The following is a 57671-nucleotide window of genomic DNA, read 5'->3' on the forward strand; positions in this document are numbered from 1 at the left end:
TTAGTAAGGTAAACCCTAGTTATAAAATTATTTATTTCAATATGTTTTTATTCTAGGATAAAAACGTAATAGAAGAATATTGTTTAAAAATTAACTGCTTTTTTATAGGTTTTTAACACAGTTCTTGAATAGTGCGTAGTTTGTGTGCGAGGATTTTCCGAAGGAAAATCAGATGCATGCAAACACGCATTTACTCTTGGTTAGGTACTAAACTAAGCATTATTTTTATACAATGTTAGCATGCGTGTTTATTTTTGTCGGACTTATTTTACGAAATAGTTGCGTTTAATTTTTTAGAACCTCGAATTTTTTGAGCATGAGTAAAGTCAGTTGCTCGTAAACTTTGCGTAATGTTTGTTAAAAGTCAGATGTTTTAGGCAAGAGTAAAGTCAGCCGCACGCAACAGTTGCGCTTTGAATTGTCAGAAGTCGGTTGAGTGAGATTTTAAGGAATCTATTTTAAACTACTTTTGAGTGATCTTTATTTTTCCAGAGCTGAGTGAGACATGAATGCTAACGTGTTAGTATATGGTTTGTTGCGTGGTTAAGCACGTAATTTAGCAAATAAAAACCGAATAGAAAATCCGAGAGGATTTTCGTAAGTAGGCTAGAACTAGCAATAAATTATATACGGTGTTAGCAATAGTTTTTATTGAGGAATATGGTATTTGCTTTTCGTGTAATAATTACAATATTCCCATAGTTTTCTGTTAGCTTCAAACCATTTATTTATAAAATTTTCATTAGACCAAGTATGTTTTTTATTATATAAACCATTTTTAGTTTTTAATTTTTCATTCCAAGGGTGTTCTTTTTGAATTTTAATTATTTCTTCAAATAAATAAAATAATTCTGGTGAAACTTTATTCTTATTTAATATTATTTGTTCCTTCTCTTTCATCCATTCTTTTTGTTTAATTGTATCAACGGCTATTAATGCAAGCTTGAGTGAATCCATCTCTTTTGAAAATGAGTGTCTAAGAGTAACTCGATTAGATATTACGACAGTATCGATTATTTTTTTTGGTTGTATTTGAATAGAATAAGATTCTATATCAACAAAGTTTTGAAGAGCAACATAGTATTGATAATTTTCTTTAACAAGATTGTTTTTTAATTCATAATCATAGTTTTTAGAAGCAAAAAATTGTTGTAATAAAACAACAACAACTCCACTTATCAATCCAACAAGCAAGCTATTGAAAAATTCTGAAATCTTGACTTTTTTCTTTTTTTTCATAATTATTGCTAACGGTTACGTATAAGAATAGTGCGTAGTTTGAGTGCGAGGATTTTCCGAAGGAAAATCATAAGCAACCAAACAACGCATTTACTCTTGATTAGGCACTAAACTAAGCATTATTTTTATACAATGTTAGCATGCGTGTTTATTTTTGTCGGACTTATTTTACGAAATGGTTGCGTTTAATTTTTTAGAACCTCGAATTTTTTGAGCATGAGTAAAGTCAGTTGCACGTAAACTTTGAGTAATGTTTGTTAAAAGTCAGATGTTTTGCGCAAGAGTAAAGTCAGTCGTACGCAACAGATGCGTTTTGAATGGTCAGAAGTCGGTTGAGTGTGATTTTAAGGAATCTATTTTAAAATACTTTTGAGTGATTTTTATTTTTTCAGAGCTGAGTGAGACATGAATGCTAACGTTTATGTATATAATTCAGTAAGGAATTTAAAATAAACTGATTTTCAGGTGTCTAACTGTCTTTTTTAAATGCGCGATTTGCTGAAATTGATTACTTACCTCCTTATTGATTATATACTGTGTTACCCACAGTAATTTCTTTTACTTTCTACTTATTCAATTCCGATGTAAGTTAATTCTTTTATTTATATTGGTCAAAATTATTCTTTTATGTCAGAAATTTTATTTTGGATTAATCTCGGTGTCCAGGTTTTAGTCGGGGTTGTGTTAGTTTTCGTAATTCGTCACAAAAATTCTCAAATTGAAACTTTAAAAACCAACTTCTCAACTTTGGAATCCATGATGAAACTTTACAATGTTGACGATTTTAAGAAAAATGTTGAATTAAAATTGGAAAATCAACAATTACAGCATCAGAGAGAAATAGAAAAAGCATTTAAACATTCTGAAGAAACTATAAAACAATCAATTTTGAGAATTTCGTCTCCTTGGTTAATAAAATACGATGAGTTATTAAATTACCAAGTACACTTTTTATCTAGGATGGAAGAGAATGAGCTTAAAAAAGCTTTGAAACTATTGCCAACGAATGAAAAATTTATTCTTAAATTACTAAAGGATATTGAAAATGGTAATCTAAAACCTAAGAACTAATCCCGTAAACTTTTTTCTCAAAGTAGTATTTTTTAATTTCCTCATGTTGCTCCATTGTTGTAATTCCTGCATAAACCCACTTTAAGTGTTGTTCATCAAAATCGTCTTTTAAATAATCTTCATATTTTATAAATTTTCTCAATTTATTCCTTATCCATTTTTTTAGCATTTTTTATTTATTTAGTGCGTTATATTCCACACAGTTATTAATTCACGCCCCGCTTATCAGTCATACGTAACAGTTGCGTTGTGCTTTGGTCAGTCGTATGTTATTCAGTAACTTAGTTGAAAATTTATATTATGACTTACGAAGAAGCATTAAAAGTACAAAAGACTTTTCCAAATCCTTATCTCCACATTAAAACGCTTTGTGTTGCTCTGATAGTTCCTAATTTATTAGAGGATAGAAATAAGTATTTAAATTACTTAAGCACTAACTCTCCGTCTGAGGAATCTGTGAAAAAATTCAGTACTGATGGACATTTTAGTGTAGAAGCTTTTGATGCCTCTAACCACTCTTTGTAAGGCTTGGTTAATATATTCTTATTTATAATATCAACTTTAGTTACTTTTTGTTTTCCCATATCAAATTCAATACTATCTACTATAATATTTATAGATTTTAGTTTAAATAGAAGAGTGTTGATTTCTTTTTTCAATTCGTTTTCAAGATTCTCGAAGTACTCTTGTGAGTGGGACGTTGAGTCAGGTAATTCAGATTCCGAGTGTGCCATTGTTCTTTTTTGTTTTTTAACAACTCTTTATACTATTTTTTGTTATTGTGGGTAACGTTGTTGTGTATGGTTAGTTGCGTGGTTAAGCAACTAAGTTAATAAACATTTACGAACCCGTGAAAATTCCGCAGGAATTTTCGCAAGTAGGCTAGAACCAAGCAATTAATTATACACGGTGTTGGCAATAGTATTTATTTAAATACACGATTAAACTTAATGCTGTATTGAATATTAAAAACTGACTACATTAACGCCATTAAATCTAATGTGTTTTATTTCAACATTTTTTGGAATCAAAGGTTTAAAATTTATTCTTGCTAATCTTTTTTTGTTGGGCTTTAATTTGAACTCATAATCCTCACATTTTTTTTTGTTTAATCCATTACCAACACATAAATAAGTTTCATAGATATTGGAATTTTTATCTACAATTTGAAATTTATTAAAATCAACAATTTTTTTACTATTTGAGATATTCTTTATTTTTATCATAAGTTCAATGTACTGATAACCCTTTTTTGCTTTTTCATATATTGTTCCTCCTGAACCAGTCATAGAAACATCAATACCCCTTTGTTTTTTCAAACTAAAAATTTGTAATTCATAGTCTTCAGAGATTTTATGTTTTATTCGATAATCAACTTTAACTTGAGAAAATAATATAAAAGGGAATAGAAGTAGAATTAAGAACAATCGTTTCATAAATGTCGTTTTTTAGATATTAAAAGTTAAATTAATAAGAAATTTTCATTAAGATATATTACACTTTTTCAATTTTCTATCAATTTCGTTCTTCACATATTATTGCCAACAATTGTATATAGTTAGTACTAACTATATATATCTTATATGCGCACTAAGATAGTAAATCTTTGATTTCCGTAAAGGAACTTGTAGCAACATGTGTGTAAATTTCTGTCGTTTTGGTAGAGTTGTGGCCTAAAAGCAGCTGTATATAACGAATATCAGTGCCGCTTTCTAGTAAATGCGTCGCAAAACTATGCCTTAACATGTGGGGAGTAACTTTTTGGTAAACACCAGCTTTTTTAGCCGATTTAGTAACAATTTGCAATACACTAGAGCTACTGTATTTATTTCCAGGAATGGGACTTTCGAACAAATAAGTCTTTGGTCTGTAAACTTTAAAATATGTTCTCAAATCTAGTAAAACGCTTTTATTTAAAACAGTGTAGCGGTCTTTATTGCCTTTAGCTTGTTCAACCCTAATAACCATTCTTTTACTATCAACATCTCTTATTTTTAAATTTAAGAGTTCATTTCTTCGCAAACCAGAAGAGTACAATAAACTTATTATACATTTATGTTTTATGTTGTTTGTAAGGTTAATTATCGAAATTATTTCTTCTTTAGATAGTACTTTGGGTAATTTAATTTCCTTTCTTGGCCTTTCAATAGAGTAGAATCTATTAGGCATGCCTAAAACCATTTCGTAATAAAATTTAATAGCATTAATAGACATGTTAATGTATGAGTTAGATCGATTTTCTTTAATAAGTTTTTGCAAATAAACCCTAATATCATTTTCATTAATACTAAATAATTCTCTGTCTTCGTAGTAGTTAATAAACGTTTCAAAGCTATGTACATAATTTTTTACGGTACTATCAGAATACTTTTTTAATTCCAATTTTTCAAGAAATTCTTCAGGGCACGTTCTAAAGTCCTTTTTAACAGCACGGTCTCTAAACCATGAAACATCCGTGATTTTATTATCGCTATTTAGTTTTCTCTCTTTAAAAAAGTAGTTACAATTAACCCAGGCAACACCTTTAAATTTTTCAAAAATCAAACTTATATTCGGTTTGTTATTCAGGATATAAACCATATTGAACTCATTACTCCACTTGGGGTTTGGTAATTCTTTAATTAAAGCTTGTATTACTTTATCTTGATTAAATTGTAAACCAATACACTGTTTTTCTTTAATAAAAAGATGTTTTAATGTAATATGTTTATTGAGCATAGAAATAATTTGAACACAAGATATTTATATGAAATGAAATAGTAGTATCTTACACGAATAGTATTCGTATAATGTACGGTTAAGTTGTTTTATGATGGTAAATAAAAAAGAGTGTTTAGCTTGTGGAAAAGAATTGATTGGACGTTCAGATAAAAGATTCTGCGATCTGCACTGTAAAAGTTCATACCATTATCGTAAAGCTTTAGACGAAACACCAAAATTCTACACCAAAGTAGACAATCAATTAAAACTCAACAGAAAAATTCTAAAGAACTTCAATAAATCTGGCAAGGCAACGGTAAGGGCTTTAACCGTATTAGAATTGGGATTTAACCCTAATTTTTTCACACATTATTGGAAAAATGCAAAAGGCGATGTGTACCTTTTTGTATATGAATTTGGCTTTTTAAAGAAAAAAGAAAATCAAGTTGAAAAGTATATTTTGATAAAATGGCAAGATTATATGGAATAAAAATCTAAAGTATTACGACGAAAATAAGGGTAAATAAGAGTGCTCGTTTTAATCTATAAGCTTTTTAGTAAAAGAAGCTATCACATTAACCTGAAATTTATATTCAATATTCGAGTTTAAGATTATTTAAACTTAATGTCTCCAAAATACCGATTTAAATGAAAATCTGGCTTTTCAGATTTTATTGGGTTCCAACTTATATAGTGAGGTGTAGAAAGTTCGTCGCCACATTTGTAAAAGTTTGCTTTGGCTGTTACGTTTTCTAAAGATTGCAAACTGTTAAAAGAAAATACATCCAAAGGAATTTTTATAAAAATTTTCCATTTAAAGACTGTCAAACCATTATGCAGTATTCGTTTTATTTTAGTGTTTACTTTTATTAAATCTATATTTTTGGAATCTAATAACTGTCTGTTATGCCTATCAGGTCCAAAGCCTAGAAGACAAGTTCCTAAACTATTAAATTCAAAATTATAATAGTTAGCATCTTGTTCAAAAGCAATAAAAAACTCTACGCAGCTATCCTTATAAACAGGACTGTTGTGATTTTGGTATTTCGCAACCATTTCGGGTTCCAAGACATTATACTGTAAGTAAATATTTTTATTGTCGTGCGCCATATAAAAACCAACATTGCGATGCTTATTAGGTTGTTCCCAAGCATATTGATCGATGTTATGGTAATCAGTCAATTTTAAAGCCTTTTTTAAGCTTTTTTTCTGTTTGGAAGATTTAGAAATATTGGGAACGGTTAATGTTTTTTTCACGAACTTTTTCTTCTTTTTAAAATGATAAGCAACAAAACTAATTAAATTTAAAGGCTAATTGTAAAAAAATATTTTAAAAATTGAGCTTCGTTACCGTAAATATAATTTATATTCAAGGCTTAGAAGTACAATATTTTAAAAAATTAGTAATATTGATGGTTAATTTCTTATTGAAAGTGATTTTTAAATCGCGTTTAGGCTGCAAGAAATGTAAGTTTTGATAGGTATCGATTAATTTTTGATGAGTAAAAAGAAGAAATTATTTTTCGAATAAAAAGATAGTATAAAAGTTTAGTATGGATAAGGAGGAACGCATTGTAGGAATAAAAGATGTGGCGAAAGCCGCTAATGTAGCCTTAGCAACAGTAGATCGTGTAATACATAATCGAGCAGGAGTAAGTCAAAAAACAAAAGATAAGGTTTTAAAGGTTATAGAGAAAATGGGGTATCAGCCCAACGTTATGGCCAGTAATCTATCAAAACGAAAAAAAATTGTTTTAGGCGTTCTGTTACCTAATATTTCCGAAGGTTCTGGGTATTGGGAGTTTCCTATGAAGGGAGTTATAAAAGCACAAAAAGAATTAGCGCAATATCGCATCAAAATTAAAACTTTTACCTTTAAACAAGATAATAATGAGGAAATTAGAAAACGAATTCTTGAAGTCATTAATAGCGATATTCAAGGCTTAGTTTTAACATCTAAGTTTGCCGACGAGATAGAAATTTTGTTAGAAGACTGTAAACAAAAGAAGCGTCCGTATGTCTTTATAGATTCTAACGTAAGGAAAATAGATTCGTTATGCAGTATCCAACAACCATTATTTGAAAGTGGCGAACTAGCGGCTCAATTATTCAGTTATTGCTTTAATATAGGTGAAATTTTAATTCTGCATTTAAAAGAAACTATGGATACAGAAGATATTATAGGTTTGAAAGAGAAGGGAATGAATGCTTATCTAAGCGATAAAAATAATAATATAGTAACCAAATCTTTAGTTTTAACCAATTTTACCGAAAATGGTTTTGAAACTGCTCTAAGCCAAACGCTGGAAAATAACCCACGAATAAAAGGTGTTTTTGTACCTAACTCAAAAGTTGCATATATCGCAAAATATTTTGACAATAGGGAAGGTGATAAAATTTACCTAATCGGATATGATTTTTTTAATGATGATATTCAATATCTGGAAAAGGATATTATAGACTTTTTAATCTGTCAACGCCCTGAAGAACAAGGCTATCAAGCTGTTGTTAAATTGTTTGAACATTTAGTGCTTAAAAAGGATGTGGAAAAAGAAATTATCATGCCTTTAGACATCATAACAAAGAAAAATTATAAATATTATTAATTGCTTTTTTAAAAATTAAATTAGGTTAGTATATTTTTTTTTATATTTTTGAGGTACGTTACCGTAATTTAAAAAACTAAATATTAATTAAATAGAAACAAACATGACGCTACAACTATTAGATTGGATTGTAATTATTATATTTTTTTTAATTATGGTAGTTATTGGTGTTTGGGCCCATTATAAAAATAAAGACTCAGATGATTATTTTACGGCAGGAGGGAATTTACCTTGGTGGTTATCGGGTATTTCACATCATGTATCAGGTTATAGTGGAGCCGTATTTGTTGCCTATGCTGGCTTAGCCTATACAAACGGTTTTTCTATTTATGTTTGGTGGGCGCTAACTGTTGGTATTTCAATTTTAGTTACCGTTAATGTTTTTCCGGTACGCTGGGTGCGATTGCGAAAAAAAATAGGGATTCAATCACCTTTAGAATATCTCTCTATTCGGTACGGCGTTAAAACACAGCAGGTTATTGCTTGGAGTGGCGTTATTTTAAAGCTTTTTGATGTTGCTGCTAAATGGGCTGCTATAGCCATTTTACTGAAAGTTTTTACTGGTATTCCTATACTTTATGGTGTGCTTTTTTCTGGAGGTATTTCTATTGTTTATATTACAATAGGTGGTTTATGGGCAGTAACCGTAAGCGATTTTATACAATTCATTGTTCAAATTGGTGCTGGTATTGCCATGTTTTTTGCGGCTACAGCTAAATTGGGTGGTTTAGATTCTGTTTTTACTATTTGGGATCAATTACCAGCTAAAAATAGTGAGCCTTTCGGAGAGCCTTATACGGTCGGTTTTGCCTTAGCTTTCTTGTTTATCAATATGCTAAGCTACAATGGTGGCACATGGAATTTAGCAACCAAATATATTTCCTCACCCAATGAGCAAAACACAAAAAGGGCAGCTATACTTTCGGGTGTTTTATATTTAATCTGGCCTTTAATATTGTTTTTCCCAATGTGGGCAGCACCTATTTTATTGCCAGACTTGCAAGACCCTACAGAATCTTACGGACTTCTAACAATCACGCTTTTGCCGAAAGGAATGATAGGTTTGGTGTTAGCATCAATGTTTGCAACTACAATGTCCATGACTTCTAGTGATGCCAATACTATTTCGGCAGTTATAACTAGAGATATATTGCCACTTCACTTTAAGAAGTTTAATGTAGCGAACTCAGTAAACCCGTTAATAGTAGCCCGAAAAGTAACGTTTATTTTTATATTCTTTACCATACTTATAGCGACCCAATACGAATCTTTTGGAGGTATTTTGGGGCTTATTGTAGCGTGGTTTGCTGCTTTAGTAGGGCCTATTGCGGTACCTATGCTATTAGGGATGCTTCCGTTATTCAAAAAAAGTGGATCGACAGCGGCACTAGTTTCTATTTTTGGAGGTTTAATAAGTTTTGCTTCCATTAAAATTTTCTCTTTTACGCTGCCTTTTGCCCTAGAAATTAGTTTGCCTTTAATGGTATCTGTTTTTTTATACGTTGTTTTTGGTTTCATAAATCGAAAAACAATAGTGGCCCCAGAGGTTTTAGAATTGCTAGAGGCTATTGACAAAAAATCTGATAATTAAATTTAGTAATATTGAAATAATACAGAATGAAAGAAATAATTAATTGTGTTGACTGTATTTCGAACGATTTAATTCAAATTGTAATAGATGATGGTTTGTTGGTTTCTAGAAAAGAGTCCGAAATTAAAGAACATGAAACCGTTTTTATTGGTCCTGGTTTGTTAGATATTCAAATTAATGGCTTTTCTGGAGTCGATTTTAATACGTTCCCCATCGTTGAGAACGACTTCTTAAAGGTTGTTAATAATTTATCAAAAGAAGGCGTATTGTCTTTTTTTCCAACAGTCATTACAAATTCAGATACCAATATTATAAATCTTCTAAAAAATATAAATGAACTGTGTTTACAAAACCCTTTAATCGATGCTTACGTTAGTGGTATTCATTTAGAAGGGCCTTTTATTTCTCCAATAAAAGAAGCTTCGGGTGCGCATTCTAAAGACTATATAAAAGCACCAGATTGGGAATTGTTTCAAGCGTTTCAAGAGGCTTCAGGGAATCGAATTAAAATAATTACAATAAGTCCAGAATGGGATAATTCTACAGATTTTATTAGCAAGTGTACTGCCAATGATATTATAGTTTCTATTGGGCATACTGTGGCAAGTAACGAGCAAATAAACGCTGCTGTTAATGCTGGAGCTAGCATGTCTACACACTTAGGGAATGGTGCTCCATTGTCGCTTCATAGAAATTCAAATATTATTTTAGATCAATTAGCGAATAATAGTTTAACACCGAGTATTATTGCCGATGGGTTTCATTTGCCTGATAATTTTTTAAACATAGTATTAAATGTTAAAAAATCGAACGTTATTTTAGTTAGCGATTCTACCATGTTTGCCGGTATGGATGCAGGTGTTTATCACGCTCATATTGGTGGAAAAGTAAAATTAGAAAAAGGAGGAAGACTTTCTACTTATAAGAATGAAAATGTATTGGCCGGTTCTGCCGTTTCTTTGCTAAACTGCGTTAATAAACTTTTTTCAAGTAATATGCTAAGCTTAGCTAATGCTTGGGCAATGGCTTCTAGAAAGCCTATGTCTATAGTTAATTTGTCTGCTAATCCTGATGATTTTGTTTTGTTCAAAATAAAAAATAATGCCATTAAGATTATAAGGGTCGTTAAATCTGGAAAGCAAATTTTTGTGAAGGCTTAAAGTTTAAGATTGAAAAAAATATAAGTAAGTAAATATTATAAAACCAAATATGAAAGAACCCAAAAACAACAATTTAACCGCCATCATAATTATAGCGAGTCTATTTTTTATATTCGGTTTTGTAACCTGGATCAATGGAGCATTAATCCCTTTTATGAAAACCATTAATGAACTTACTGATGCACAATCTTACTTAGTCGCTTCGGCATCTTATATTTCATTTGTAGTGATGGCGCTACCAGCCTCTTGGATTTTAAATAAAATTGGCTATAAAAAAGGTATGTCTTTAGGCCTGATAATCATGGCTATTGGCGCCTTAGTTTTTATACCAGCAGCAGAGGCAAGAACATATTGGGTGTTTTTAGCAGGTATTTTTATTCAAGGTATCGGGATGACGCTTTTACAAACCGCGGCAAATCCATACATTACCATATTAGGACCAATAGATAGTGGTGCCAAGCGTATCGCTATTATGGGTATTGCGAATAAAGTGGCAGGAGCTTTAGGTTCATTAATATTTGGAGCACTATTGCTATCAGGTATCGATGAGGTAAAAGAAAAGTTAGGTACTGCTTCTTTAGAAGAAAAGGGCGTGCTTTTAGATACAATGGCCGATAGTGTGTTTATGCCTTATTTAGTAATGGCCATTGTTTTGTTTGTTCTGGGGATTTTAATTAGAAAAGCGCCTTTGCCTCATGTGGAAGCCGCCGAAGAAGAAGAAACCAAACCGGGTACCACAGCGAAAACTAGTATTTTTCAGTTTCCTCATTTATGGTTGGGAGTTTTAACGCTCTTTGTTTATGTAGGTGCTGAGGTAATAGCAGGTGATACCATTATAGCTTACGGCATCTCATTAGGTTTTCCGGCAGCCGATGCTAAATTTTTCACGACGTTAACACTCTTCGCTATGGTGTGTACTTATATAGTTGGGGTTATTTTAATACCTAAATATTTAAAACAAGGTACGGCTCTAAAAATAAGCGCCACTTTAGGTATTATTTTTAGTATGTGTATCCTTTCTACAACGGGCTTTACGTCTGTTTTATTCGTTGCTGCCTTAGGGGTTTCCAACGCGTTAGTTTGGCCAGCTGTATGGCCACTAACCTTAGCGGGTTTAGGGAAGTTTACTAAAACGGGTTCGGCGTTATTAATTATGGCTATTTCTGGAGGTGCTATTATTCCTCCACTATATGGCAGAATGGTAGATGCTAATAAACAAGAACTTATTACAAACGGACTAAATGAAGTAGATGCTTTGGCAACCGCCTCAACAAATAGTTATTGGATATTAATTCCCTGCTATGTATTAATTCTATTTTTTGCATTATGGGGACACAAATACAAAAGTTGGTCAAAACAATAAAATAAAAAAAATAAGCATGTTAAAGAGTAACACAGACAAAGCAACAGGCTTTGAAAAAAGGTTTGAGAACATAGGAACCATTGTTTTTGAAAACTCAACTATGGCATCAAAGGCTGTAGCTAAAGAAATTGCAGATTTAATAAAAGTTAAACAATCTCAAAAGCAACCTTGTATTTTAGGATTAGCAACAGGAAGTTCTCCTAAAGGACTTTATGCAGAGCTAGTGCGCTTGCATAAAGAAGAGGGTTTGAGCTTTAAAAATGTAGTATCATTTAATTTAGATGAATACTACCCAATGGAGCCAGATTCTATTAATAGTTACGTGCGCTTCATGAAAGAGCAGTTGTTTAATCATGTTGATATTTTACCAGAAAATTACAATATCCCCGACGGATTATTATCCAAAGAAGCTATTGCAGGTTATTGTGATGCTTACGAGGCAAAAATAGAAGCTTTAGGCGGTATTGATTTGCAAATTTTAGGTATTGGTGGCAATGGGCATATTGGGTTTAATGAATCGGGATCGCTTCAAAACTCAAAAACGCGTTTGGTAGCTCTAGATCATATTACTAGAGTGGCAGCGAGTGGCGATTTTTCAGGCTTAAACAATACACCTCGAACAGCTATCACTTTAGGTGTGAAAAAAATTATGGAAGCCAAAAGAGTGATTTTAATGGCTTGGGGCGAAGGCAAATCTAATATTATAAAAGCCTCCGTAGAAGATACGGTTACCAATTTGGTACCTGCTTCATATTTGCAAGAGCACAACAATGCAACCTTTGTATTGGATAATGCGGCAGCATCAAAATTAACACGTGTTAATAGCCCGTGGTTAGTTGAAAAAATTGTTTGGACCGATAAACTAATTCGCAAAGCCGTTTTAAATTTAGCCTTAGATTTAAAGAAACCTATTTTAATGCTTACTGATGCCGATTATATAGAAAACGGTATGAGTGATTTATTGGCAGATTCCGGTCCCGCTTACGACATTAATATTAGCATATTTAATAAACTTCAAAATACTATAACAGGTTGGCCAGGTGGTAAACCTAATGCAGACGATAGTAAACGTCCAGAACGTGCCGAACCTGCAAAAAAACGCGTGCTTATTTTTAGTCCACATCCCGACGATGATATTATTAGTATGGGCGGTACATTTAAACGTTTGCAAGAACAAGGGCACGAAGTGCATATAGGATACCAAACCTCAGGAAATATTGCTGTAGCCGATGATGAGGCTCTGCGTTTTGCAAGTTTTGTATGTGATTATAACGATAAGTTTGGAATAGAAAATACAGAAGCGAGCGCCATTTATAAAAAAGCGGCTAAGTTTTTAAAGAATAAAAAATCTAGTGAAATAGATACTGCCGAAGTACGTTACATAAAAGGATTGATACGTAAAGGAGAAGCTCGTGCTACATGCCATTTTGTTGGTATTCCAGATGAACAGATACATTTTATGGAATTGCCATTTTATGAAACTGGTGCCATAAAAAAGAACCCAATTGGTATCGCAGATGTTAAAATAACTTCAGATTTAATCGAAAAAATAAAACCACACCAAATATATGCTGCTGGTGATTTAGCCGATCCACATGGCACTCATAAAGTTTGTTTAGATGCTATTTTTGAAGCTGTAAAGCAACTTAAATCTAAAACGTTTATGAAAGATTGCTGGGTATGGCTATACCGAGGCGCATGGCAAGAGTGGGGTATTGATGAAATTGAAATGGCAGTACCAATGGGGCCAGACCAAGTACTTGAAAAACGTAAAGGTATTTTTAAACACCAATCTCAAAAAGATGGGGTGGTATTTCAGGGGAATGATAGTCGAGAGTTTTGGCAACGAGCTGAGGATAGAAACCGAGAAACGGCCGATATATATCACCAATTAGGGTTATCGCATTACGCTGCTATGGAGGCCTTTGTGCGATGGGAGTATTAAACTAGATAGGTGATTTTAAAGGGGTGCCATAGATGAATTAATCAGTTTTGCAAACGTTTGCAATTTCACCTTTTATTCTTTACTTTTAAATTTTTATATCGTGCTTTTTTGTGTAAATCAACTATTTATAATAATATTTTGATAAAAAAAATAACATACATTCTTCTTTTAATCGTTTCTCTCGTTAGGGCGCAAGCACCAACAGTTGGGTTGCTTTTTTCAGACAACAATGTTTCCGAAGGTTATACGCTATTTACACCAGAAGTAAACCATAGTGTGTATTTAATTAATAACTGTGGTGAAAAGGTAAATGAATGGACTTTTACTGAGTTTCCTGGAGCAACCTGTTATCTTTTAGAAAATGGCACCTTGCTCAGGGCAGGAAGAAATATGTTAGAAATTAGAGACTGGGATAATACAGTGCTATGGAATTATGAAATGAATGCCAATGGGTTAAATCAACATCATGATATTGAACCACTTCCAAATGGAAATATTTTATGCATCGTTAGAGATAGTTATTCTAATACAGAGATTATTGCTCAAGGTAAAGATCCTCTTAAAGTTGATCAAGTTATTGACTTAGATAAAATAGTTGAATTAAAACCTATTGGAACTAACCAAGCTGAAATTGTTTGGGAATGGAAATTTATAGACCATATCATTCAAGATTATGATAGTTCAAAAGCGAATTTTGGTGTTATTGAAAATCATCCCGAGCGTATTGATATAAACTATGTAGATTCTAATATTGAAAGTTTGGATAGAGGTTATACGCATGTAAATGGGATTGATTATAATGCCAATCTTGATCAAATTATTATCTCTGCACGAAATTTAAATGAAATTTATATTATTGATCACAGTACCACAACTGCTGAGGCTGCGGGACATGCTGGAGGTTATTCAAATCTTGGAGGCAATTTGTTGTGGAGGTGGGGTAACTCTAGAGTTTACAAACAAGGAGGCGTTGAAGATCAAAAACTATTTTCGCAACATGATGTAAAATGGGTAGAACCAGGGTATTTGGATGAAGGTAAAATATCTGTTTTTAGCAATGGCAGTGATCAAACTAGAGCTTATAGCACAGTGCATTTGTTAGATACTGAGATGTCTGGTACTACCTACACTAAAGAGAATAATATATTTAAACCATTAGATTTTAACTGGTCATGGAGTGGTGATATATTAGAAAACCCCATGTACGAAACAATAAAATCTGGAGCACATAGCCTTCCAAATGGGAACTTTATAATCTGTCAAAGTTCTTTAGGGCAGGTGTCTGAAATTACAAAAGCTGGTGAGCACGTATGGACTTATAAAAATCCATCTGGGAATAGTATATTTAATCAATTTGATAATATTTCTCAAAATTTCAACCCCATATTTAGAGCCGAAAAATATTCTAGTAATTATATAGGGCTTTCGGGCAAAGACTTAACACCAAAGGGGATTATTGAAAATGAAAATTCTCTTTCTAGCGCTTGTGCAACTTTAAGCGTAGCTCAAATTGAAATTGACAATATTAGGGTAATCAATCCGGTTACTGGTCATGTTCTAAAATTCAACCAGAAAATAGAACTCGATGCATTAAGAATAATGGATATAAATGGGAGAGTTGTATTCTTATCTAAAAATTTCTCGAATGATCATGCGTTAATAAATACCCAATCAGGTTTTTATTTTATTGAATTTGAAAAAGAAAAAATTATCAAACGAATAAAAATTATAGTCAACTGATTTTTTTTAATTATTAGAAACTATATCACTGTTGACCTCATTTTGCAAAAGTCATTCATGTTTTTAGTCTAATGCGATTCAATATATAATATGGTTACAAGTAGTAAATAAGGGAGGTAAATTAATGAAAATCAATACTCTGAAGCTCCTAAAAAAACTACCAAGCCTTTCAATATATCAATTTTATAGATTTCTTAAATTCTTCATTAAAAAAATTCAATTATTCAATTTATAGTATCAATAAATTCATATTTCACAATCGTTTGCATTATTTAATACTTTAATTATATCGAAAAAGCGATATTTATGAATTATTGGCACAGTTTATTGATTTTATCGTGTTAAATGTTAAGATTATTGTTAAAATATTTTATGCAAACGTTTGCATTGAGTCTAATTTTAGCTATATTTGAAAAACTAATTCTCAATAACAAATTTTAATTCATGAAAAAACTAACGAAAAAACCTTTTCTCGGTCTATGGAAATGGAAGAGTAAAACAATTTTGGCGTTGCTTGCTATTTGTTTCTCTACAGCTCATATGTATTCTCAGAATATGACTGTTTCCGGTAAGATTACCGATGAAATAACAGGAGAGTCTTTGTTTGGAGTAAATATTATTCTAAAAGGCTCAATTAGAGGCGTATCATCAGATATGAGTGGTGTTTATAGTATAGGAGATGTTTCTCCTAACGATGTTTTACTGTTCACATATTTAGGATATGTTGATATGGAACTTAAAATTGGTAGCGAAAAAGAAATTAACGTCGCTTTATCTCCCGCCGTTGATGAACTTGATGAGTTGGTAATAGTTGGTTATGGCGTTAAAAAGAAAAGAAATTTAACGGGTTCTATAGTTTCTATAAGTAGTGACGATATTAGCGAATCTAATTTACAAGATCCTATATCTGCAATACAAGGTAGAGCTGCTGGAGTTCAAGTTGTTTCTAATTCAGGTGCTCCAGGAGGAGGGATGTCTATAAAGGTGAGAGGGAATTCGTCTTTAAACTCTGGAAATACACCGCTTTATGTTGTTGATGGTGTTCCAATAGAATCCAATTCCTTATCAACCTTAAATGGTACAGAAAATTTTGGTTTAAATCCGTTAGCGGATATTAATCCAAATGATATTCAATCTATTGAGATATTGAAAGATGCAGCGTCTACAGCTATTTATGGTTCCCGAGCTGCAAACGGTGTAGTTTTAATAACCACGAAACGTGGAAAATCGGGTAAAGCACAAGTAGATGTTAATATTTCGACTGGTATTAGTAGTTTAACGCGTAAATTAAGTGTTTTAAACGCGAGCCAATATAGGGATGCGGTTATTGATTCTTATAGAAATATGGATAACCCAACACAACCTAATGCTATTGTTATCGATTCTCTAAACCCTAGAAATAGTGGAGATGTAGATTGGCAAGATGAAGTGCTTAGAATTGCACCTCAGCATAAAATAGATTTTGCCGTACGTGGTGGAACAGATGATGTTAAGTATTCGTGGAGTTCTTCTTTTTTAGATCAGGATGGAATTATTTTAAATTCAAATTACCAAAGAGTTACGTCTCGTTTAAATGTTGATTTTAAAGTTTCGGACAAATTTACTTTTGGTCAAAGTATATCTTACACAAATGGCGTTAATAAACGAATTAATGCTGCGGGTGCTAATAACCTAAGTATTATTAGAGAATTATTAGTGCGTCCTCCAACTTTTGCAATATACCTACCAGATGGTTCATATAATGGGTATCAATTTGGAAGAAGAAATCCAGTTGGTTTAGCAGAGCTTGCCACAAACCTTAATAAAAGTAATCGTATTATAGGAAATCAATATGTTGAATATAATATTGTAGAAGGACTAAAGCTGCGTAGTAACATTAATTTAGATTATGTTTCTATGAAAGAAGATAAATTTCTTCCCTCTACACTAGATTATCGAGCAGGTTACAACAGCGGTGAGGTTCGTGCTATAAATAATTTAACTTGGGGTAATGAAACCTTTTTAACATTGGATAAACAGTTTGGAGAAAATCATAATTTTGGAGCTCTAGCCGGTATGAGTTTTCAAAATTGGCAATATGAAAGAACGGGATTAGATGGTATGTTCTTTTCTAGCGATAATATAACAACCTTAAATGGAGCAGGAACTATTTCTAATCAAGATGTAAACATTACAACAGAACATTCATTACTATCTTATTTTGGAAGATTGTCTTATGATTATAAAGGGAAATATTTGTTTGAAGCAAACCTTCGTGCAGATGGCTCTTCAAGGTTTGGTGAAGATAAAAGATTTGGGTATTTTCCATCGGCTTCTTTAGCGTGGCGTTTTTCAGACGAGAATTTCTTTAAGAATATAGAAGTTGTAAATGATGCCAAAATACGTTTAAGTGTTGGGCAAACAGGTAATGAGTCTATTGGTAACTATACCGCACAAGGAGAGTTTGCTGTTGGTGCTAATTATTTAGATTTTTCTGGAGCTGCGCCATCAGTAATGCCAAACTCTGGTTTATCATGGGAAACAACAACACAATATAATGCTGGTTTAGATTTGTCTTTCTTAAAAAATAGAATAACATTCAATGCAGATGTATATTTAAAAGTTACCGAAGATTTACTTTATAATGTTCCAATACCAAGAACAACAGGGTTTTCTTATGTAACGCAAAACATTGGGAGTATTGAAAATAAAGGGATAGAATTATCGCTTAACTCACGTAATTTAGTTGGTGAATTTAAATGGGATACTGGATTTAATATCAGTTCTAACCGCAACCAAATTACAGAGCTACCTGAAGATTTATTAACAAATGGTTTTATTCAAAACGGTAGCTACCATATTTTACAAGAAGGCAGTCCAATAGGAACGTTTTATGGTTGGAAATTTAATGGCGTTTACTCACGAGATGAAGACAACGTTAATCAAGTTACCAACGGTGCTTTAGGTGCTGTGTTTGAAGGTGGAGATCCTATTTGGGAAGATGTTGATGGTAATAATATTATTGATAATAATGACAGACAAGTTATTGGAGATGCTACTCCAGATTTCTTTGGAGGGATTACAAATAACTTCTCTTATAAAGGCATTAGTTTAGGTGTGTTTTTTCAGTTTTCTTACGGAAACGATATATATAGTGAGATAAATCATCAACGAAATTCTATTGTAAGGTATAACAACTTATCTACAGACGCATTAAATAGATGGAGAGAACAAGGTGATGTTACAGATTTTCCAAAGCCTGTTCAAGACGATCCTTTACAATCGGATAGTAGAATTCAAAGCCGTTGGGTTGAAGATGGATCTTATATAAAACTTAAAAATATAAATTTAAAGTATAATTTTCCTGATGCTGTAGTGTCTAATCTAGGCCTAAGAAAGGTGGAAGTTTACGCTTCTGCACTTAATGTTATTACTTGGACAAAATATACAGGTTTCGATCCTGATGTTAATTCTTATAGTGGTTTAAGAGAAGGTGTAGACGAGGGGTCTTACCCGCAAAGTCGTACCATCATGTTAGGTTTAAATATTGGATTTTAAAATAAAAATATTATGAAATACATAAAAAATATTATAGGAATAGGGCTTCTTGCTTGTCTTGCGGTATCCTGTTCAGAACAAGTTTTAGAAAAGGATCCAGTAAGTAGTTTTTCTGGTCAAGGATTTTATCAAACATCTAGTGATGCTCAGGCCGGTGTTTATGGTATTTATGATGCATTACAATCTACATTCCGAGTTAACTTTTCTTATTGGGGAGAGGGGCGTGCCGATGCAGTAAATACAAATCATTCTGGCAATCCATTAGCGTTACAACAAAACACACTTAGTCAAGATATTTCATCTGCTAGTTGGAATAATATTTATGAAACTATTAGTCGTGCAAATTACGCTATTAAATATATACCAGGTGTCTTTGCTGGTGAAAGTGAATTTAGCTTACAGCTTATTGCTCAAGCTAGAGCCTTAAGAGCAATCTCTTATTTCTATGCTGTTAGAGTATGGGGAGATGTTCCATTAATTACCGAACCTTACGAAAGTGTTGATCAACAATTTTTTATTTCAAAAACAGATCAAGAATTAGTGCTTGATCAAATTGTTGAAGATTTTATTTTCGCAAGTGAAAACTGTAGAGATAATTTTGGTGGAGATAATACTAGAATTCTATTAACTAAAGGTGCAGCTCACGCATTCCTTACACAAGTGTACATGTGGAGAAATGAATATGCAAATGCTGTTGAATCTGCTGAAAAAGTAATAGACAATAGTTTGTACTCATTAGTGCCTATAAACGATTGGTCTAGAATATTTACATCAGGATACTCTAATGAAAGTATTTTTGAAGTAGGTTATAATGATGTGCAAACCAATTCTTTACGTGTTTTATATGCTATTGGTGCTGATAGTGATTATTTTCCAAGTGAATCTTTTAGAGATACGTTTGAAGATGACGATTTAAGAAAAGATCTTATTTGGGATACTACAGAAGAGAATCCACGAAAAATATGGAAATTCTTTGGAGAAGGTTTTAGCGACGAAAGTGCAGACCCATCGGCTAATAATATTGTTCTCGTGAGGTTAGCAGACATTATGCTTTTAAAAGCAGAAGCTCATAATAAATTAAATGAAACCACTGAGGCTCTAGATTTATTAAATACTATAAGAAAAAGAGCAGGCATTACAGAATTAACGCTAGCCGATGCAAACGGCTTGTATGGTGATTTAGAATCTGCAATATTGCATGAAAGATTAATTGAATTATCTTTTGAAGGACATCGTTGGTTCGATTTAGTTCGTACCGGAAAAGCTATAAGCACCATGAATCCAATTAACGGATTAAGTGACGAGGCAAATCTTGTTTGGCCTATTCATGAAGATGCGATAAATAGAAATCCTAGCTTAGAACAGAATGATTTTTATAAATAATCTGAAGAAACATTATTGTTCAATAAAATTTAAACTCAAAAAAAATGAAAAATAATAAACCAATTTTATATGTTACTATGGCAGTTTTATTTGCTGGCGTAACAAGTTTGTTTCACAGTTGTGAAATTCAAGAGAATTTTTCATATCAGAATTCAAACTCTAATGCTTCGTTAGGTGTGAATGCTTGGGAATATATACAAGCAACAGACTCTTTAAGCCTCTTTGAAGAAGCTATAAAACTTACAAACACAGAAAGTTTGTACGAGTCTAGTGCTAACAAAACATTTATAGCACCTTCAAACCAGGCATTTGAAGAGTATCTTGAGGATAACGCATATACAGATTTGTCTGAAGTGCCAGTGCCAATTTTGCGTAATACTATAAAATATCATGTGGTAAATGCTACGGTATCTTTTGATGATCCAAATATTTCAGAAAGCAATAATCCGTTGCCATACATGAGTGAAAATGGTCAAACCATTTTTTTATCACGAACTAGTGGTTATATGGGGTTAGTAAATGAAGGCACCAATAAACAATGGAGCATTTTTACTTCCAATTTAAAAGCAACCAACGGTGTTATTCATATTTTACCATCTATAGTTTATTTTTCAGCACGTTCTACAAGTGTAGAGGGGCCTGACGATATAGTAAGAGATACTATATTTCCAATAGCAGATACTTATGTTAATGGTGGAAGTAATTCTGGACGTAATTATGGTGCTGATGTACGTATGAGATTAAAAAATGTGACTGGTAGTGGAGGTTATGACAGAAAGGTTTTTCTAATGTATAACCTAGAAGATTTTACAAAAGAAGGAGTTATAGTCGATTTAAAACTTGAATTAGCAGTAAGTTTTACAGCAGCAAAAGGAATCGATGTAGATGTTTATAATGTAGAAGACACCTCATGGACGGAAATGGGATTAACTTTTGATAATGCTAACTTTCCTACCACCGAACCTATATCTACAATAACATCATCAAAAGTAGATAAATTTGAATTTGATATCATTGATTATTATAACGGTTTAGATCAAAATGGGCTTATTTCGCTTATGGTAGATCAAGAAGCTGGTAAAGATGAAACCGATGAGTTCCATTCTAAAGAAAATACTGGCGGATTCTTTGCGCCTATGTTAATTGCACGATATGCTTCTGGAGGTACAACTTTAATAATCGAAAAAAACACAGGGTTTATTGTGAATAGTGGAGAAGCTTACGCTTTAAATAATGATGTTTTAGAAGTTTCTGGATCTATACCGGCCGATGTTAGTTTTACAATTCAACAAGCACCACTAAACGGTTGGTTAATTAGAGGTGCAAGTGTTTTACAAGTTGGAGAAACTTTTACACAAGAAGATATTGATGCCATGAATGTGGTTTACATTAATAACGGTACTGGAACTGAAGATACTATTATAGTTGATGGAAAAGATAAAGCTGGAGCAACTTTAGATACTTTCAATATAAATATAACAGTGCAATAGTGCTAGTAGTCTAACACATGAAAATTAATAGCCCTATGCACTATATAGTAATAATATTATTGGCCATTAGCTCTTGCAGTTCACCCAAGGATGAAAACATTCAACCCATTGAACCCATAACGCGAATCATTAATTTTTCGGGTTATGAATGGATAGTAAGGACTTCCGATGATGCTAAACAAGGCCCAGGTCCTAATTTGTTTTCAGATTCAGAAGATAATGTTTGGGTAGATGATGAAGGCCGATTACACTTAAAAATTATACAAAAAGGTGGTTATTGGTACTGTTCAGGAGTCACACTACGTCTATCTCAAGGTTACAAAAAGTATGTTTTTTATGTAGCGAGTAGAGTAGACCAATTGGATGAAAATGTGGTGGGCGGACTTTTTACGTATAAAAACGATAATGAAGAGATCGATATAGAGTTTTCTAAATGGTCTCAGTCTGAAAATCAGGACTCTCAATTTGCAATTCAACCTTCAGATAATGTCGGTAATAAAACGCGTTACGATTTAAATTTGGAAAGCGACTTATCAACTCATTTTTTTAATTGGCAAGCGGGTAGTATAGAATTTGCCAGCTACTATGGGCATACTTTGCAACCTAATACAGAAGATGTAATTAGTACATGGGTATATACAGGAAGTGATATTCCTCCTGAAAATGATGAAAAATTAAAAATAAATCTTTGGTTGTTTAGAGGGAATGCACCCACAAATAACGAGCCAGCAGAAATGATTATAGATCGTGTAGAAATACTGTAAGTTTTATAATTGTTTTAAATAAGTTGGTAAAACATAAAATTCTGGTGAGGTTAAACTTTACTAGCCAGAATTTTTTTAACCTTAAATGAAGCCCCTACGCTTTGTTTTGATAATATTTTTTTTAAAGAAAATGCTAGATTTTAACCAGAATATAAATGTTCTTTCTAATAAGACAACAACAGGTATTGCTGCAGGAAAAGCAGTTGAAGCGTGTATCGTTAAATTACAAAAAACAAAAGAAAAGATACGGATAGTATTTGCAGCAGCACCATCTCAAGATTCTATGCTTGAGTACTTAACACAATCGAAATTGATTGCATGGAATAAGATAGTCGCGTTTCATATGGATGAATATATAGGGCTAGAACCTAGTTCACCACAATTATTTTCTTCTTATTTAGAAAAAAATATTTTTTCAAAAGTGCCTTTACATAAAAACACAATTAATGTGAATAATAATGTTTCAGAAGAGATAAAAAGGTACACCAATTTGTTAGAAGAAGGACCTATTGATATTGTTTGTTTAGGTATAGGAGAGAATGGGCATTTGGCCTTTAACGATCCGCATGTAGCCGATTTTAATGATCCAGAAATAGTAAAAGTCGTAGAGTTAGATGATGCATGTCGCATACAGCAAGTTAATGATGGTTGTTTCGAGTCTTTCGAAAAGGTGCCTCAAAATGCAATAACATTAACCATACCTACGCTATTAAAAGGTAAACATTTGTTTTGTGTGGTTTTAGGAACTAATAAAAGTGATGCTGTAAAAAATGCACTTACAGAGCCTGTTAACACCGCTTGTCCTGCTTCTATACTTACTACGCATGCCGATTGTAGTTATTATTTTGATAAAAAAGCGTACAAAGGGGTAGAGTCGTTACAAAATGCATAATTAAAAATTAACTTTAAGCTCTAAGATAAATTGTAGATAAGGATATGATGAATTATAAAAATATATTAAAATATTTGTTACTAGTAAGTGTTATGCTCACTACTTCGTTTAATATTAATGCACAAACAGTAGCTTCTACCGAAGATTTTAAAGTCAAAGGTTTTCATTTGGACCTTCGTATACAAGTAATGACGCCTGAGGCGCTTAAAACGCTTGCGGACGAGCTTTCCGAGATGGGTATTAATACCTTGGTTATGGAGTGGGAAGGTACTTATCCTTATGATAAACATGCTGTGATATCTAATAAATACTCATACACACCACAAGAGGTAAAAGATTTTATTGCACACTGTGATAGTTTAGGAATTAAAGTGATTCCCTTGCAACAAAGTTTGGGGCACGTAGAGTACATTTTAAGAAACTCGAGGTATAACAACTTAAAAGAAGATAGAAAAGACATTTCGCAATTATGCCCTATGGAAGCTATGGAAAGTAAAGCGCTTTTTAAGGATTTGTTTTCCGATTTGGTAAAAACTCATAATTCAGATTATATTCATATTGGTGGCGATGAAACTTATTTGTTGGGTCACTGCGAAAAATGTCAATTAAAGGTAAAGGAAGAAGGGAAATCGAAATTATTTGTAGATTACATGAAGATGATAACCGAACTCGTTATTGACTTAGGTAAAAAGCCAGTGATGTGGGCTGATATTATTTTGAAACACCCCGAAGCAGCAGCCGATTTACCAAAAGAAACTATTTTTATAGATTGGAATTATGGATGGCGAATAAACCATTTTGGAGATATACCCAAACTTCAAGAGTTGGGCTTTACGTTTTGGGGTGCTCCCGCTATTAGGTCGCATCCAGATAATTGGTATGTTACAGATTGGGCAACGCATTTTAAAAACCAAAAAGAATTTATTCCTTATGCAAGAGAAGCAGGATACGAAGGCATGGTTTTAACTTCTTGGTCTACTTCAGGCGTTTATGGATTTACTTGGGATGTTAATTATGATGTGGTAGATATGGTTCAAATTAGAAATACATATCCATTATCTGGTTTTAGAATTTTAATGGCAAGTTATGCCGAAGCTATAAACCTGAAAACACCTATAAAACCTGAAGATTTTGTAATAGAATATGCTAAAGACAGGTTTGGTTTTAACAAGAAAGACGGATTAAAATTTTGGAATTTTTTATTAGCTGAACCGGAACTTGTAAGCTACGGAAAGCCAGCTAAAAGTGAAAGCGTGGCAGCAGTTAAAGCTAAATACAATGTGCTTAGAGACGAATTGGTAAAATTAAAACCGAAACGCCATGAAGCAGAATTTAATCAGTTCAAATTAATGGCCGATTTAAGAGTGCATTATTTAGATTTTAAAGCGGTAGATATTAAATATAATGCACCGGACTTTACGAGGTCGCAAGCGCCAATATTACTTAAAGAATTAGATGTTATTTTAGAAGATGCTAAGCAGTTAGACAAAAGATTTATAGCGCTTAATAAAGGATTTCTTTATGATGCAGAACTAGAAGAACAGAATAAATTACGAGTACAAGCTGTTCATACACTTTATGATCGATTGGCTAAATTAAAATAACAAAACAACTATATGGTCTGAAATTATTACCTTGTACTAGACTCACGAACTATCAGTTCTGTTTTTAAAGTAATAGTTTCAGATACTATAGATTCATCCTTTTCTTCAATTTGGCGAATTAATAATTTGGTGGCTGCTTCTCCCATTTGAAAAGCACGGTCATTAATAGTTGTTAAATGAGGTTCTATAATTTTAGAAATAGGATAATTACTAAAACCAACAATAGCAACATCTTCGGGAATATTTATTTTGGCTTTTCTAAATACTTGAATTACACTTACTGCTGTATAATCGTTAGCACAAAATATACCGTCTGGTTTTAATGGGCTTTTTAAGTATGTTTCAGCACACGCTACACCTTCGTCATAACTAAGGTTATTGGTGAATAATATTAATGATTCCTCTATAGGTAATTTGTAATGTTTCAGAGCTGCTTTATATCCTTCCAAACGTGCTTTAAATATGTTAGTGGTTTGTCTACCAGAAATATGACCAATTCGGTTGCAACCATTTTTAATAAGATGTTCAGTCGCTAAATAGGCCGATTCAAAATCGTTTATAATTATTTTATTGGCATCAAAATCAGTCGGTACACGATCATAAAAAACTAGTGGAATACCGAGTTTATTGATTTTTTTAAAATGATCACAGTTTTTAGTTTCTATACCTAAGCATACAATAACCCCATCAACCATTTTATTTTGAAGAATTTTTATAATTTCCTTTTCTCTTTTAAGCGAGTCCTTAGATTGAAATATGGTAACATTATAGCCGTTGTTGTATGCAAACTCTTCAATGCCGCTTATAACTAGTGAGTGGAAATGGATATCAATTCGAGGGACAATAACACCTATAGTTTGCGTTTTTTTCTTTCTAAAACTTGAAGCAATAGAGTTAGGTATAAAGCCTAATTCTTCAGCCCGTTTTTGGACCTTCTTTTTTGTAGAATCACTAATGGCAGGATTGTTAGCTAAAGCTCTAGATATGGTAGAAGGCGATAGGTTTAATTCTTTAGCTAAATCTTTTAATGTTATTCTAGTGTTCTTCATATTAAATACAACAAACGTTTGCTGTTAAGGTTGTTCTGTATTTTACTGTTAAAATAAAAACTTACATTATGTTGAGGTTTTCATTGAAAATAATACAAATTAAATGAATTTAATTTATAAATATCTTTAATAGCTAAAAATAGTTATGCAAACGTTTGCATAGGTTGAAAAATATGCTAAATTTGTTATTCATTCTTAGTGCGAATAAAATTATACTTTGTTTTTCAAAAGAAAGAGCAATGAGAAATAATTTAATCGCTAAAACTCAAGCCTAAATTTATTATGAAAACGTTTAAAATACTTAATATTTTTCTTCTTTTTTTTATCGCTTCAAGCCATGCTCAAGTTAACATTATACCACGACCTATGGAGCTGTCTATTGGAGATGGTTTTTATGAATTGAATAATAAAACGGCTATTATCTCCGATGAAATATCTAGAAATCAAGCGGATTATTTAGCTGCTATTTTGGATGATGCTTTTGGAACTAAAACAAAGATTAAGCAAAAAGGAAGAGGTGTTGTATTAAAAATAGATCCTGAAATGAAAACGTCTTTAGGAAATGAAGGGTACTATCTTACAACTTCTAAAAAGCAGGTTTTAATTGAGGCATCATCAAATACAGGTTTGTTTTATGGCATTCAATCTTTGAGGCAATTATTGCCTAGTGACTTCGAGTTTTCTAAGCAATTGAATAAAAAAGTATTAATTCCGCAAGTAGAAATTAAAGATAAACCACGTTTTGGATGGCGCTCTTTTATGCTCGATGAGTCTCGACATTTTAAGGGCTCACAAGTGGTTAAAAATTTATTAGACCAAATGGCGTTGCTTAAAATGAACGTGTTTCATTGGCATCTTACAGACGATCAAGGTTGGAGAATTGAGATTAAAAAATACCCTAATTTAACTAAAGTAGGCGGTTACAGAGAAGACACGCAATCTGTTAGAAAAAGTGATGAACGCTATGGATATCCGCATCAAGGTTTTTATACACAAGAAGAGATAAAAGATATTATTGCTTATGCTGAAGAAAGGCAAATTTTAATCGTTCCTGAGATAGAAATGCCAGGTCATGCCATGGCTGCGATAGCATCGTACCCTTGGTTAGGGATTTTGGGCGCGAATACTAAGGTTCCTGAGTTTTTTGGTAAGTTGGACGATTCTTTCAATATAGCCGATCCAAAAGTGTATCAATTTCTAACAGATGTTCTTGAAGAGGTATTCGAGCTTTTTCCTGGTAATGTTGTCCATATTGGAGGAGATGAGGTGATGTTCGATGTTTGGAAAAATTCAGAGATGATACAAAATAAAATAAAAGAAGAAGGTTTATCTTCTCCTGCAGATCTTCAAATATTTTTCACCAACCAAATGTCAAGTTTTATGGAAAGTAAAAACCATAGAATGATGGGGTGGAATGAAATACTAGGCGCTAATGTACACGAATGGCAAGAAGATGCAGATGTGGAGGTGGAACAGAAATTAGCTAAATCTGCTATTGTGCACTTTTGGAAAGGAAACGTAGACCTTATTAATGAAGCGGTTACTAATGGTTACGATATTGTGAATTCATTACATTCCATGACTTATTTAGATTATAATTATAAAAATTTACCGCTTTCTAAAGCTTATTCCTTCGATCCTATTCCGGAAGGTGTAGATGAAAAATATCATGATAAAATTTTAGGTTCGGGTTGCCAAATGTGGAGTGAATGGATTCCTACGGTACAGCAAATGAACAACCAGGTGTTTCCTAGAATTGCTGCTTATGCAGAAGTAGGTTGGACTTCTAAAGTTAATAAAGATTATAAAATTTTTAAAAAATCTCTCGAAGATTACAAAAAACGTTGGGAGTTTTTGGAAATTGATTACAACAAGGAGTTTTAAATCGATAAACTTAGTAATAGCCATTAAAAATAAATATTATAGAGAAACCTCTTTGTCGTAATTCTGTTTAAAGGTTTTTGGAGATAAATTATGTTTTTTCTTAAAGGCCCTATTAAAGTTAGATAAAGAATTAAAACCAGCCGAATATGATATTTCGTTAATAGACATATTGGTTTCTGTTAATAATTTCGTTACAACGCCTAATCTATAATCTAGCAGGTAGCTAGTAAAACTTTGGCTTGTTCTTTTTTTAAAATAATGGCTAAAAGCAGATTCAGACATGCTTACCATATCGGCTACCTGGGAGAGTTTAATGTTTTTTTGGTAATTATGTTTTACATAATTCAAAATTAAAGAAATACGTCTGCTTTCTCTCTTTTGGCTATAATTAGCACTTGGCGGACTACTTAATACCTTGAAATCTTTAGATATGGATAGTGTATGCAATATTTCAAGAAAAGTTAGGAAAGACTTAAAGTTGTTATTATTCTCTATAGATAGCATTAATTGAATAACTTTTTCCTTTGTAGGGTTAGAAAATGTAATACCACGTTTAGATAGCTCTAAAAGTTTTTTAATATCCTTAGAAACATTGTAACTCATTATTTTAGAGTGTAAAAAATGCTCCTGAAATTGTATGGTTATAACTCCTGTGTTGCTAATTGCATTGTCCGATTTCCATACATGCTTTAACTCTGGCCCTAAAAGAGTTAAATCGTTTCCCTCAAATTTCTCTACAAAATCGCCAACCGTTCTACTGCCTTTAAAGTTTGTAATTAAATTTAGTTCGTACTCATTATGAAAATGTAACGGGTAGTCAAACAATGCATTTTCATGTTTTAAGATAACGAACGGATCGTCTAATTTTATAGGAGTTATTTCTTTTATTGATTTCATGAAAAATAGTAGCTTTATTTTATTGAAAACGACTCTATTACGAGTCTTTTTTCAAATTTACTAATTAAAAATTAATAATTATTTAATTTTAAAATAATGAATTTATGGAAAAAGAAGCAACATTTTTATTAATAATTCAAAAAACGCATAGTAATAAGCATAATTTTGCCATTTTAGATAAGTCTACTTGTCTAATTTTGGAACTATAAATAACTCATAAAACTAAACTAAATGAATAAGAAAAATCAAATGTGGCTACTCTCTGCTATTTTGACGGTTCTATGTTTTACCAGCATGAACGGACAGATAAATATAGGAGGTATGGTTACAGATCAAGGTGGTTTACCGCTGCCTGGTGCTACGGTTTTAGAAACAGGAACAAATAATGGCACAACAACCGATTTTGATGGTGAGTTTAAAATTACCGTTAAAGGCGAAGGTGCTATTTTAGAGATTTCGTACATCGGTTATATAACGACCACTATTAATGTTGGAAATGACACAAAGTTTCAGGTAGTTTTAAAAGAAGATATTGCCGAGCTTAATGAAGTTGTTGTGGTTGGTTACGGATCTGTAAAGAAGAGTGATTTAACGGGGTCGGTAGCCTCTGTTAAAATGGATAAACTTCCAGTAAGAGCAACAAATTCTATTGATGGTTTGCTTCAAGGTCAAGTAGCAGGTGTACAAGTGCTTTCACCATCAGATGATCCTGGCTCGGGTTCTGTAGTTAGAATTAGAGGTGGCAGTTCTTTAAGAGGAGGTAACGACCCTTTGGTTGTTGTCGATGGTTTTCCAATTGGAACAGCCGGCGATTTAAAACAAATTTCTCCGCAAGACATAGCATCTATGGAAGTCTTAAAAGATGCATCGGCTTCTGCTATTTATGGATCTCGTGGTGCAAACGGTGTGATTTTGATTACCACTAAAAAAGGAGCTAAAAATAAAACTGAAGTTACTTTTTCTCAACAAAATACATTTTCTAGTTTTACTTCAGACTTAAACCTATGGCGTGACCCTGAGCTAATGGCAGAATTGAGTAATGAAGCCCGTATCAATGGAGGTTTTGTTCCTATATATATAGGCGCTAATGATGCCAATGGCGTTTATTACCCATCGGTTCAACAGCTAAAAGATGGTTCTTGGCCATATTACACAAAATGGGATGATATTGTATTTAGAAACCCAGTTTCTAATAATACAAATTTAGCTATTAGAAGTCAAACAGAGAAAACTCAATTTAGTTTAAGCACAACATATTATACAAATGAAGGTGTTTATATTGATGATGATTATGAAAAGCTAAATTTCAATTTAAATGTAACCCATAAAATATGGGACGATAAAGCAACGGTTGGCGCAAATGTTATTTATTCTAAAGGCAAAAGAAATAATAACGGCAGTTTAGCATATTGGCGTAACCCTATATTTCCGGTTTATGAAGATAATGGAGATTATTTTTTAGCGGGTAATAACGATTTTTCACACCCATTAGCATTAACAAACCATAGAACAAATAAAAATAAGTTTAAAGATTTTATTGGTTCTGCATTTATAGACGTACAGCTTTTATCGTCTTTAAATTTAAGAACACAGCTAAATCATAAATTTGGTCAATCTACAGGAGATTATTATAACCCTAAAGTATATACTCAAGATGGAACGTTTAATAATGGTTCTGGCGGAATTAGTAATTGGGATAGTGATGAAACAGTATCCGAAACATTTTTAACGTATAAGAAAACCTTTAATGAAAAACATGATTTTAGTGCTATGGGAGGTTTTTCGTATCAATATTATACAAGTCGTTCATCAGATTTAAAAGCATACGATTTTCTTAATGAGTCCTTAGGGAATGGTAATCTTGCGGCAGGAAACCCAGATCAACAATCGGTTTCAAATAGTTTGGTCGAAACCACCATGTATTCTTATTTAGGAAGGCTTAATTATACGTTTGATGATAAGTATTTGGCAACATTCACCATGCGTTCAGATGGTTCATCAAAATTTGGTGAAAATAATAAATGGGCTATGTTCCCGTCTGGAGCATTAGGTTGGAAAATGCATAAAGAAAAATTCATTAATGATTTAAATGTTTTTAATGAACTGAAACTTCGTGCGTCTTACGGTATTTCTGGAAACCAAGGCATTTCACCTTATTTAATAAATAGTAGATACGGGCAAGATCAATATTATGTAAATGGCGGATGGCAAACAACCATAGGACCTGGTTTTGTAGTGGGGCAAGATGCTCAAAGTGGTAAAAAAACATGGGGCGGTATTCCTAATCCAGATTTAAAATGGGAAACAACATCTCAATTTAATATTGGTGCCGATTTGGCTTTTTTAAATCGTAAACTAAAAGTAACGATTGATTATTATGATAAATATACTACAGACTTGTTAAGAGAGCGTTTACTATCACCTTCATCATCTTACGATAGAATGTGGGTTAACGATGGAGAAATTCAAAATAAAGGTGTAGAGCTAACATTAGATGGTGTTATTGCAAATAAAGAAGATTGGGGTGTAAGCGGTTCTTTAATTTTAGCCAAAAACAAAAACAAAGTTGTTAGTCTTGGTGACGAGGTATCTTCTGGATTAAATACCGATGCGCTTACTGGAATGAAATATGAGTTTTCAGGAAGTGTTGTAGAAGCATTTCGTTCTGTACCAAATATTCTGGCAGTAGGCCAACCAATAAATGTATTTTATGGCTACAGAGTAAACGGTATTGTGCAATCTCAAGCAGAAGGTCTTGCTGCTGGTTTAGTAGGTGATGCCGCAAATCCAGGAGAGTTTAAATATGTAGATTTAAATGAAGATGGTGTTATAGATGTCGATGATAGAACTATAATTGGAGATCCAAATCCAGATTTCCAAGCAAGTGTGAATTTACAAGCACGCTATAAGCGATTCGATATGTCTATGTTCTTTAACGGTAGTTTTGGTCAAGATGTGTTTAATACGCAAAGCTTTAATGAGCCAAGTAGTCGCCCTTTAAGATGGACACAAGATAACTTAACCAATAGCTATCCAAGTTTAAGGGAGGGGCGTAATTTGTTAATGTCAGATTGGTATATCCAGAAAGGCAGTTTTATGCGCCTGCAAAACCTTTCAGTAGGTTACAAATTTGAAGAGCTAGAAACTGTAGGTTTTAAAAGTGGACGCATTTTTATTAATGGAACAAATTTATTCACAATTACGGATTTTGAAGGATACGATCCAGAAGTTGAAAGTAATGGAATTTATTGGGGAGGTTATCCAAAATTAAGAAATTGGACTATAGGATTAGAATTAACATTCTAAGTAGAGTTAAAAAACATTTACAATATATAAACGAATTGAAAATGATGAAAATAAAACACATAATATTAGGATTAGCGCTTACCGTAGGGCTTGTATCCTGTGAAAGTTTAGACTTGGAACCTCAAGGGTTTTATTCAGATGAAAATTTTTACAAAACAGTAGAAGACGCTGAAGCAGCAATACTTTATGCTTATGATGGACTTACTTTGGTAAGTTATGCACCTGTAACATTTTATTTAGCAGAGTTAGCATCAGATAATTGTAGAGTAAAACAAGATGAAGGCGCAGATGCTCAAGCCTTTGTTAATTGGGAAGTAACATCGCAAAATGAGCTGTTAACGCAATATTATAGATCGGCATATATCGCTATAAACCGAGCGAATGCGGTTTTGGAAAATGTAGAAGGCAAAGGTTTTAATGTTGAAGATGAAAAACGCCTTTTAGGAGAAGCTTTATTTCTTAGAGCTTTCAATCATTTTAATGTGGTGAGAGCTTTTGGTTTAGCGCCATTACAAACCTCTTTAATTGATAGATTAGACGAAACTACAGCTTCTTTGCCAGAAAACATGGATGAAGTATATGCCTTTTTAATAGACGATTTAACAAAAGCTATAGATTTACTAGAAGTAAACAGAGTTGTTGGTAGAGCAGATAAAGTTGCCGCACAAGCACTTTTAGCTAAGGTTTATTTATTTGCTGCATCTGCTAAAGAAAGCGGAATGCCAAAATACGATGCTATTACCGAAAGTGTAGATAATCTTTATGCTAAAGCTGCAGAGTACTCAAGTTATGTTATTAACGGACAAGGAGAATATAGCCACGATCTCGATTTGCAAAATATCTATAACGTGGAAAACCCTAACGGACCAGAGCATATTTTTATCTTATCTATGGATCGTTCTGGAACTCAAGAAGGCGATTACTCTAAACTTTCAAAGTACTTCCTGCCATATATTGCCGGCGGATCTGTGTATTTAGAAAATATAAACGGTTCTTATTCTGAAACTCACGATGGTTGGAGCGTATTCCAAACAGCAGATAATTTATATAGCGCTTATGAAGTAACAGATAAGCGTCGGAACGAGTTAATAGTTTCTGAAGTTTTTGATGAAAACGGAGCGTCAATAGGTTCAGTTAGTGATGCAACAATACCTTATCCATTTACAAGAAAATATGTAGACCCTTTATTTGAAGGCGATAAAACAAGTACAAGACCATATTTACTTCGCTATTCAGATATACAATTGGTTTACGCCGAAGCAACTGCTAATCCAGATGGTCTTATTCAGTATAACCAAATAAGAAGCAGAGCAGGCGTAAGTGAATTAGCAAGTCTAGGAGGTTTATCTAAAGAAGCCTTTAGAGATTTGGTTATAGAAGAGCGTCAACGCGAGTTAGCCTACGAAAGTGATCGTCTATGGGATTTAAGACGAAAAAATATGGTACAAAGCGAGGTTATAGAAGCAGCAGGTCTTTCACCAGAAGCTGTTGCCTTTTATCCAATTCCTCAGCGTGAGATTGATTTAAATCCAAACATTAATTAAATCTAAAAGAAAATGAAAAAGTTACATTATATATGCCTTACTGTATTAGCCGTTTTTGCATTTGCTTGTACAGATAACCCTTTAGAAGATGTCGAGGGTACAGATTGGCAAAAAGAAAGAAATATTGTTTCGATTTTAGTCGAAGGTCAAATAGGAACAGCTATAATAGAGCGTGATGCTGATAATGCCCAAATCAAAATATTCGCCAAAGTAGAAAACATTGTAGATATTTCTAAAGTAGAAATAAAAAATATTCAACTAGCTTATGGAGCGAGTACAACAAATGAAGTTGGAACAACTTTAGATTTAACAAGCGGAAGCGCCATAATTACAGTGAATTCTGGAGCAGGAAAAAGTTTGGATTGGAAAGTTTCTGTGAGTCCATTTAAATCAGATTTAGAAGGCAGTTGGTTTGTAGGAGATATTCGTATGTACTGCGATATGTTCACCTGGGAATCTTGGGGATGGGAAAAAAACGAAAGTATCTTTGGTTACTTACCAGAGTTAGGCCCAGAATGGGATAATGAAATTATTTTTACAGTAGAAGGAGCCGACGAAAAAGGAAATCCATTTGGAAACTACGAGCATTCTGCAGGTAACGATGGTCTTTATGGTAATTTTGGAGATGCCAGTAGAGGTTGGGATTTTAACGATAGATTTAGAAAATTACCAATAGGTAAGGGAACTTGGTTAAGAGATTTTGAGCGCAACAAAGTTGTTATTACAGATGAAAATAGAGTGGAACATGAGTTAGATCTTGATGTGCTAATAGAAACTAACGAGGTGAAACTTGAGTCAGAGTTACCATATCTGTCCGATTTATTTAGTTGGAGCAATACAGATTGGAGCTACGAAGAGTTATCGCATATGTCTAATCCTATGTGGTATGTGCTAACCAAAGAGCGCATACTTCAAACCGGAAATAGTATAACGGGATTAACGGTTAAAGATCAAGTTGGTGACGCACAATTCGATAATGATGCTAAACAAGTTATTGTAACTATTGAAGATAATGGTGCCGATAGATCTATGGTTTTAATAGAGAGTTTAAGGTTGTCATTTGGAGCCTCTTCAAGTGTATCAGAAGGTGATACCTTAGATTTTTCTCTAAATAATGAGACTACCGTAACTGTAACTTCAGAAACCGGAGAATCTGCAGTATGGACTATTAAATTACAAATAGATATAGATTTAAGCGATGTTTCAATTGCAGGAACATGGAGCATTGGAGAAATAGGAATTTATTCCGATTTATTTTCTTGGGAATCTTGGGGATGGGATAAAACAGAATCGCTTAATAACTATTTGCCAAATGCCGATACAGAACTAGATAATACAATAACTTTTATTGTAGATGGTATAAATACTGCTGGACAAGCTTATGGAACTTTCGATCATAATGCAGGTGCCGATGGTGCTTATGGAAATTTTGTTTCCGATGATGCAAGTTGGCCAGAAACAGATTTTAATGCGCGTTTTAGAAAAGTGCCTACAGGTGCAGGAACATGGATTATTAACGAAGAAAAAGTAGTTATCACTGATGCAGCAGGAGCGGAATATATATTAGATATTGAGGTTAAAACAGAAACCGAAATAGCACTCTCTTCTGCTTTAGAATATAAATCGGAGTTGTTCGATTGGGGCGTATCAAATTACAGTTACGAAGAAACAGCCCATATGTCTAATAAGATGTGGTATAATTTAACTAAATAATTTGATGTCTGCTTGTATTAAAGCGAGCAGACATTATAAAAATATTAACATGAAAAAAAATAAAATAAATTATATGGAAACCATTCTGTTTTCTCTCTTATTATTGTTAGTAGGCTGTGATGACAATGCCCTAAATGTTGAGGAAGCAGTTAAAGCTAATAGAGAACTAAAAATAACAAGTGAAATTCTATCGACAGATTTTGTTGGTAATGGCGCACAATGGGGCGGTTATGATGTTGTTCCTGCTTGGTTGGGAACAGAAACCTTAAGTGATGCCGATTGGAATACTTTATTTCAAAGAATTGACTTTATGAGACCACCGTTTTTAAGAATTATGTCTAATTCGGGTTGGTCTTACGATAATAATGGTGTTTACGATGAGACGACTAAAACAAAGTCGCTTTTCAAGATGTTAGATTATGCTAAGGATCGAAATATAGAGGTTACTTATGGAGAATGGGGACATCAATCTATTGGTAATATTAATACTATCGATATGGACTGGATAGCAAATTCTGTTAAGTTTTTAAACCATTTGGTAAACGAAAAAGGATATACCAATATTAAAACAATAAATATTATTAATGAGCCAAATGGATCATGGGCAAGCACACAAGGCGACTACAATATTTATAGAGATGTACAATTGGCTTATATTGAAGAAATGGCTAAATATTCGTTGTCTAGTGTAAAACTTATGGGGCCAGATATAGCTATTTTTAATACAGCAAGCCAAACAGAATGGATTACCAACACAAATAATGACCTTGGAGATTATGTAGGCTTGTATGATATTCATGTGTACCCTAAACAACAGTTAATTCGTAATGGGGAATTTAGTAATATGCTAAGAGCTTATAAGAAAATAACACCTGCTGGCAAACAAATTGTTCTTGGTGAAATTGGCTTTAAATATGATGAGGTCGATGCCGAATTAAAAAGGTTGAATGAAGAAGCTATCGAGAACGATCCATATGCAGGAGAAGATTCTAATATGATGGTGTACGAAGCATTTTATGGTATTGATATGGCAGATGCTTTAATACAAGCTATGCGCGAAGGATACTCTGGTTCTTTGGTTTGGAATATGGACGATGCTATGTACAATAGTCCAGACAATGGAGATTACCAAACAGATAAATTAAAGCGTTGGGGTTTTTGGAATATTCTTGGAGAAGAGCTTACAGGCGATGTGTCAGACGAAAATATTCGTCCATATTTTTATCCTGTTTCATTATTAACACGATACTTTCCTGCTGGTAGTAATATTTATAATGTTGAATTACCAGATAAAAAAGGAGTTAGAGCTGTTGTTGCTGAGCATGATGGAAAATATACGGTAGCATTAGTTAATTCACATTACTCAACATACGATATTGTTTTAAAAGCTGAAGCTTTTAGCAGTTTTACAGCAGATAAGTACGCGTACAAATCAAAGTCTGATGGATCTTTTATTGCAGAAGTTGATGCAAATGGTTTTGCCGTTCCTTTAGAAAATGGAGTTTCATTAAATTTTAAGGAAGGTGTTGAATTAACATTAGAAGGCGAGTCGTTTGTTTTATTTACAAATATGGATTAGTACATATTTAAGAACGCATCAGTTTAGATTACTAGTTTAAATTAAGAATTTAGGAAAATATATTAAAGCATGAATACTATTGAAAAGCATAAAACAAATTTATTACGATTAAAAAAACATGAAAATAATCCAATATTTAGTCCAAATCCAGATAATTATTGGGAAAATATTGTAGTGTGTAATCCAGGTGTTTGGTACGAAAACGGTAAGTTTTCAATGTTATATAGAGCTGCAGGAGATGATGAAGAACATTACATTCGATTTGGCTTAGCTGAAAGTACAGATGGTGTTAATTTTAAAAGAGTTTCAGATAAGCCTGTATTTTCACCAAGCATAGATGGTCCAGATATGGGCGGAGTAGAAGATCCTAGAATTGCGAAATTTGGGGATGAATTTTATATTACTTATGCCTACAGACCATTTCCTCCGGGACAATACTGGAAATTTGCTCATGATGTTATTTTATTACCAGAATCAGGAGAAGATACTCCACATGTTTATAAAAATAACGTAGCCAATTCTGGACTTGCGATTTCAAAAGATTTAAAAACCTTTAAAAGGTTAGGGCGTATCACGAGCTCAAACCTAGATGATAGAGATGTGATACTTTTTCCAGAAAAGATAAATGGCAAGTTTGCTATGCTACACAGACCAAAAGAATGGATTGGTGAAGGTTATGGCACAGATAAACCCGCTATTTGGATTCGTTTTACTGACGATTTAATGGTTTGGGAAGAAGAAAGTACTCTATTAATTGCAGGGATAGAAGGAACTTGGGAAGAGAAAGTAGGAGGAAGCACACCGCCTTTAAAAACCAAGGATGGTTGGTTAATTATTTATCATGGTGTAGAAAATGGAGGTTTAGGATATTATCGTGCAGGAGCAGCTTTATTAGATCTAAACGACCCTACAAAAGTAATTGGTCGCTTAGAAAATTGGATTATGGAACCAGAGCACGATTACGAAATAGAAGGTTATTATAAAGGTTGTGTTTTTCCAACAGGAAATGTTATTATTGATGATACGTTACACGTTTATTATGGAGCAGCAGATAAGTATATTGGGCTTGCAACATGCAGTGTGACCAAGTTATTACAAGAATTAAAAAAATCTAATGATTAAAAAAGTAATTATTCTCTCTTCATTCATCGCATTCATCTTTTTATTTGATGGATGCGATAATGTAAAAAAACTAAATAAGGTTGATGTTGCTATTGCATTTAATAAGCAAAGCAAGCTGGAATTTCCTTTTGTTGGTCATGGTGTGCAGTGGTCTGCCTACCCTCATGCCGATTCTAAAGATGCAGAGTGGGGCTTTTTAATGACCGATGAAAAATGGAATGAACTTTATAAGCGTTTAGATTTTGTAAATCCAAACATCATAAGAGTCATGGATGTCTCTACATGGCGTTATTATAAAGGGTTAGATAAAAATGGACAACCAATAGTAGATTTTCAAAGTCAAGAAATAAGGAGCCTTTATAAACTTTTAGATTATTGCCAGTCGCGGCACATTAAAGTGCTTTTTGGCGAATGGGGAGCGCCTGGGTTGTGGAATTTAGATGAAACTATCCCGGAAATAGAAAGAGCCGATGATACTCGATGGATTAATATGATTGTAAAATATCTTGAGCATTTAATTCTAGAAAAGGGATATACATGTATTCAATATTATAATTTGGTGAACGAACCAAACGGCTATTGGGCCTCAACAGATGGCGATTGGGAGCAATGGAAGTCTGGGTATATAAAACTTGGCGAAGCCTTCAAACAATCGGAGTTAGATAAATATGTGCAACTTTCGGGACCAGATGCTGTAACGCAATGGGACCATCCAACGCATCCTAAAAAAGCCCACGATTGGGTCTACTCAACAGTAAACGATTTAGATTCTATTACCGGTTTATACGATTTTCATATTTATGCAGATCAAGAGTTAATTAGAAAAGGGGATTTTGTTGCTTATTTAAAGCCTTTTACTTCAGAAATTAATAAAACTAATAAGCCCTTTGTTTTAGGTGAATTAGGAATGAAATATAGCGGTGAGTTAAAAGTAGAAAACAGAAAAAGAGGAGAGGACGATCCATATGCCGGACCAGACGATTCTTCTATGTTTGTTTACGACTATTTTTATGGTGTAGATATGGCAGATGCCGCAATACAAAGTATGCTCGCCGGCGTTGGAGGTACAATTGCTTGGGATTTGGATGATGCGATGCATACAGTAGGGGATTTAGGTGAAAAAAATCAACTAAAAAAATGGGGGATGTGGAATATTTTATCAGAAGAATTTGGTGATTTGGAAGTTGATAAAAAACCGAGACCTTGGTCTTATTCATGGACGTTACTTTGCAATTTATTTCCTCCAGAAGCTTCAATTTACAAGCCAGAATATGTTGTTGTCAACGATAGTGTAAGGTCTGTAGCATCTAGCACAGAAAATCATTTTTCATCTGCTATTGTAAACCAATCTAGCGCTTTAAAGCAAGTAGCTGTAGGTATAAGTGAATTATATTCAAGCAAGATGCCTTTATACTTGTATGAGTATTCAGAAGATAGTAGACCTGTTAATTCGAGTGGTTTTCCTATAGTTTCAAAAACTATAGAGGTAAGCTCAAAACTAGAAGATATTGTTATACCTGTAAAGGCTAACAGTGTTGTTTTTCTAAGTACAATTTTAATTAAATAGAATCTTTTTAAAGGATCAAAATATATTATGGAATATAATTTAGGATATGTAGATATATCAGTTTTAGTTGTTTATTTTATTTTTATTGTTTGGTTTGGTATAAAATCGTCTAAACAAGGAAGTGATTCTACTAACGATTATTTTCTTGCAGGTAGGAACATGACATGGCCTGTAATCGGTTTTTCTCTGTTTGCTGCAAGTATTTCGAGTACTACATTAATTGGTAAAAGTGGAGATGCATATTCAACGGGTATTGCCGTTTTTAATTATGATTTAGTTTCGGTATTAGTCATGGTGTTTTTTGCGATGTTCTTTTTGCCGTTTTATATAAAATCGGGCATTTTTACCATTCCAGAATTTTTGGAAAAACGATTTGATAAACGATCAAGATATTATTTCTCATTTATCACCTTAATGGGGTCTACATTTTTGGATGCTGCTGGTGCTTTGTACGCCGCGTCACTATTAATGAAATTAGTTTTTCCAGCATTATCAATTATGGAATTATCCATAATATTTGCTGTAATAGTTGCTGCGTATACTATTCCTGGAGGCTTATCTGCAGCTATTAAAGTCGATCTTATTCAAGGTATATTATTATTGATAGGAACTTTTATTTTAACCTTTTTAGCCATGCGCAATGGTGGGTTAGAACACCTTAAGGAACTTCTTTTAAGCGATGATATGATGATGAAACTTGTTCGACCAATGGATGATCCTTCAGTGCCGTGGTTAGGGATGATTGTGGGTATTCCTATTTTAGGATTTTATTTTTGGGGAAACAATCAAGTCTTGGTTCAGCGTGTACTTACAGCAAAATCTATAGATCATGGTCGAAAAGGTATTCTTTTAGTTGGCTTTTTAACTGTGTCCTTAATTTTCATAATTATATTCCCGGCAGTTATAGGCAAGCATTTATTTCCAGATTTACCTAAAAATGATATGGTGTATCCTAAGTTAGTTATAGAGCTTATGCCAACAGGTTTATTGGGGTTAATGTTGGCCGCAATGGTAGCTGCTTTAACGTCTACACTAAGTGCATTGTTAAATTCTGTAGCTACTTTATTCACAATGGATTTTTATACAAAATTTAAAAAAGAACCAACTCAAAAAGAGCAAGTTTATGTTGGTAAAATAGTATCTATTATTGTTTTAATATTGGCAGTATTATGGGTGCCTTTTGTATCTAAATTCGATTCATTACTAAAATATTATCAAGAAATGCTAACCTACATTGCACCTCCTGTAGTTGCTGTGTTTTTCTTAGGTGTATTTTGGAAACGTATAAATAGGCATGGCGCGTTTTGGGGATTAATGGGTGGTGCTTTTGCTGCAGTTGCCACAATTGTGGCTAAGGTTGCTTTCAATGTGGAGTTGTTAGGAGAAATTCACTTTTTACTAAAAGTTCCGTTTTACTTTATGTTTAGTGCTGTTATAATAGTTGTGGTTAGTTTGCTTTCTAAACCAGATGTAGAAGCGGATATTAAAGATTTAATCTGGACTAAAAAGATTTATCACGAAGAGTCTAAGGAGCTTATAGGTGTTCCCTTTTATAAGAATTTTAGAGTTTGGAGTCTTGTTTTAATAGCTTTTTGCTTTATAGTTTTGTATATGTATCAATAATTTTAAATCACTTTATTTATTCACAATTATTTAAATTCAAATGCCATGAAAATAAGAATGTTAATAGTTTTTGGAATGCTGTTACTAAGCGCTACAATGTTCTCTCAAGATTCTAATTTTCATATATATTTATGTTTTGGTCAGTCTAATATGGAAGGTTCTGCAACCATAGAAAATCAAGATAAAGTGGCTAACAGTAGGTTTCTAGCGTTGCAACCATTAAATTGTGATAATCTATTAAGAAATAAAAACACTTGGTATCCAGCTATACCTCCTTTATCGCAATGCTATACCGGTTTGTCTCCTGCCGATTATTTTGGAAAAACAATGATTAAGCATCTACCCGACAGCATAAAAGTAGGTGTGGTAAATGTGGCAGTAGGTGGGAGTGATATTCGCTTGTTTGATAAAGCGATTTATAAAAACTATATAAATACGTATCCTGAGGAATGGTTTGCTAAAAAAATAAGAGATTATGGAGGCAACCCGTATCAACATTTTATCAACTTAGCAAAACTAGCTCAAGAAAAAGGTGTTATTAAAGGTATTCTTCTGCATCAAGGAGAAACCAACCAGGATGATAAAAAGTGGCCCGAATATGTAAAGGTAATTTACGATAACATGTTGCAAGACCTTTCTTTGAAAGCTGAGGACGTACCGTTATTAGCAGGGGAGCTCGTTAACGAAGATCAAAAAGGTGTTTGCGCAAGTATGAACCCAATTATTAACACATTACCCAATGTAGTTTCTACGGCTCATGTTATTTCATCTAAAGGCTGTAAAGTAAGAGACGATTATGTGCATTTTAATTCCGCAGGTGTTCGAGAACTAGGAAAACGATATGCTCTTAAAATGCTTGACTTAAAAGGGTATAATGAGGAGAATTTATCAGTTAAATTAAACGTCACTGGTTCTAGTATAAAATATACGGAAGTAATAGATAGTTTACCTGTAAGAAATACACGTTACAGAATAAGAGTACCTAAAAATTGGAATGGAAGACTTATTAGTGATTTCGATTATTATGATGCTTATATACACCCACAATATGAACGTTTATTAAAAGATGGATACGCTTTTTGTGGCCCAAAAAGGCGTACGGATAGACTCGAGAATTACGATCCAGCTCACGAAATTCATGATCTTGTTTCTATTCTAGATATTTTTGAAGACAAATTTGGTAAACCCAAACGAACCATTCAATATGGTTGCTCTGGTGGGGCAAATGTTACCATTGGAATGGCAGAAATACATCCAGACAGAATTGATGGAGCCATTGCCGTAGGCACACCTACAAGTATGTGGATGGCTAATAGTTATTTGGATGCTCTATTCGTGTTAAAAGCGCTTATTGCTCCAGATTTACCAATTGTAGGTTTTCCATTAAAAGACCCTGAAAAAAGTAAAATGCGAGAAGCTTGGAAAAAAGCTATAAAAAAGGCGCAACAAACCTCCGAGGGCAAAGCGCGTATAGCTTTGGCGTTAACTATTGGTCAATGGCCAGCTTGGGGCGGCTATGGACAAGCTTCTTATCCAGAACCAAATGTTCATGATATTGAAAAGCTTCAAGAAAGTATGTTTGATGCCGTTTTAAGAAGGCTTCCGGCTGGAGAATTGGGTGGATATACCATGCTAGAACGTGCAGCAGGTTTGTTAAGTGGTAATCAAGATGTTGATTATGTCTTGTTTTTCAATAACGGAAATCCTCAATATAAAAAAGCTGTAGAAAAACTATATAAGAATGCATCGGTAAGTCTAAAAAACGATTTACAAACTATTAACGCCTTTCCTAGAATAGTTCCAGAGGCGTCTGCTGTAAAATGGTGGAGTTCGCCAGGAAGAACACATGTAGGGGAACCTAAAGTACCTGTTTTTCGTATGCATAATAACGGAGATGGACTAGTAATCCCAGGTATCACAGAGGGGTATGAAACTTTGGTCAAAGAAAATGAATATAGTAGCCTTTTTAGAAGTGCTTATATTCAACGTTGGGGACATTGTGCATATACCGTTTCTGAAACTTTAACAGCCTTCGAAATTTTAAATAAGCGCATAAATACTGGTATTTGGGGCGATACGGATCCAGATGCTTTAAATAAGTTAGCACAATCTTTAGACTCTAATAGTCCCTCTAAATTCTTTGATTATCAAAAACTAAAAAGATATAATCGTATTTGGGTACCATCCGTAGCAGATTTTCAAGGTAATACCAAAGAGTAAATTTAGTCTGCTATGCTCAAAAAAATAAAGTATTTGTAAATAACTTCATTAAAGAATGAGTTTTCAATATTATTTAGTTAGAAGGCTGTAATTATCGAAACTATCTTTACTGTATAAACTAACTCTTTAAAAGATAAGATATGGAATTAAAAATTACACAATTAAGTTGTTTTAAAAAATCTATGCTAAAAAGACTCTCAATAATCGGTTCTTTATTGGTGGTAAACTTAGCATTTAGTCAAACCACTGTGGTTGATTTTGAACTACCTTCAGAATATCAGCATTTGGCATGGGAAGGTACAGCAGAGGTGGTTGCTAACCCTAATTCTAGTGGTATAAATACCTCTTTAAATGTTGGAAAATATACAACACCTTCTGGTAAAGCTTGGGGAAATGCATCTGTAGTTATTATTAATACTCCTTTGCAGTATAAAGACCTTGGTAGTTTAGAATTTAATGTGATTGTACCATCTTCGGTGCAAATGTATGCTAAGTTAGAACTAGATGGCGTTGGAGGTGTAGCAGAGGCTTATGCCACTCCTACAGCTTCTGTTGGTTGGCAAGTAGTTACACTTAATTTTTCTGCTTTAGCTGGCGTAGATGTGGATACGGCTACTTACGATAAATTTACTTTTTTCTTTAATGTGAATGATAATGTTGGAGGTGAAGCATGGTATTTTGATAATATTGTAATTCAAAACACATTAGGTATTGATAATATTGGTTTAGTAAATAAAGGATTTAATGTATACCCTAATCCTGTAAAGGATGTATTATCAGTTAAAGTAAATAGTTCTTTAGAAAGTCATTCAAAATTATCTTTATATACGGTTACAGGGCAATTAATAAAAACATCTCGAGAAGAATCAATTAGTATGGCAGATCTAAAATCGGGAATATATTTACTTTCAATAGAAGACCAAGAAGGTCGTAAAAGCACACAAAAAATTATAAAGCAATAGTTTAGTTTAAGTTTGTTTTGAGCACGAATGCAACTATTAATGTATTCGTGCTTTTTTAATTCATTTAAAATAAAGTATTTTATATTTAGATACTTTCAAAAAAAATAATATTGAAGAAGATGATTAAGTACGTGAAATTAGTGTTGCTATTAATGTGTATTACGGCCTGCAATACGTCTCCAAATTTTATTTCAAAGAAAATAGATTCCAATTGGCAATTTAAGTCTGTTAAGGATACTTTTTGGCTTAATGCAAAAGTTCCCGGTTCTGTTCATACCGATTTAATGCAGCATGGTATTATAGAAAATTCTTTTTATAGATTGAATGAAAAAAAGCAGCAGTGGATTGATAAAAACGACTGGGAATATAAAACAGTGTTCAATATTGATAATGCCATTTTTGATAAAGAAATTATAGAATTAAATTTTAAAGGACTTGATACTTATGCGCATATATACCTAAACGACTCATTGGTTTTAAATACCAATAATATGTTTGTTGGCAATAAATTAGATTGTAAATCACTATTAAAATTAGGAGAAAATAAATTAAAAATTATTTTCGATTCTCCCATTAAAATAGGGCTAGAAAAACGAAAAGAATTGGGGTATGTGCTCCCAAACGCAGTAAATGATCAATCTGAAAATGGAGGCTTAGGTAAAAAGCAAGTGGCCGTATTTAATAGAAAAGCGGGTTATCATTTTGGATGGGATTGGGGCCCTCGATTGGTAACTAGTGGTATTTGGCAAGATATTGAGTTACATGCTTGGGATAAAGCTATTATTAGAGATGTATATATTAAACAAGATTTAATTTCTAAAGATGTGGCATTGCTTAGCACAGAAATAGAGATTCATGCAACAGAAGCATTCAAGACATTGGTAAATATTAAAATTGATTCTGTTTTATCTGTTCAAAAAGAAATTGAACTTACAGAAGGAGTTAATAAAATAAATGTTCCGGTCGAAATTAAAAATCCAGAACTATGGTGGACTAACGGATTGGGAAAACAAAAATTATATCAAGTAGATGTTGAGTTAGGTAAACCTAGAAAAATATTGGCAACGCATACTAATCAAATTGGTTTAAAAACACTTAAGGTGGTTCAAGAAAAAGATAGCATTGGTGAGAGTTTTTATTTTAAGTTAAACGGGCATTCGGTATTTATGAAAGGCGCAAATTATATTCCGCAAGATGTGTTTTTAAATAGAATTTCTCGAGAAGATTACGAAACTGTTGTTAAGAACATGGTTGAGGCTAACTATAACATGGTTCGTGTTTGGGGTGGAGGTATTTATGAGAAAGATGTTTTTTATGATTTATGCGATACATATGGCATTTTAGTTTGGCAAGATTTTATGTTTGCTTGTGCTATGTATCCCGGAGATCAAACTTTTTTAGAGAACGTTAAAGCAGAAGCTATATATAATGTAAAACGTTTAAGAAACCATACTAGCATAGCCTTGTGGTGTGGGAATAATGAGAATTTAATTGCTTGGAAAAATTGGGGATGGATTAATGAACTTTTAAACTCTCAAGGGCAAGATGTTGTAGATACAGTTTGGAAAGGCTATCAAGATGTGTTTCATAATATATTGCCAGAGGTTGTGGCGGAGTTAGATAATGATACTTTTTATTGGGCGTCGTCTCCAACATCGGCAAGGGGAGAAGATTCAAACTTAGCCTCAGGCGATTATCATTATTGGGGTGTTTGGGGACAGCAACAACCGTTTTCAACCTTTAACGAGTTTATCCCTCGTTTTATGTCGGAGTATGGCTTTCAATCATTCCCTGAATTTGAATCGGTTAAAAAATATACAATTAAGGATGATTGGGATATCTATTCCGAAGTAATGAAATCGCACCAACGCTCAAGTATTGGTAATAAAAGTATAGAGCGCTACATGAAATCTTGGTATAAAACACCAAAAGATTTCGAGTCGTTTTTATACGTTAGCCAGTTGTTACAAGCTAAAGGTATGAAAATAGCTATTGAAGCTCACCGAAGAAATATGCCGTATTGTATGGGGTCTTTGTATTGGCAAATTAACGATTGTTGGCCCGTAGCATCATGGTCTACTATAGATTATTATGGGAAGTGGAAAGCGTCGCATTATCAGGTGAAAGATCTTTATAAGCCCGTTAAATCTATGTTTTATGAGAATGAAAAAGATTTAGAGTTACATATTGTATCAGATAACTTAATAAATAAAAAAGGACATCTTAGTATAGAAGTTGTTAATTTTAAAGGAGCGGTTTTAAAGACATTAAAAAGTGATATAAATATTGAGGCAAATACAAGTCATATTTATTTTACTGAAGCTATTAAAACATTATTAAACCATCATAAAAAGGATGATATCTTTATTGTTGCAAAGTTGTTGGACGACAAACACGCTATGTTCGATGAAAGCTTATTCTTTTTTAAGCCGCCAAGTAAATTAAAATTAACACAACCAACATTTAATTATACTATAATTAAACAAGAAGAAAATAAGTTTTTACTAGAAATAGCTACCGATGTTTTAGCTAAAGATGTGAGGTTTTCCACAGCAATACATGGACGGTTTTCCAAGAACTATTTTGATATGGTTCCTAATGAAACATATACCGTTTATTTTAATTCAGAAGAACCTATAAATATTGAGAAATTTAAAGAAGATTTAAACATCATGTCTCTAGTCAATTCTTATTAATGGTAGTGGCATCAAACTAAATTATAAATAAAAATTAACGTCATCTCTAGCTCAATGCTAATGTTTACTTTTTATCATATATTTTTTTGCATTTGGCTTTATAGAAATGCATTTATGTTTCAAACTCCGTAAAGAGTTAAATAATGTACTTGTTACTGATAAATCCTTTTTCTTTTTTTAATTTTGAGAAAATCATTTTTTTAAGATACATCTTAAAGTAGATAGTCATTTTCCTTAAAATATAGTATGTCAGTTAAAATACCGTTTTTTATTCTCCTAAGTTTTGTAATTATAGCTTGTAAACCTTCATTTGAAGAACCAATTATTTCATTAGAGTCTTATAAAATTGAAGAAGGTTTTGAGCTAAAAGTTGTAGCGTCAGAACCGCTTTTAGGCTCTCCAGTAGCTATTGATTTTGATACAAAAGGTAGAATTTGGGTTGCCGAAATGACGGGGTTTATGCGCGATATAGATGGTAGTGGAGAAAATGAGCCTACAGGAAGCATAAAAATTCTGGAAGATTTGGATCATGATGGTGTTATGGATCATCAAAAACCATTTTTGGAAAACTTAGTGATGCCAAGAGCTTTGGCACTGGTATATGGTGGTTTGCTGTATGCGGAGCCACCTAATTTATGGTTTGTTAATATTGATAATGATAAGCCGGCAAAGCGCGTTTTAGTAGATTCTCTATATGCGCCTGAAGGAAATCCTGAGCACCAGCCCAATGGATTAAAGTTAAATATAGATAACTGGATTTATAATGCTAATTCAACCATACGATATCAGAAAAAAGAGGGCGTTTGGATAAAAGAACCCACGCATTTTAGAGGGCAATGGGGAATTACTCATGATAATTTTGGTAGATTGTATAGTAATAGTAATTCGGTACAGATTTCAGGTGATTATGTGTTGCCCAATAGATCTATTAGAAACCAATACTACAAACCCAAAAGTAGCAATTATAAACCTTTAACAACTAACCAGCGTGTGTATCCATTGCATCCCACATTGGTTAATAGAGGTTATGCCGCTGGGCAATTAACAAAAGATAGCCTGGTAAAAAATGTAACATCCGCATGTGGACCACTTATTTATCGAGGTGATTTATTTCCTGAAGACTATATAGAAAATGCTTTTGTTTGTGTACCAGAAGGCAATGTAGTAAAACGAAATATTTTAGCTTTTAAAGGCGATTCTATAAGCGCCACACAAGCTTGGAATGATAAGGAGTTTTTGGCATCTACCGATGAAGGTTTTAGACCAGTAAATTTATCTAATAGTCCCGATGGTAGCATGCACATTGTAGATATGCACCGCGGAGTTATTCAACATATTACATATTTAAGTCCATATTTACGTGAGAAAGCACAAGAGAAAAAGCTTGATACCATGATTAATTTTGGGCGTATTCTAAAGGTAGAAAGCAAAGATCAAAAAGCATTAGATATCCCAGATTTAAGTACGTTTTCTGGGAATGAGTTAGTTGAAGTTCTAAAAAGTGAAAATGGGTGGTTACGCGATCGTGCACAGCATTTTTTAATTTATAAAAAGCAAAGTGAAGCTATACCCGCATTAAAGTTATTAGCTGGAAACACTAAATTCCCATGGTCTCAAATACATGCATTATACGCTTTAAAAGGTTTAGAGGCTTTAACCGCACCATTATTGAACAACGTTGCTAAAGTAAGTAATGCTGAGGTTAGTGCGCATGCCATTGTATTGCTAGATGCTTTTGTCTCTAAAGAATATGTAGCTTTAGTACACAAACTTTTTTCAGAATTAATGAGTCGAAAAGACAAAGGTATCGACTTGTATTTAAGTGGTTCTATAGGTTTATGGCAGCAAGTATCTCCAACAGGTTTTGATGGTTTATTAAAAGAGTTACTCAATACATATAAAAACAATCCGGTTTTTAACGATGCTTTTTTAAGTGGTTTTGGCACTTTATCAAATAACCAATTAACAGATGTCAATACACAAATTGAGAAAGAAAACACTGCATTATCTAGTTTGATTTTAGCAACGTTAAAGAATAAGGAGAAGGATAAAAAGAATGGAATTTTTGCAATGAAACCTAGAAGTGCAGACCCTAGAACGAAAGGCGCTAAATTATTTAGACAATTATGTGCTGCTTGTCATGGTATTGGAGGTGAAGGTATAGAAGGTTTGGCTCCACCACTTTTAGATTCAGAGTATACTAAAAAACCAGAAAGTATCGGTTTAATTGTGCTACACGGCGTTAAAGGGCCAATTCACGTAAATGGTAATTTGTATAACATGAATAATATTATGCCAGGATTCATGAATAATCCGGCTATTTCTGATAGTGATATAGCCGATGTTGTCGCTTATGTAACAAGTGCTTTTTCTGATAGTCCTAGAAAAATTGATTCTGAAGAAATAAAAAAGCTTCGAGATAGAACTCCAAAAAGTGGCTCGGAATATACTGAAGATGAGTTACAAGCTTTTATTAATGGTTTAGATTAGGCATGTTTTTATTAAAAGGTTTATAAGCTTTTTTTTGTAAGTAAATTTATATATTAGCATAAATCGTTAATACTTTTAATGTAAAATATTTTCAACATTCAGAACTAAATAATGACATGATGAATTTTAAAATGTATAAATTATATTTAATAGTTTTATTTCCGCTTTTCATGTTTTCTCAAAAAACAGAAGCACCTATTACATGGATAGATAAAAATGAAAACGAAAACTATGTTGCAAGGCACGAATGCTCATTTGTACAAATTGGGGATAAATTTATGCTATTTGGTGGGCGAGAATCTGCACAAAGGATAGATATATACGATTACTATACAAATACTTGGAGTACAGGAAAAAAGGCACCAAAGGAGTTTAATCATTTTCAAGCCACAGCATATCAAGGTTTCATTTGGGTTGTTGGAGCATTTAAAACTAATAGTTTTCCAAGAGAGATACCCGAAGAGTATATTTGGCTTTATTTTCCGCCTACAAATAGTTGGATTAAAGGTCCAGAGATACCCGAAAATAGAAGGCGTGGAGGTGCAGGTTTGGCTGTGTATCAAAACAAGTTTTATATTATTGGAGGGAATACTATTGGTCACGACGGCGGTTATGTGAACTGGTTTGATGAGTATAATCCTGAAGCTAATACTTGGACTATTTTAGAAGATGCTTCACAGCAGCGAGATCATTTTTCTGCGGCAATTATTGGTAAAAACTTATATGCTGCTGGAGGTAGAAAGTCTGGTGGTGCAGGTGGGGTGTTTTCCCCATTACCAGCAATTGTTGATGTTTATAATTTTGATTCTAAAACTTGGTCAAAATTAGAGGCCAATTTACCAACACCCCGAGCGGCACCTGGTGTAATAGTTTACAATAATGAGTTGCTGGTTATTGGTGGTGAAGGTGAACAACGTGGCCCTGCATATAAACTTGTAGAGGCTTATAATCCTGAAACGGGCGAATGGACGCGTAAAACAGATATGAAATATGCGAGACACGGAACTCAAGCTATTTTATCTGGTAATGGTGTTTATATCGCTGCAGGGTCGCCTGTACAAGGTGGCGGCAGGCAAAGAAACATGGAAGTATATGGTGAGGATAATGCGCAAGGTATAGCGCTTGTAGGATCTAAACTAGCTGCACAACGTAAGGTTAAAATAGCGAAAGGAGAAACTACAACCATAAAACTAAATAATATAGGAGGTAATACAGGCGTCTTTATTAGTGAGGTTACATTAGGAGGAGCACACGGAAACGAGTTCGAGGTAGATTCTGTAATTGAAAATACTTTAGTCAGAATGGGGGAAGAGGTTTCAATTAAAATCAGTCATTTAGGTGAAGTAAGAAAGCAAAAAGCCTTTTTGAAAATTGTATATAATGGAGACCAAGAATTGATAATAAATTTAACGAGTAAATAATTTTTCAGGATTGTTGAAAAAAATTAATGGGCATATTACGCTCTCATTTCAACGACTTTACTAATGTTATACAAAATCCTTTTTTTTCAAACTTATTCTAAATAAAATAATATAACCACCAAAAACTAAACCCATGAAAACTAAATTATTACTAATTACCATTTTTATAGTAAACATCACATTTGCAGATTCTATAGAACGTCCGGTTTTTAATAAAAAGAAAGACATTTTAATCGCCCAATTTGATAGTAAACCGGATCCGGATGATATTCATGCGCAAGCTGCTTTAGGTTCTATGTTGTTACACAAAGATTTAAAAGGAGTAAAATATTATGCTGTAGCAGGAGCAATAGGTGTACAAAAAGGGAAATATATAGATTCTCAAAACTTGTTTAATATGGCATTTGGGAAAAAATGGACGGATGCCCATAAGGATTGGCAAGGATCTGTGAAAAATATTTTAAATAAAGTTCTGCCAGTATTACAAAAAGGAGGTAAGGTTTGGGTTCAAGAGGCTGGACAATCTAACATAACGGCAGACTGGATTGCAGAAGCATTGAAAGTTATTTCAGCAGAAACGGTGAAATCTAATGTAATAGTAGTACAGCATAGTAATTGGAATGAAAAACAAACGGATGGTGTAGACTTAGCATATGTTAAGGAGAAATCTAATTATTTTGCGCTTGATGATGGAAATGCGCCAATGGATGGTAAGCGTGGAGAGCGCGGGCCACATTCCACGCCCGAATATAGAGCTAAAGACATTAAATGGATGGAGTTAGCAAAATTATCCGAAAATAAAAAAGCAAGAAAATTATGGATTGAGGCCGATAGAGTAATTACAGAAATGTTTCCTAAGGGATTTCCCGAGGAGTGGTCTTTTATCCATTTTAACGGCGTAGATTATTCGGATTGTGTAGAAAATTGGTGGATATTTAATATTGGAAATAAAGCAGATAGCACTACTAAATTTTGGAGTCGCTATATTACGCAATAGCTGTTGTTATCTTTCAGATATGAGTGCTGAATTAACCTTTTATATTTGTTGGCAATAATATGGAAAGACTCAGACGAAATTGGAAATGGTTGGTTGGGATTGGGATTTTCCTTCTCATCTATGAAATTCTCGTTCCTTATCAATATAATTTCTATTTAGAAAGAGATTTGATTGACTTTGAGCTGACTGATACGCTAATCATTATCGGAATTGTTTTTCTGATTTCTATTTTCGTTTTTTACAGGTTTTTATCAATCGAAAATGACATAACGCTCAGAATAATGAAGACTGTCGCTTTTTCTGTATTTATGGGATTGGTATATTTTATCTGGATTCAAAGCATTATAATTGCTTCTGGCTTATTTATAAACCGAATAACCAGTACCGATAACGTGACGGAACGTTTTGAAATCGTTTACGTTATGAAAAACGGAGAAGCTGGAATTAGGTCACTAGAAGACCAATATTTTGAAAGAACTGAAAACAAATTTGTGCAATCTGACTTTAATAAAATAAAAGAAGGAGACACAATAAAGATAGATTTTCAAAAAGGTGTTTTTGGAAAAAAGTATTTGAATTCTGGAAAAATAAACATCGTAGAATAGAATACTACTGCCAACACCGTATAAAAATAATTGCTATCTTAAGCTTAAACAAAAGTCGTTGCGTGTTTGTAACGTCTTATTTTCCTTAGGAAAACCCTCGCACACAAATACACAATTTTCCAGATACATAAACCGTTTACCAAAATTTAAAACAGAACTATGAACTTAGAACAGAATAAAAAAAATGCAATAGCATTCTATAAGACAGCTTATGAAGGAAACCCCAAAAATGCAATAGAACAATATGTTGGAAAGGAGTATATTCAACACAACCCAGATGTTGCAGACGGTACTCAAGGATTTATTAATTATTTTGAAAGGATGCAAGAAGAATACCCTGAAAAATCTATTGAATTTGTAAGATGTATTGCTGAAGAAAATTTGGTCGCACTGCATACGCATCAAACATGGCCTGGTAATGACGAGTATATTACAATGGATTTTTTTAGATTTGATGAAAACGGGAAGATATGTGAACATTGGGATTCAATTCAACAAATTCCTAAAGACTCGGCAAATCCGAATAAAATGTACTAATTAGAAACCATTTGCTAAACTGTATATAGTAAATTGGTCTTGCTTTGGCTTACAAAAGTTTAATACTATTTATAAACAACGCAAACCTGAAAAGCTTACCAACTTCACTTTTGAGAACACCGGGAAAAAGGAAATTCTGAAACGAGTAAGATTATTCAAGGCAAATATGTTTGCTGTGTGATAAGCACCAAAAAATGTAACACTAGATAAAAATAATTTAGGCAACGTGCTTACTCAAATGGCTTTATATTTTTGTTACGCCAGATTTTTCTGCAGAAAATCTGGGTACATGTACACGCAACCTTTAAGGAATATTGGCATCTTGTAAAAAAACACAAAATGAAATATAAATACTATCTAATACCAATTTTACTGTTTTTTATCGCTTGTGATAAAACGGATGAACCAATTACCGCTGACGAGTATTTAATCGCTGGAAAATGGGAGCAGACCAAAGCATATATAAGTGCAGGCGGACCTCAATTTTGGGTAGATGTTGATAATGGAGAGGAAATTGAATTTTTTGAAAACGGAACATTTTCGTCAAATCGATTTAGTGAATGTATTACTGGCGATTTTTCGATAGTAGAAAACATTTTGTTTTTAAAGTATAATTGTACTGAATTTAGTACAGAGGCTGAAAACGAAGATGGTTTTATAACCTATAAGTTGGAATTTTTTTTAGATTATTTTATTCTAACACCAACTAGTGGGCCAATTTGTATTGAAGGTTGTAGTTCAAAATATCAAGCTAAAACTTAGCGTTTAGTGATATAGTAATTAACATTTTATTGCCAATTATTTACTTTTTCATTTATTAATTTTGAAAGTTTCTCTGCACCAATATCTGATAAATGGTCTGCGTCGTAAAAATCTTTAGCATCAAATCGATCATCTTTCAATAAATTTAAATAGTTGCAGTTTTTGTTTTTAAGATCTAAGGTTTCGGCTTTTTTTATGGTCACGTTTAACTGCTCTTTATCTAAATTTTGACAATATGTTTCAAAGGCAGGTGTTGTTAATAATAATAATCTAATATTTCTATTATTACACCAGGCTACAATTTCATTTATGGTTATGGTATTAGCATTAAAAACAAGTTTGTAATTAGGTTTATTTATGTAAGTGTTTACACGTGCTCTTGGCTCGCCTGATTTAATTAAATCTTTTGCATTTTCAGATGTAAAGTTAGAACCCCAACCTAATTTTGTAGAAGTAATCGATGGTTTATCCAAGATGTAATAATCAATTAATCTTTTTAAATTAGTTTTAACGGGTAAACTAAGTATTTCGGTGTGATTAATGAAAGACTTTGCCGTGTCCATGTCAAAATAAATTATATAATTTTTTATGCGCCAAAATTCCTCAGTTGCTTCTAGTTTTTCATAAAAGCTAAAGTATGAAATAGGTAAAATAATAGTTTTAAGTTTCTTAAATTTCGATTGGTATTTTTTCAAAATTTCATAATCGTAATCTAATGTTTGAGAAATATAACCAGCATTAAAGGTATTACTCGAAAAAAAAGTTGGGTTCAAACCATAATAGGAATGAGAACTTCCTAAAATTAAAGTTTCAATGTTATTGGAGCCTTTGTTTAAAAATTCTTTCTTTAAAACATAGTCGTTTGGTATCGCTCTCAAAAGAACTTCCATTATTAAAGCTATAGCTAAGAAGGGCAGAGCAATAGATACAATTTTAATTAAGAATTTCTTCATGTTTTAGACTGCCAAGTAAATATATTGATGCTCATTTTTTCCAAATTAAAATAGTGTCATGCTAGAGTTAGTGTACATGTTATAGCTTAATGCTTTTTTTCTTGTTAATGTGCAGTGCTGCACATAAAGGGGGATTTGTTTGCTTTTTGTACAATTCGCTTTATCTCTATTTCACTCTATGCAACCAATATACTTACTTTCTTGCAAATGGTCTATAGGATTACTAAGATCTATAAATTTGGTTGGTTAGGTATAGAGGAGTTTGTAAACAGTTTAAAGTTAAAACGAAAAAAAAATCACAACAATGACTGCTATGAGTAATTGTTGTGATTTTTTGTATCGGAAAGTTAATTTATAACTCTAGTCTTTAGCAACGCCTTTAGCAGTGTGTTTTTTCATTCGCCATGTTTTAAAACCTCTAATATATTGGTAGTCTGAGTTTTTATATTCATGTGTTAACCCCCAACGTAATATTTCAGTTGGTTCTTTTTCGTTGTCTGCAGTTCTATCTAAACCAATGGCGTGTGGTGCACCTTTAACAACGCCTTTAATTTCAAAATTAATACCATCTGGAGCCCATTGTACGGTATTTTTCTCTGGACCATCTGTAGTTATTAATGCTGCTATACCACCATTATAAGGCCAAACACAAATTTCATGGCCACTATTAGAAATAGGGTTGTAAGGCGATTTTACATAAGGACCTTTTGGGTTATCTGCAATGGCAACACCATGTCTAATTTGGCGCCCACCAAAGGTAATAGCTTCACCCATTTGCTCGCCTTTGTAGTATAAGTAAAATTTGCCTTTATAAGGAATAATGCATGGGTCGTGTACTTTATGACTATCAAAATCGCCTTTCTTTTCTACCGCAAATCGATCTTGTTTTTCTCCTTTCCAAATTCCATTATCAGCTGGGCTTAAAATAGGAGCTTCACTTTTAGTCCACGGTCCATTTGGGGATTTAGACCAAGCTAAACCTACTTGGTTTTTTACACGAACACTATATGGGTTTTTAACCGTTTGGTAACATAAATAATAGGTGTCTTCATGTTTCATGATTTCTACGGTAAATACCGAGCGATCATCATAGGCACCCGCTTCGCCTCTAGGTACAGCTAAACCTTCTTCTTTCCATGTTATACCGTCTTCAGAAGTTGCATACCAAATATCGCAACGGTCCCATGGGAAAACTTTATCTTTTACAACGTCGCCACCAAAACCTTGGGAAGGACCAGTACTACGGCTATACCAAACGTAGTATTTTCCATTTTCTTTAATTAATGCACTCGGGTCTCTTCTAACTACACCTTCTTCATAAGCTAAATCGCCTTTTAAATCGAAAACATTATATTCAAAAAACCATTCATTACCTAAATCTGTTGGCCATTTTAAAGCACGTTTTGAAGCTGCACTTAAATGGTCTTTATTTGTGATACCCAAAAAATCTTGTTGCTCATCTGTGATTTCAATTTTGGTTTCAGTAACCTCTTGTTTTTTTTCCATGGTATTACACGAAATTAGCTGTATTGCTATTACTGCTGTTAAAATATATTTTATTTTGTTCATTGTATTTTATTTTTAATTTATGAAATTAAGCTAATGTATTTGAATATGCGATGATAATAATACCTACCACCATTAATGATAATCCCAAGTATAATGAGTTTTTTGCTTTTGCTGAAGCTTTTATCCATTCTTTTGTTATTAAGCCACTTACAATTGCGGTTAAAACACAAGCTGTATTAAAAATGGCATATCCAACACTGCCGCCTAGTTCTTTTCCTAGTTTAAAAGCAGCGTAAGCAAACACCACAGAGGCTGCAAAGTTAAAAACGCCCATAATGGTGGTTAGCAAAATGTTTTTACCTAAATGAGGTGTTTTAAATTTGCTCCATAATTTTTTTGATGATAACTGCTGAACAAAGTAAACAGCAATTGCAACGCCTCCAGACATGTATATAACGTACATTACTGCAATGGCACTTTTCCAAGATGCATTGCCTTGCGCTTGTGATGCTTGGTCTATAATTTCCGATCCGTAAGAAGTAGCAAAACTAAAACCTGTAGCTAATAAACCTCCCACAATGGCAATTAAAATTCCTGTAACCATGGAACCTCCTTTTTTGTCTTCTGCAGTCGCTGCTCCGTCTTCATCTTTTTGACGTAAAATACCAGCACGACCATTAGCCATAACGCCAAGAAGTACTACTACTAAACCTCCTAAAATAGTTAAGAAAACATTGGTTGCTGGAATACCGCCTACAAAAAATGGTATTAAAGAACCAACCAAAATAACGGTTCCAATAAATATTGAGAAGCCTAATGATAAACCAATATAATTAATAGCTTTTCCCCACATCATGGCTCCAATACCCCAAAGTATACTAGATATAATCATACCAATTAAAACATTGCTCGGTATTGCTGCTAATACGTCGGCAAAACCATCAATTAATAAAAATGCGGCAATATTTGGTACCACAAAAGTATTTATGGCGAAAAACATGCTCCATGTATTTTCGAATTCAAAATCTTTGGTGAATTTTTCCGGTAGGGCATATAAGCCTAATAATAATCCTGCAATTATTGCAAATAAAACTCCTGTTATCATAAATATTTTAATTTAGGTTAGTTGTGTTTTTATTACCATCCAAAT

The 57671-nt window shown here is 33.1% G+C and carries 43 protein-coding genes (1 of these 43 running past the window's edge); 31 read left to right on the plus strand and 12 right to left on the minus strand.

The genetic code is table 11. The features are described from left to right. Nucleotides 1-648 precede the first annotated feature (648 nt). Nucleotides 649-1239, minus strand: a complete 591-nt coding sequence (locus tag ACJJV4_RS13835) for a hypothetical protein (RefSeq protein WP_405295435.1) — start codon at nt 1237-1239, stop codon at nt 649-651. A gap of 627 nt (nt 1240-1866) precedes the next feature. Here ACJJV4_RS13835 and ACJJV4_RS13840 point away from each other — a divergent pair. Next, complete coding sequence (locus tag ACJJV4_RS13840) at nt 1867-2310, plus strand: hypothetical protein (RefSeq protein WP_405295437.1); 444 nt, start codon at nt 1867-1869, stop codon at nt 2308-2310. On the opposite strand, the gene ACJJV4_RS13845 is transcribed toward ACJJV4_RS13840, so the two are convergent. The 4 genes from ACJJV4_RS13845 to xerA form a co-directional block, all read right to left on the minus strand. Beyond that, nucleotides 2300-2452, minus strand: a complete 153-nt coding sequence (locus tag ACJJV4_RS13845; RefSeq protein WP_405295439.1) for a hypothetical protein — start codon at nt 2450-2452, stop codon at nt 2300-2302. The genes ACJJV4_RS13840 and ACJJV4_RS13845 overlap by 11 nt on opposite strands. A 280-nt stretch (nt 2453-2732) precedes the next feature. Then, nucleotides 2733-3044 (minus strand): hypothetical protein, encoded by a 312-nt coding sequence (locus tag ACJJV4_RS13850; RefSeq protein WP_405295441.1) that lies wholly within the window; start codon nt 3042-3044, stop codon nt 2733-2735. 231 nt (nt 3045-3275) lie between these two features. Next, a complete protein-coding gene (locus ACJJV4_RS13855) occupies nt 3276-3746 on the minus strand; it encodes a DUF4352 domain-containing protein (RefSeq protein ID WP_405295443.1) in 471 nt (156 codons plus the stop codon). A 154-nt stretch (nt 3747-3900) separates the two neighbouring features. Further along, nucleotides 3901-5028 (minus strand): site-specific tyrosine recombinase/integron integrase, encoded by a 1128-nt coding sequence (gene xerA, locus ACJJV4_RS13860; RefSeq protein ID WP_405295445.1) that lies wholly within the window; start codon nt 5026-5028, stop codon nt 3901-3903. 91 nt (nt 5029-5119) lie between these two features. Here xerA and ACJJV4_RS13865 point away from each other — a divergent pair, with 91 nt between their 5' ends. After that, the gene (locus tag ACJJV4_RS13865; RefSeq protein ID WP_405295447.1) at nt 5120-5500 is read left to right on the plus strand and encodes a hypothetical protein; all 381 of its coding nucleotides are present in this window, start codon (nt 5120-5122) and stop codon (nt 5498-5500) included. A gap of 122 nt (nt 5501-5622) precedes the next feature. Here ACJJV4_RS13865 and ACJJV4_RS13870 read toward each other — a convergent pair whose 3' ends face one another. Next, on the minus strand, nt 5623-6267 hold the full coding sequence (locus tag ACJJV4_RS13870) for a carbohydrate-binding family 9-like protein (RefSeq protein WP_405295449.1): 645 nt from the start codon (nt 6265-6267) through the stop codon (nt 5623-5625). Between the two features lie 296 nt (nt 6268-6563). Here ACJJV4_RS13870 and ACJJV4_RS13875 point away from each other — a divergent pair, with 296 nt between their 5' ends. The 12 genes from ACJJV4_RS13875 (at nt 6564) to ACJJV4_RS13930 (ending at nt 25085) form a co-directional block, all read left to right on the plus strand. Next, nucleotides 6564-7616, plus strand: a complete 1053-nt coding sequence (locus tag ACJJV4_RS13875) for a substrate-binding domain-containing protein (RefSeq protein ID WP_405295450.1) — start codon at nt 6564-6566, stop codon at nt 7614-7616. Nucleotides 7617-7719: 103 nt separating this feature from the next. Further along, complete coding sequence (locus ACJJV4_RS13880; protein WP_158850879.1) at nt 7720-9207, plus strand: sodium:solute symporter family protein; 1488 nt, start codon at nt 7720-7722, stop codon at nt 9205-9207. Between the two features lie 26 nt (nt 9208-9233). Next, nucleotides 9234-10367 (plus strand): N-acetylglucosamine-6-phosphate deacetylase, encoded by a 1134-nt coding sequence (locus ACJJV4_RS13885; RefSeq protein ID WP_405295453.1) that lies wholly within the window; start codon nt 9234-9236, stop codon nt 10365-10367. 49 nt (nt 10368-10416) lie between these two features. Next, nucleotides 10417-11730 carry a sugar MFS transporter gene (locus ACJJV4_RS13890; RefSeq protein WP_405295455.1) on the plus strand — a complete coding sequence of 438 codons (1314 nt, stop codon included), beginning with the start codon at nt 10417-10419 and terminating at the stop codon, nt 11728-11730. A 16-nt stretch (nt 11731-11746) separates the two neighbouring features. Further along, on the plus strand, nt 11747-13675 hold the full coding sequence (gene nagB, locus ACJJV4_RS13895; protein WP_405295457.1) for a glucosamine-6-phosphate deaminase: 1929 nt from the start codon (nt 11747-11749) through the stop codon (nt 13673-13675). 138 nt (nt 13676-13813) lie between these two features. Continuing rightward, nucleotides 13814-15415, plus strand: a complete 1602-nt coding sequence (locus tag ACJJV4_RS13900; protein ID WP_405295459.1) for an aryl-sulfate sulfotransferase — start codon at nt 13814-13816, stop codon at nt 15413-15415. A 444-nt stretch (nt 15416-15859) separates the two neighbouring features. Beyond that, complete coding sequence (locus ACJJV4_RS13905; RefSeq protein WP_405295460.1) at nt 15860-18952, plus strand: SusC/RagA family TonB-linked outer membrane protein; 3093 nt, start codon at nt 15860-15862, stop codon at nt 18950-18952. 12 nt (nt 18953-18964) lie between these two features. Beyond that, entirely contained in the window at nt 18965-20335 is a 1371-nt protein-coding gene (locus ACJJV4_RS13910; RefSeq protein ID WP_159020884.1) for a RagB/SusD family nutrient uptake outer membrane protein, read from the plus strand. Nucleotides 20336-20379: 44 nt separating this feature from the next. Then, nucleotides 20380-21825 carry a DNRLRE domain-containing protein gene (locus ACJJV4_RS13915; protein WP_405295462.1) on the plus strand — a complete coding sequence of 482 codons (1446 nt, stop codon included), beginning with the start codon at nt 20380-20382 and terminating at the stop codon, nt 21823-21825. 17 nt (nt 21826-21842) lie between these two features. After that, nucleotides 21843-22589 (plus strand): glycoside hydrolase family 16 protein, encoded by a 747-nt coding sequence (locus tag ACJJV4_RS13920; RefSeq protein ID WP_405295464.1) that lies wholly within the window; start codon nt 21843-21845, stop codon nt 22587-22589. Nucleotides 22590-22719: 130 nt separating this feature from the next. Further along, nucleotides 22720-23481 (plus strand): 6-phosphogluconolactonase, encoded by a 762-nt coding sequence (locus ACJJV4_RS13925; protein ID WP_405295466.1) that lies wholly within the window; start codon nt 22720-22722, stop codon nt 23479-23481. Between the two features lie 44 nt (nt 23482-23525). Further along, nucleotides 23526-25085, plus strand: coding sequence for a family 20 glycosylhydrolase (locus ACJJV4_RS13930; protein WP_405295468.1), 1560 nt, complete (start codon nt 23526-23528; stop codon nt 25083-25085). A 26-nt stretch (nt 25086-25111) separates the two neighbouring features. Here the strand turns inward: ACJJV4_RS13930 and ACJJV4_RS13935 are convergent, their stop codons facing one another. Next, a complete protein-coding gene (locus tag ACJJV4_RS13935; protein ID WP_405295470.1) occupies nt 25112-26134 on the minus strand; it encodes a LacI family DNA-binding transcriptional regulator in 1023 nt (340 codons plus the stop codon). A gap of 282 nt (nt 26135-26416) precedes the next feature. On the opposite strand from ACJJV4_RS13935, the gene ACJJV4_RS13940 reads away from it, so the two are divergent. Beyond that, nucleotides 26417-28018, plus strand: coding sequence for a beta-N-acetylhexosaminidase (locus ACJJV4_RS13940; RefSeq protein ID WP_405295472.1), 1602 nt, complete (start codon nt 26417-26419; stop codon nt 28016-28018). Nucleotides 28019-28054: 36 nt separating this feature from the next. Here the strand turns inward: ACJJV4_RS13940 and ACJJV4_RS13945 are convergent, their stop codons facing one another. Further along, entirely contained in the window at nt 28055-28915 is an 861-nt protein-coding gene (locus tag ACJJV4_RS13945; RefSeq protein WP_405295474.1) for an AraC family transcriptional regulator, read from the minus strand. 231 nt (nt 28916-29146) lie between these two features. On the opposite strand from ACJJV4_RS13945, the gene ACJJV4_RS13950 reads away from it, so the two are divergent. The 16 genes from ACJJV4_RS13950 (at nt 29147) to ACJJV4_RS14025 (ending at nt 54059) form a co-directional block, all read left to right on the plus strand. Then, nucleotides 29147-32221, plus strand: coding sequence for a SusC/RagA family TonB-linked outer membrane protein (locus ACJJV4_RS13950; protein ID WP_405295476.1), 3075 nt, complete (start codon nt 29147-29149; stop codon nt 32219-32221). A gap of 41 nt (nt 32222-32262) precedes the next feature. Beyond that, a complete protein-coding gene (locus ACJJV4_RS13955; protein WP_405295478.1) occupies nt 32263-33765 on the plus strand; it encodes a RagB/SusD family nutrient uptake outer membrane protein in 1503 nt (500 codons plus the stop codon). Between the two features lie 12 nt (nt 33766-33777). Next, complete coding sequence (locus ACJJV4_RS13960) at nt 33778-35478, plus strand: hypothetical protein (protein ID WP_405295480.1); 1701 nt, start codon at nt 33778-33780, stop codon at nt 35476-35478. Nucleotides 35479-35527: 49 nt separating this feature from the next. Further along, nucleotides 35528-37057 (plus strand): hypothetical protein, encoded by a 1530-nt coding sequence (locus tag ACJJV4_RS13965; RefSeq protein ID WP_405295482.1) that lies wholly within the window; start codon nt 35528-35530, stop codon nt 37055-37057. Nucleotides 37058-37126: 69 nt separating this feature from the next. Further along, nucleotides 37127-38179, plus strand: a complete 1053-nt coding sequence (locus tag ACJJV4_RS13970; RefSeq protein WP_405295484.1) for a glycosidase — start codon at nt 37127-37129, stop codon at nt 38177-38179. Next, nucleotides 38172-39746, plus strand: a complete 1575-nt coding sequence (locus tag ACJJV4_RS13975; protein WP_405295486.1) for a hypothetical protein — start codon at nt 38172-38174, stop codon at nt 39744-39746. The genes ACJJV4_RS13970 and ACJJV4_RS13975 overlap by 8 nt, the downstream gene beginning before the upstream one ends. A gap of 27 nt (nt 39747-39773) precedes the next feature. Further along, complete coding sequence (locus ACJJV4_RS13980; protein WP_405295488.1) at nt 39774-41369, plus strand: sodium:solute symporter; 1596 nt, start codon at nt 39774-39776, stop codon at nt 41367-41369. 45 nt (nt 41370-41414) lie between these two features. Then, on the plus strand, nt 41415-43589 hold the full coding sequence (locus tag ACJJV4_RS13985; protein WP_405295490.1) for a sialate O-acetylesterase: 2175 nt from the start codon (nt 41415-41417) through the stop codon (nt 43587-43589). Between the two features lie 140 nt (nt 43590-43729). Next, the gene (locus ACJJV4_RS13990) at nt 43730-44551 is read left to right on the plus strand and encodes a T9SS type A sorting domain-containing protein (protein ID WP_405295492.1); all 822 of its coding nucleotides are present in this window, start codon (nt 43730-43732) and stop codon (nt 44549-44551) included. Nucleotides 44552-44670: 119 nt separating this feature from the next. Further along, on the plus strand, nt 44671-47247 hold the full coding sequence (locus ACJJV4_RS13995; RefSeq protein WP_405295494.1) for a glycosyl hydrolase 2 galactose-binding domain-containing protein: 2577 nt from the start codon (nt 44671-44673) through the stop codon (nt 47245-47247). A 246-nt stretch (nt 47248-47493) separates the two neighbouring features. Beyond that, nucleotides 47494-49737, plus strand: coding sequence for a c-type cytochrome (locus tag ACJJV4_RS14000; RefSeq protein WP_405295496.1), 2244 nt, complete (start codon nt 47494-47496; stop codon nt 49735-49737). A gap of 116 nt (nt 49738-49853) precedes the next feature. Further along, nucleotides 49854-51158: a Kelch repeat-containing protein gene (locus tag ACJJV4_RS14005; protein ID WP_405295498.1), complete on the plus strand. Its 1305-nt coding sequence runs from the start codon at nt 49854-49856 to the stop codon at nt 51156-51158. 133 nt (nt 51159-51291) lie between these two features. Next, nucleotides 51292-52155, plus strand: a complete 864-nt coding sequence (locus tag ACJJV4_RS14010) for a hypothetical protein (protein ID WP_405295500.1) — start codon at nt 51292-51294, stop codon at nt 52153-52155. Nucleotides 52156-52436: 281 nt separating this feature from the next. Further along, nucleotides 52437-52760: a hypothetical protein gene (locus ACJJV4_RS14015; protein ID WP_405295502.1), complete on the plus strand. Its 324-nt coding sequence runs from the start codon at nt 52437-52439 to the stop codon at nt 52758-52760. Nucleotides 52761-52919: 159 nt separating this feature from the next. Further along, entirely contained in the window at nt 52920-53297 is a 378-nt protein-coding gene (locus tag ACJJV4_RS14020; RefSeq protein ID WP_405295504.1) for an ester cyclase, read from the plus strand. A 339-nt stretch (nt 53298-53636) separates the two neighbouring features. After that, nucleotides 53637-54059, plus strand: coding sequence for a hypothetical protein (locus ACJJV4_RS14025; protein ID WP_405295506.1), 423 nt, complete (start codon nt 53637-53639; stop codon nt 54057-54059). Nucleotides 54060-54085: 26 nt separating this feature from the next. On the opposite strand, the gene ACJJV4_RS14030 is transcribed toward ACJJV4_RS14025, so the two are convergent. From ACJJV4_RS14030 to ACJJV4_RS14045, 4 genes are all read right to left on the minus strand, one after another. After that, entirely contained in the window at nt 54086-55012 is a 927-nt protein-coding gene (locus tag ACJJV4_RS14030; protein WP_405295508.1) for a hypothetical protein, read from the minus strand. 360 nt (nt 55013-55372) lie between these two features. Beyond that, a complete protein-coding gene (locus ACJJV4_RS14035; RefSeq protein ID WP_405296545.1) occupies nt 55373-56518 on the minus strand; it encodes a glycoside hydrolase family 117 protein in 1146 nt (381 codons plus the stop codon). An 88-nt stretch (nt 56519-56606) separates the two neighbouring features. After that, nucleotides 56607-57626 carry an L-rhamnose/proton symporter RhaT gene (locus ACJJV4_RS14040; RefSeq protein WP_405295510.1) on the minus strand — a complete coding sequence of 340 codons (1020 nt, stop codon included), beginning with the start codon at nt 57624-57626 and terminating at the stop codon, nt 56607-56609. A gap of 32 nt (nt 57627-57658) precedes the next feature. Then, nucleotides 57659-57671 carry the end of an aldose epimerase family protein gene (locus tag ACJJV4_RS14045; protein WP_405295512.1) on the minus strand. Its footprint extends 1022 nt past the window's final position, so only the last 13 of its 1035 coding nucleotides appear in the window; its start codon lies off the right edge, out of view — the gene reads right to left on this strand; its stop codon occupies nt 57659-57661.

The sequence above is a fragment of the Algibacter sp. Ld11 genome, assembly GCF_045066735.1.
Classification (GTDB): domain Bacteria; phylum Bacteroidota; class Bacteroidia; order Flavobacteriales; family Flavobacteriaceae; genus Algibacter.

Coding starts and splice junctions, on each gene's coding strand:
- ACJJV4_RS13835 (WP_405295435.1), bottom strand. CDS start 1,239: ATGAAAAAAAAGAAAAAAGTCAAGATTTCAGAATTTTTCAATAGCTTG.
- ACJJV4_RS13840 (WP_405295437.1), top strand. CDS start 1,867: ATGTCAGAAATTTTATTTTGGATTAATCTCGGTGTCCAGGTTTTAGTC.
- ACJJV4_RS13850 (WP_405295441.1), bottom strand. CDS start 3,044: ATGGCACACTCGGAATCTGAATTACCTGACTCAACGTCCCACTCACAA.
- ACJJV4_RS13855 (WP_405295443.1), bottom strand. CDS start 3,746: ATGAAACGATTGTTCTTAATTCTACTTCTATTCCCTTTTATATTATTT.
- xerA (WP_405295445.1), bottom strand. CDS start 5,028: ATGCTCAATAAACATATTACATTAAAACATCTTTTTATTAAAGAAAAA.
- ACJJV4_RS13865 (WP_405295447.1), top strand. CDS start 5,120: ATGATGGTAAATAAAAAAGAGTGTTTAGCTTGTGGAAAAGAATTGATT.
- ACJJV4_RS13875 (WP_405295450.1), top strand. CDS start 6,564: ATGGATAAGGAGGAACGCATTGTAGGAATAAAAGATGTGGCGAAAGCC.
- ACJJV4_RS13880 (WP_158850879.1), top strand. CDS start 7,720: ATGACGCTACAACTATTAGATTGGATTGTAATTATTATATTTTTTTTA.
- ACJJV4_RS13885 (WP_405295453.1), top strand. CDS start 9,234: ATGAAAGAAATAATTAATTGTGTTGACTGTATTTCGAACGATTTAATT.
- ACJJV4_RS13890 (WP_405295455.1), top strand. CDS start 10,417: ATGAAAGAACCCAAAAACAACAATTTAACCGCCATCATAATTATAGCG.
- nagB (WP_405295457.1), top strand. CDS start 11,747: ATGTTAAAGAGTAACACAGACAAAGCAACAGGCTTTGAAAAAAGGTTT.
- ACJJV4_RS13905 (WP_405295460.1), top strand. CDS start 15,860: ATGAAAAAACTAACGAAAAAACCTTTTCTCGGTCTATGGAAATGGAAG.
- ACJJV4_RS13910 (WP_159020884.1), top strand. CDS start 18,965: ATGAAATACATAAAAAATATTATAGGAATAGGGCTTCTTGCTTGTCTT.
- ACJJV4_RS13915 (WP_405295462.1), top strand. CDS start 20,380: ATGAAAAATAATAAACCAATTTTATATGTTACTATGGCAGTTTTATTT.
- ACJJV4_RS13920 (WP_405295464.1), top strand. CDS start 21,843: ATGAAAATTAATAGCCCTATGCACTATATAGTAATAATATTATTGGCC.
- ACJJV4_RS13925 (WP_405295466.1), top strand. CDS start 22,720: ATGCTAGATTTTAACCAGAATATAAATGTTCTTTCTAATAAGACAACA.
- ACJJV4_RS13930 (WP_405295468.1), top strand. CDS start 23,526: ATGATGAATTATAAAAATATATTAAAATATTTGTTACTAGTAAGTGTT.
- ACJJV4_RS13935 (WP_405295470.1), bottom strand. CDS start 26,134: ATGAAGAACACTAGAATAACATTAAAAGATTTAGCTAAAGAATTAAAC.
- ACJJV4_RS13940 (WP_405295472.1), top strand. CDS start 26,417: ATGAAAACGTTTAAAATACTTAATATTTTTCTTCTTTTTTTTATCGCT.
- ACJJV4_RS13945 (WP_405295474.1), bottom strand. CDS start 28,915: ATGAAATCAATAAAAGAAATAACTCCTATAAAATTAGACGATCCGTTC.
- ACJJV4_RS13950 (WP_405295476.1), top strand. CDS start 29,147: ATGAATAAGAAAAATCAAATGTGGCTACTCTCTGCTATTTTGACGGTT.
- ACJJV4_RS13955 (WP_405295478.1), top strand. CDS start 32,263: ATGATGAAAATAAAACACATAATATTAGGATTAGCGCTTACCGTAGGG.
- ACJJV4_RS13960 (WP_405295480.1), top strand. CDS start 33,778: ATGAAAAAGTTACATTATATATGCCTTACTGTATTAGCCGTTTTTGCA.
- ACJJV4_RS13965 (WP_405295482.1), top strand. CDS start 35,528: ATGAAAAAAAATAAAATAAATTATATGGAAACCATTCTGTTTTCTCTC.
- ACJJV4_RS13970 (WP_405295484.1), top strand. CDS start 37,127: ATGAATACTATTGAAAAGCATAAAACAAATTTATTACGATTAAAAAAA.
- ACJJV4_RS13975 (WP_405295486.1), top strand. CDS start 38,172: ATGATTAAAAAAGTAATTATTCTCTCTTCATTCATCGCATTCATCTTT.
- ACJJV4_RS13980 (WP_405295488.1), top strand. CDS start 39,774: ATGGAATATAATTTAGGATATGTAGATATATCAGTTTTAGTTGTTTAT.
- ACJJV4_RS13985 (WP_405295490.1), top strand. CDS start 41,415: ATGAAAATAAGAATGTTAATAGTTTTTGGAATGCTGTTACTAAGCGCT.
- ACJJV4_RS13990 (WP_405295492.1), top strand. CDS start 43,730: ATGGAATTAAAAATTACACAATTAAGTTGTTTTAAAAAATCTATGCTA.
- ACJJV4_RS13995 (WP_405295494.1), top strand. CDS start 44,671: ATGATTAAGTACGTGAAATTAGTGTTGCTATTAATGTGTATTACGGCC.
- ACJJV4_RS14000 (WP_405295496.1), top strand. CDS start 47,494: ATGTCAGTTAAAATACCGTTTTTTATTCTCCTAAGTTTTGTAATTATA.
- ACJJV4_RS14005 (WP_405295498.1), top strand. CDS start 49,854: ATGATGAATTTTAAAATGTATAAATTATATTTAATAGTTTTATTTCCG.
- ACJJV4_RS14010 (WP_405295500.1), top strand. CDS start 51,292: ATGAAAACTAAATTATTACTAATTACCATTTTTATAGTAAACATCACA.
- ACJJV4_RS14015 (WP_405295502.1), top strand. CDS start 52,437: ATGAAGACTGTCGCTTTTTCTGTATTTATGGGATTGGTATATTTTATC.
- ACJJV4_RS14020 (WP_405295504.1), top strand. CDS start 52,920: ATGAACTTAGAACAGAATAAAAAAAATGCAATAGCATTCTATAAGACA.
- ACJJV4_RS14025 (WP_405295506.1), top strand. CDS start 53,637: ATGAAATATAAATACTATCTAATACCAATTTTACTGTTTTTTATCGCT.
- ACJJV4_RS14030 (WP_405295508.1), bottom strand. CDS start 55,012: ATGAAGAAATTCTTAATTAAAATTGTATCTATTGCTCTGCCCTTCTTA.
- ACJJV4_RS14035 (WP_405296545.1), bottom strand. CDS start 56,518: ATGGAAAAAAAACAAGAGGTTACTGAAACCAAAATTGAAATCACAGAT.
- ACJJV4_RS14040 (WP_405295510.1), bottom strand. CDS start 57,626: ATGATAACAGGAGTTTTATTTGCAATAATTGCAGGATTATTATTAGGC.